Origin of the sequence: Paenibacillus sp. NPDC056722 (genome assembly GCF_042790635.1) — a bacterium.
Lineage (GTDB): Bacteria > Bacillota > Bacilli > Paenibacillales > Paenibacillaceae > Paenibacillus_AQ > Paenibacillus_AQ agri.
Genome location: NZ_JBHTYV010000004.1, coordinates 114791 through 172461, shown reverse-complemented (window position 1 = coordinate 172461; position 57671 = coordinate 114791). Strand labels below are relative to the sequence as shown.

Here is a 57671-nt window from a genome sequence, read left to right as displayed (position 1 = left end):
CATCGCGGCGAGCCAGGAACGCGACCAGCGGCTCAGTTGTTGCATTAATCCTTCAAACATGGTGTTACCTCACTTCTATTTTTCTTTTTGTCCAAGTGTACCAAATTCATCAGGAATTAAAAAGTGCGGTATCGCTGTTGATTCGGAAGTGATGCTGTTTTCTCCAGCAGGACTCCCGTTGACATCACGATATTGAAAAGTTAAAATTAGAATGATCATTCTGTTCAAGATGATGACTGTTTAAATTTCAATGGGGGATATATACGGTATGTTTGAAAAATATAAGAAATCTAAAAAAGCTGTACTGGAAACAACGCTCAGGCTTCTCAGCAAGCATGATTTACAGGCGACCTCCATGTCCTTGATCTCCAGTGAATCTGGAGTTTCGATGGGCAGCATTTACAACAGCTTTTCGGGAAAAGAAGAGATTATCAACGAGCTGTACACCAGTATCGTGGAATACCAGACGGAATATGTGCTTCAAGGCTTCAATGACAGCGCGGATCTTTTCGAACGTTTCCAAAGAACTTGGCAGAGGGTTGTCCAGTCTAGTGTCGACAATCCCGAGGCGTTTCAGTTCATGGAGCAGTATTCTCTGTCGTCGTACATTTATGATGAATCTAAGAGGTTTGCTTATGAGAAGAACTGGTGCGGCCCATTGGCTGTGATGTATGCCGACGCTATGGAGCAACAAATCTTCAAGCAGAGCGATGCGCGGTTGATGGTTCAGATGCACTGGGGGACGTTTGTATTTCTGGTAAAAGGGCACTTGCAAGGCAACCTGAAGCTTACGTCTGAAGTGTTGGAAATGGCGGTTTCTTCGAGCTGGAACTCTGTAAGTACAGTGAAGGCTTTCTTGCCGTAGATTACGGCAGTTTTTCAGAATAATTAGAATGAATGCTCACTACAGATTGGAGTGATTCAATCGCTATTTCTTGGGCATAATATCCAAGGTCCCCCCGCTTGACAAGAAACAGAGAAGCGCATAATATCTAGAGTGAACGTTCATTCTAATTTTTAATATCAAACCATCGAGGGAGAGATTCAGATGTCAAAGACCATTTTTATCACCGGAACAAGCAGTGGTTTGGGAAAATTAACAGCGATTCATTTCGCGAAACTGGGCTGGAATGTGGCGGCAACGATGCGTTCCCCAGAGAAAGAGACTGAGCTGACGACTTACAGCAACATTAAAATATTCAAGCTGGATGTAACAGATGTGGAGCAAGTGCGTAGCGCAGTTCAGGAGGCAACCGAAGCTTTTGGCAAAATTGATGTAGTTGTCAATAACGCCGGAATGGGGGCTTACGGTGCACTGGAGCTTGCAGATGAAGAGACCATAGACTGGCAATTCGCCGTGAATGTTAGAGGGCCGATCAATGTCATACGCGGATTCCTGCCGTATTTTCGGGAACATGGGAGCGGCAAGTTCATTAATATCAGTTCGCTCATGGGTGTGACCACGGCAGTGCCCATCGGATCGCTGTACAACATGTCCAAGTTTGCTCTGGAAGGGCTGACAGAAGGACTTTACTACGAATTGAAGCCGCTCAATATTGATCTACACTTGATCGAACAAGGTGGCTCGGCAGGTAACAATTTCTTGAACAACATCGTGTGGAGCAAGAGTGAAGACATTCGAGCCTATGATGACATTATCGCTAAAGTAAAACAAAGTTTTGAGCGTTCAGCCGAAAGTCCAGCCGATGATCCGCAAGAAATCGTAAATGCAATTGCCAAGCTGGCGACAGGCGAAAGCAACCAGTTCCGCACACTTGTCGGTAAGTCCACCGAAGATCTGGTAGCCTTCAGAAAGTCTGTTCCGATCGAGCAGTACTTGGAAACAGTAGCATCCAACTATAACTTGTAATCCACGGAAAGATTAATGCACCGTCATTTAGCTGAGAGGCTGTGGCGGTGTATTTTGTGTGATTGCCCTATATATAATTCCTATTAAGGATATAGATCTTATATATTTCCATGATTAACCTCGTGTCTATAGAATGAAATTGTCATCATTATTTAAGAGAAGGGTTGGAGATTATATGAACGATTTGCTTAAATCACAATTCGATGCGGTAGCTCAAAGTTATGATCTGCAGCGGCGTCAATTGATTCCCTGCTTTGATGATTTCTATGGTGCAGCTGTTTCTTGGATGAACACGGAGATAGACACGCCACGAATACTGGATCTGGGAGCAGGAACGGGACTATTCTCTTCATTTGCGAAACAGCGCTACCCGAACGCTAAGTTTACCTTGGTGGATATAAGCGAAGAGATGCTTAAGGTGGCTCGTCAAAGATTCGGAAATGATCCGAATGTTCAGTACATAGCAGCCGATTACTGTAATTATCCTTTCACGGAGCAATATGATATTATTCTCTCTTCCTTATCCATTCACCATTTAACTCACCCTGATAAAAGCACTCTTTTTCAAAAGATATTCAATCACCTCGCGAGTGGCGGTATCTTCATTAATGCAGATCAGGCAGCGGGTTCATCCTCTTACTTCGACAATCGGTATAAAGAACAGTGGGAAGAGGACGTGCGCAAGTCAGGATTAGCAGAACAAGCTATTGAAGCTTCCATCTTACGCAGAAAGCAAGACATCAACGCTACCGTAGAAGATCAACTTAATTGGCTGCGTGCTGCCGGATTTGCAGAGGTGAATGTTGTATATAGCTATAACGAGTTCACGGTATTCTTCGCCTTGAAGTAATTGAATTTCAACTGTTAAAGCACAAGGGACTGCAAAAGGCTCTCCATCAGCAACCTGTCGCAGTCCCCGAAATAACATCTGATGCGGCTTCTTTAGCTCTAACTTAAGAAATTTAAGGGATCCGTGACACGATCACACGCGAGACGTTAGCGCCGCCCATCCCACCGCTCAGCTTAATCACGTTGTTCGTACCTGGTTGCAGATCGATCAGCCGGTTAGTCCGGCCGGTGTAATTACCCCAGCCTCCTGTACCCGGAAGGGAGAGGAAGTAACCATCTCCAGCCGTATCACCACTGCTGTCTACCTTGAAGGCAGCGCCACTATCGCCGGAAGCATAAAGCACGGTAAGCAATGCCTTGCCGCCGTTCGTTCCCCCATTGATGCCAGACAACTGGAGGTAGGAACCGCTGATATGCATATTTTCAACACTGTTACCGGATAGAACAGCCCCGCCTCCGATGGATACGTTGCTGCTGGTTACCGGATATTCGCTCTTCTGAGTGTATTGATCAAAATTTTCGTTGATCAAGTCATAATACTTTATCTCCGTAGCGTTGGAACGAGGGCCGACGGCGGAGACTCCATCGGTCGTCTGAATGACCTTTTGAATCGTTCCATCTGGGTTGAAGAATAACTGATCTACACAGACAGAACGGAGCGTGCCGTTTGAGGAGATTTTGGAGTTATGGTAGAACAGATACCAATTCCCTTTGTACTCCACGATAGAACCATGCGTTGTTTCACTGCTGGTAACCGGGTCCAGCATCACGCCGCGATTGATCCATGGTCCAAGCGGACTGCTGCTGGTAGCATACCGCATCTTGTTGGCACCGGGATTGTTGTCGGAGTACATTAAGTAATAGATACCGTTCCGTTTGAAGACCCATGAAGCCTCATGGAAGTCTTGCAGCTCAGTAAATTGCTTGACCGGGCCGTCGATCGATACCATATCGGCTCCCAGCTTGACGCCATAGCTTGTCCCACCGCCCCCGGCATAAAGGTAGTAACTGCCATCGTCATCACGGAACACCGCAGGATCGATCAGATTGCTGCCGGGAAGTCCCTGAATATAGCCTTGGACGGTAAAATCTGCGGCCGGTTTATCACTGGTTGCTACACCGATTTTCCAGGAATTGTTCCAATTCGTGTCACTGGGATGAGGGAAGTAGAAGTAGTAAGTTCCGTCTTTGTAAGCCGCATCAGGTGCCCACATAAAACCGCCCTCCGGACGTCCCCATGGCACATCATCAGAACGCAAAATCTCTCCTTCATCCACCCAATCCACCATGTTGTCTGATGAGAAGACGTGATATTTATCCATTAAGTCGCTGCCCCTGGAAGGGAAAATATCATGTGACGCATACACATAAATTCGTCCGTCAGCCCAGACATGGGCAGAGGGATCAGCGGTGAAAATACTAGTGAAAATAGGATTCCCAGATTTGATGTCGGCAGCCGTTGCGGAGGAAGAGGGGCTGAACGCAGGCAAAACGGACAACAGCATGGTTCCTGTCAAAAGCAGACGCAAAAATTTTTTCCTCATAAGTGTTACCTCCTCGTTACATGTATTGGTAATACATTCCCGATCTGCAGATTCGAATACCTACTCTAAGCCTGCTTGGTAACCGACCCTACAACGATAATCTTGTAATTACCACCTCCTTGATTTAAGGAATGGGAAAAACTGTAAAACGTTCATGCAACATCAGTGTACAGTAAATGTAAGCGCTTTTATAATGAGTGATTCTTAAACTAACAATGTCATTCTTAGCTTGATGGATGATTATTGAATCTGAAGATTAATTTATGTCCATCCCAAGTACTCCCATGCTTTTCCACATAATTCCCTAGGGTATAATTCGAAACCGTTCTTCTCCAAAATTTGTGTCCAACTATGTTCCGCTCAGACGGATTGGTAAAAAGCTCCCACTGACCTTTGAAATGGTCAAACACTTGAACTGCGGCATGCTCGGCAATACCGTTTCCTCGGAAGGGTTGCAACAGGAAGAAATCGTTCACAAAATAGTCCGTTCCTTCAGAACAGTGAGGAGGAGTAGCAATAAGCGCAAATCCAGTGGGGATATTATCGACTTTCATTAAAAAAGGATACAGGCATCCCGGTTTTTCCCACCAGATGTTCTGGACATCGTATTGATCCATTAATGTTCTGAACTCCAGCCCATCTTCAAAGATCCCATGTATATTAGGGGTATGCCCCTCATTCAGACCATAATGTCCCGATAAGTCATATAAGTAGAGAGGATATAAATTTTTGATAATGTAAGCTTCGTCTTGATCCGTCAGGGTAACTTCTATTTTCATCACAAGGCCTCCTTCATGTAAGTGTACGAGCAAATCGTTGATGCGATTACCTCATTTTAAATTAGTCATGCCAATTGGTATGGGTACATTTTCGATATAGTTAATCTTTATACCCGCTACTATCTAGCCATATAATGATTAACTACACACAGATTGACAGCGGAAGGTTATTATACTACAATCCGTAGTATGATGGAGCGTGATGATCATGAAGATTAAGAAAATGAATGTGGGCGGGGAGGGGCTGAATCGGTTTTTTGGGCCGCTCGAGGCTAAAATTATGGACATTCTTTGGTCCTCCGAGGGCCTCAAGATCAAGGAAGTACAGTCGATCCTGAATCAGGAAAGCCCCATATCGGTAAACGCGGTGATGACAGTGATGAACCGTTTGGAGAGTAAAGGACATCTGAAGAAAATACTAGTAGGAACCGGCAGAACTCAAGCGGCGCAATACAGTACCGTACAATCGAGAGAACAGTTTCTGTCCGAACAGACGAAAGCTGTATCGCATGGGTTAATCAAAGAATACGGCAGTCTTGTCGTAAGCCACATGATTGATGCACTGGACGAGGTAGATCCTGAGACCATCGCCAAGCTGGAACGCAAATTGGGTGAGCTCAAACGAGGAAAAAAAGAATGAGCTCTCGTGTGAAATTAAGATGGATCTTTACATTAATGGTGGTCTTTATAGCAGTGTTTAGCGTGCAGATGGGGATCTTCATTACCAGACAAGTGGGAGAGAGTGGGCTTAAAGCCTGCATCATGCTGTACTGGGTATTTGATGTGATTGTTGGCTATACGCTTGTCCGGGCGATTTGGCGGATCACTGCGCAAGCGTATTTATCGCGAAAATGGAACAAGCGGTTCGGCTCCATGAAGCACGATAAATTAACTAAGACGCTAAATTACAAATACCGCAGCCTGGAAACAGAAATTTTGGTTGTGCAGGACGAAGCCTTCGTAGCGCTTGCGCTGGGTCTTTTTAAACCGAAAATAATCATCTCTACCTATGTCCTCGAACGGTTCAGTGACAAAGAAGTGAAGGCCATTCTACTGCATGAGTGGCATCATTGCCGCAACCGCGATAATGTGAAGCTATTTCTGGTGACCCTGCTGACGGAGGCTTTCGGCTATTGGCCGATCATGAAGCCGATCTTTCGCTATTACGAGACTTTGACTGAGCTGCTCGCCGACCGTTTTGTCATGACCCGGATGGGAACCGAGCTGCATCTGGCAAAAGTTCTGCTGAAGCTATCCAAATGGGGGAAGATTCAGCCTGCTGTAGCCGTACATTTTGCAGCATCCGCTATGAATTATCGTATGATGCAGGTTTTGGAGCCGGATCAGACGGTAAAGGTCAAGATAGCGTTGCTTAGACCATTGCTTGCTTCGATATCAATACTGCTATTGCTCATGTTGAGCGGGGATGCCTAAATCCCCTTTTTTTAATCAATTGTACTACATATTGTAGTTTAATTAACGGGAGGGCAATCTAATGAGAGTTGTCTTATTTACGATCGGAAATTACGAAGTTCATTCTTATGGTGTCATTGTGGCTTTGGCAGTTTTATTGGCACTGGGGATGGCACATTATTTGGCCAAAGGGACCATATACCGTGAGCATATCTTTAATATAGTGCCCTATGTGGCTGTGGGTGCGATTGTGACTGCACGCATTTGGCATGTGTTCTTTTTCCAATGGGGGTATTATTCGCAGCATGTAATGGAGATTTTGTACATTTGGCAGGGCGGCATTGCTATTCAAGGCGCACTAGTCGGCGGTTTTCTTGCTATCATCTATTATACGAAAAAGCATCGGCTATCCTTCTGGGAATTTGCAGATATTCTCGCCCCGGCTATTATTTTAGGACAGTCACTCGGCAGAATCGCTTGCTTCCTTAACGGAGATGCGTATGGTTCACCGACTGGATCGGGCTTTGGTCTTGTTTACCCTCCGGGTTCGATGGCGTATGATGCTTATGGTTCACAGCCACTTTGGCCGGCAGAAATATGGGAAGGGCAATGGGATTTGATTGTATTCGTCCTTCTGATTCTGCTGAAGAATAGAAAATGGCCGACGGGCGTATTGTTCCTGGCCTACAATATTCTGTATTCGTTCGGGCGGTTTAACCTGGAATGGCTGCGGGGAGATTCACCAAGGTACATGTTTGATTGGACAGCAGGGCAGTGGACCAGCTTCGGCATGATTATAGTTAGCGTAGGCATGATCTTGTATCTTGTGCTGCGTGACAGGGGTAAAATACATTTTTCCGGTGCAGAGAAGGGAAACTGACGAATAACAAAACAACGAGCCCTAGATTAATTCTAGTGGCCCGTTGTTAAAAATCTTTTAAAGAGGATAAACGCCCCTTATTTTACTTCATCCATGAACTTTCTGAAATCTTCAGCAATCACTTTGGACTGGGTATGATGCAGATAATGATCTCCATCCAGTTTGATCACCTTACCGTGCACGGAATCTTTAATTTGCTCTTCATGCAGAGCCGTCCAGTCTTTCACACCTGTATTATTAGATTGGATAAAGAGGATCAGAGGCAAATCTGGTGGGAAGCTTAACTTGCGGGCATCCACGAAATTCTTATAAAGATTCTTCAATTCATTCAAGGTCGTGTCTTCGTTGCTGTTCCTGTTCGAAAGCAGTTTTAATTGTTCTCTAGTATGTTCATCATAGCCTAAAGAGGCATAAGGATCGCTGCCCACCTTCAATATTAATCTGAGCAGACCAGACTTATTAAGAAGTCTAAATTCTTGTATTGGTAATTTAGCGTCCATTCCGCCTTGTGTAGGTACACTGGTATCAATTCCGGCGAAGGCAGTGACCTCGCCAGGATATTTGTTCACATAGTCCAATCCGTAAATGCCTGTGATAGAGTGCCCCATGAGAATGAAGCGATCAATGCCGAGCTGCTGCAAGGCTTCATGAATTTCACTCACAATATTATCTGTAGTGCGTTCCTTATCCGTCTGGTCACTCAATCCATAACCGAAAGGCTCTACGGCGACTACTTTATAGTATGGGGAGAGTTCAGCAATCAGCGGTTTGAAATCAAGAGCTGGTCCTGCAGTTCCATAGCCGGGAAGCAGCACAATGGTTTCTTTGCCTGTCCCCTCAATGTATACACTCATTTTTTTTCCGTCTACAGGTACTAGCTGGCCATAAGCTTCTATTTTCTTTTCATCTGTTTTACTGCCAATTTTATCTGCAATAAAAGTGATCGCTAGAAAAAGTACGACGGCTGCAATAATCCCACCTATTACTATAAGTGTGATTCTCCCTATTTTTTTTGCTCTTGATCTATTCTTCGTTTTCACTACCTCTGTCTGTGCCACGGTCATCTTCTCCTGTCCTGATCTGTATATTCAGCTGCTTGTATAGAAGCCATTGCAACAAGTCTAACCAACGAATATGTACTCTTCATGACTCTAATATGAACTGAATATGAACAGGCGAAAAAAAGCTTCGAAACGGATAACCCATTTTCGATTTGGGTAACTTAGTGAAAAATCGAATGCTTTATACAAGTAAACTAAGGGGGGATAAGGTGCGATTCATTCATATAATGATACTCGCTATTTCGATGGGAATAACGCAGACTTCATATTGTTACGCGGTGGGGAAACAGCCGCAAGAGGACTCAAGAGAACTGCAGCTGCAAGATATGCTGGTCCTGCAGTTGTTGCCGCATATGGACGAAAAGCTTTCAGAGGTCTATTCGAATGTATTAACGGTTCCGCCTGTTTTATACCCTTATTTTGTTGATGTTAAGCATACTGAAAGAGTTAATGGATTTCGCGGGTTTGATTTTCTAATTACTCTTGATGCAACACCTACGGTGGGTCCCCATATCCCTGTCGGTGAGGATCTTTTTACATATCAGATCTCACCTTTCGGGGTTAAGCTTAAGAAGTTTGAACATGTGAAAGGGCCGAATCCCAATGACTTCCCTCCAAATTGCAAGGATTTATTAAAGTAATGGGAGATGGATATTAAAAAAGGAACGTACACTTAAATCACGAATCTCTAGTGTAATAGATCCCTATAAATTCATAACAGACAGAAGCTAGATCCAATGATAAAAGGTTTTGGAGGAGTATTTTGGAGAACCAACCTAATTGAGCTTTGGGAAAAATAGTTGTAGTTCATTTGCAATTCTAACGGGACATGTATTTTTTAAAAAAAAGCAGCAGTCTAGGCTTTTTTCTCGACCAGGACTGCCGTTGTTTTATTTTTCATAATTTGATCAAGTATTAATTAAATGAATTAGTACAAACTTTTTTAAGAACGAGTCTGAGTACCAATTACTTCATAGGATGATTCGTCATTGCGGCTAGCGGGAATGGACAGGCCCAGATGCTCACGCAAAGTATTACCCTCATATTCGGTACGAACCAGTCCTCTTGCTTGCAGAATCGGAACGACCAGGTTAACAAAATCCTCTAGTCCGTCCGGTAAAGACGGGGCCATTAGCATAAAGCCGTCAGCGGCTTCTTCCTGGAACCATTGTTCCAGCGTATCCGCGATTTTCTCTGGCGTACCGACCAGATCGTTACTGCTGAATGCTCCAGTGAGTAAGGAATACAGCTCCCGCAGCGTCGGATTATCACGGGCGATGATCGGCTGATGTTTTTTGAAATCGGACTTGGATAGCTGAACCGTATGTAGTCCAAGCTCATGAGCTTTTGCAGCCAGAGTGTAGCCGCTAAAGTCTATATTCGGAAAATAATCGGACAAGAAGCGAAGGCCAGCCTCTTCCGTGATGAGTGATTCAAGCTGCCGCCGTTTCTGCTCGGCTTCTTCTTTCGTTTTCCCAATAATAGGTGAGATCCCTTGTAAAATGAATACCTTCTCAGGATCCCGCCCATTCTGCGCCAATTGGCTCTTATAAGAGCGGTAGAATTCCTGTGCATCTTCAAGATGATGTTTGATGGAGAAAATAACTTCAGCCAGCTGAAGAGAGAAGCTCTGTCCTGCATCAGAAGTTCCGGCCTGAACGAGCACCGGATGGCCTTGCGGTGACCGGGCAATATTAAGCGGCCCCTCTACTGAAAAGAACTCCCCTTTGTGATTCAGACGATGAAGCTTGGCCGTGTCAAAAAACTCGCCCTTCTCTTTGTCGTATGCAAAAGCATCATCCTCCCAGGAATCCCACAAGCCTTGAACTACTTCCAGAAATTCCGATGCCCGCTTATATCGATGGCTGTGCTCCAGATGTTCTTCTGCACTAAAATTCCGGGCAGTATTGCCGGACAAATCCCGGGTAGTGACAATGTTCCAACCTGCACGTCCCTTGCTGATATGATCAACCGACATCAACAGGCGCGCCAGATTAAACGGCTCGATGTAAGACGTGGAGGCGGTGGCGACAAGCCCGATTTTAGAGGTGGCCCCAGCCAAAGCTGCAATAAGTGTGATCGGTTCAAAACGATTCAATATATTAGGATGAGAGACTTCGTTGATGGCCAGACTGTCCGCCAAAAACGCGATGTCAAATTTGCCGCGCTCTGCGGTCTGAGCCAGTTTCTTATAGTAGTCGATATCAATACTGGAGTTTGCTTGTGCTTGCGGCAATCTCCAGGAGGCTGTATGCATCCCCGTACCGACCAGGTAGGCAGAAAGCTTGATTTGTCGTTTATCGGTCATCTTATTCATCCTCCGTACTCGAGTATAAAATAATTCAATAAGAATAGTTGGATTTAATTTAGCGCTTTATGGATCTCGTGTCAATTTAAACTTTACATAGAATTTTATTTTAAAACTATTGACGTTTGGAAGATGTGATCCTATACTTTGGAAATAAACACACCAAAACACTAGGAATAGTTATCATTGTTCGTAAATGATCGATTGGCTTCGTCTAAGAACTAATGCAGTGTAGGTCCATACCATATGTATTGTTGAGTGACAGCCAAGATTAAGCGAGAGGGAGGTTGAAGCATTGATTACCGTTGAGGGACTTAGCAAGAGTTATAACACGGTGCAAGGCTCTATCCAGGTGCTAGACAATATTCAGTTGAATGTTAGAAAAGGGGATATTTTCGGAATTATCGGATTTAGCGGCGCTGGTAAATCTACGCTGATTCGCTGTCTGAACCGGCTTGAAGAACCCGACACGGGTCGCATCTTGATCGGCGACGAGGAGATCACAGCACTGAAGGGTGCGGCGCTTCGTAAGGCAAGGCAGAAGATCGGGATGATCTTTCAACAGTTCAACCTTCTAGATGCCAAAACAGTCTACCAGAATGTGGCCTTCCCGCTAGAGGTGGGGGGATATGACAAGGCGCATATTCGCACAAGGGTAAGAGAAATTTTGGATCTGGTTCAGCTGTCTGATAAGGAGAATAGTTATCCGTCACAGCTTAGCGGCGGACAGAAGCAGCGTGTCGGAATTGCCCGCGCGCTTGCTAATGACCCTACTGTGCTGCTGAGTGATGAAGCGACTTCGGCGCTTGATCCGGAGACAACCTATTCCATATTGGAACTGCTGAAGGACATTAACCGACAATTGGGGTTGACGATCTTGCTCATCACACATGAGCTGGATGTGCTGCAGCATATCTGCAATCAGATGGCGGTTATCGAGAAAGGGAGGATCGTCGAGACAGGTACGGTCGATAAGCTCTTCTTCAATCCGGAGAGTCAGACGGCCCAGCGCTTTATAAACATTATCCATCAGTATCAGAGCAGGCGATTCGCCGTGGAGGGGGTAGGGGCAGGCATATGAAGGACGATCTGTATGAGTTGCTATTGGAGGGTCTGGGACAAACGTTATATATGGTGTTCTGGTCTTCGATCTTTGCGATATTATTGGGGCTTGCCTTGGGCATTAGTGTAGTTGTGACGGAAAGAGGAGGAATTTTGCCGGCTCCAGCGGTACATAAAGTCATCGGAACCTTCATTAATACAGTACGATCGTTGCCATTCATCATACTGATTGTTTTACTGCTTCCGTTATCCAGACTTATTGTTGGTACATCGCTTGGACCGACTGCGGCTATTGTCTCGTTGTCCATCGCTGCAGCGCCATTCCTGGCACGAATTATTGAGAATTCTCTCAAGGAGGTTGATACAGGCAAGATTGAAGCAGCCAAAGCGATTGGTGCCTCGCCATTTACGATCATTTTTCGGGTACTTATTCCTGAAGCGCTGCCTGCACTCATACGCGGGCTGACCATCGCTGTCATTGCTATTACAGAGTTTACAGCTGTCGCCGGAGCGATCGGGGCAGGGGGACTGGGAAGTCTGGCCATTCGCTTTGGGTACCAGCGGTTCCGGGAGGACATCTTATTCGCCACCGTCCTCATTATTATCTTACTTGTGCAGAGTATCCAGTGGACCGGGGATTATACGGCCAAGCGGATTGAACGCAAGCGTTTCAAAATGGACTAGAGAACAGTTTTCATGAAATGGACCTATACTTTAAACGAAAGCAGGGATTTATAATGAAAATGAAAAAATCGTATGTAGTGACATCTGCACTTATTCTCTTGTTCACGCTGGCTTTGACCGCTTGCGGTTCTGGCTCAAACAATGGCGGCACTAAGGAGAGCAAAGCTAACACCCCGGCCAAAGCGGAAGAACCAGCTAAGAAGACAGTGCTCAAGATTGGATCGGCTGCTGTACCGCATGCTGAGATCCTGAACTTCATTAAGCCAAAGCTGGCGGAGGAAGGTATTGATCTGGATGTCGTTGTCTTTGATGATGAAGGGCAGCTTAACCCGGCGCTGAAGGAAAAGCAGATTGATGCGAACTTCTTCCAGCATGTACCGTACCTTGATTCCGTGAAGGGCGAGCAAGGCTATGACTTTGCTGTGACAACAAAGGTTCATGTGGAGCCGATCGGATTCTACTCGGAGAAGATCAAATCTATCGATGAACTGAAAGACGGTGCACAAATTGGTATCCCGAACAACCCTTCCAACGAATACCGAACGCTGGTATTGCTTCAGCAAAAAGGTCTGATTAAGCTGAAAGACGGACTTACTACATATGAGGCTACTCCAAAGGATATTGTAGAAAATCCGAAAAACTTGAAGTTTGTTGAGGCTGATGTTCCTACACTTCCGCGAGCGCTGAAGGATTTGGACGGCGCGTTGATTAACACAAATATTGTTCTGGAGTCGGGCCTGGATCCGGCGTCAGCACTTTTCCGTGAAGACGCCGATTCTCCCTATGCCAACGTGATCGTTGTACGCAGTGGCGATGAAAACCGCGATGATATCAAAAAACTCGATGCGGCTCTAACCTCGCCTGAAGTGAAGAAGTTTATTGAAGACAAGTACGGTGTAGCGGTTGTCCCTGCATTCTAATGACAGCTGGCGCTTCGCGCACTCAGTCAAATTAAAAGCCGGTTCGTTCTGCCTGGTGGCAGAGCGGCCGGTGTTTTTTGCGTTGTGGGGAGTTAAGCGAAGATTGATCAAGAACGGATATAAGTATTTTTTACCAATACATATAGTGCACTGATTAGTAAAATTAAGTAATGGATGTTATGAGGGGGATATACTATGGAACAACATTTGGATGCGTTATTTAACGTGTATGCTAAGGAGCATCATTTTGCAGGGGCTGCTTTGATTAAAGGTAGGGGACACACCTTGTTCGCACGTGCGTATGGTTTTGCACATAGAGGCTTCAAAATTCCGAATACAATCAGCACGATGTTCGATACGGCGTCTGTTACGAAGCTGTTCACGGCAGTGGCCATTCTACAGCTTGTGGAGCAGGGGAGGCTGGGGCTTAATGAGCGAATTACGGATATCATCGATTTAACGGGTACTAAAATTCCAACAGATGTTACGATCAGGCATTTGCTTACCCACACTTCTGGCATTGCTGACGACGCAGACGAGGAACTGGGGGAGAGCTACGAAGAGCTCTTCATAGAGAAGCCTAACTATGCGATAAGAGAGTGCGGGGATTTCATCCCGCAGTTCGCGTACAAAGAGCCAAAGTTCAAAGCGGGAACGGACATCAGCTATAACAACTGTGCGTACGTCCTGCTAGGTCTTGCCATCGAAAAAGTAACCAATACGAGCTATCGGGACTTTGTTGAGCAGTACATTTTTCGGGTTTGCGGCATGAAGAATACATCTTTTTCCTCTAAAGATGAGGGCGACAGTGCGGTGGCCGAAGGCTATGCTGCGATTTTTAACAAGAATAACGAAATTACATGGAAAAAGAATATCTATTCATTTCCTCCAATAGGTACCTCTGACGGGGGAGCCTTTACGACCGTAGGTGATCTGGATCTCTTCATGCGAGCATTGGTAAATGGGCAGTTGTTATCTGCTGAGATGACAGAAGAAATCATGAAGCCGCAAACGGAGCACGTACGGAGATATGAATGGGGAAGCATCATCAACGGCTATGGTTTTCATTTTGTTTATGATCAAGCAGGAAAGCTTATGCGCATGTACAAGGACGGTTCTAATGCGGGAGTAGCCGCAATGTTGGCCTACTATCCAGAGACCGAGACGACAAGTGTCATACTGGGGAACCAGACCTGCAATATATGGGAGCTTCATTGGAAAGCGGAACAGGTGATAGGATCGAAATATTTTAAAAAATAAATAGGGGGGTGGACATAGTGAACTGGCAATCATCATCAACGGATATAATGTTCATTTTGTCTTTGTGCAAGGAGCTCAGACCTGGAAGGTCTGGAACAACACTCGTATGGGAAAAGGCTAATAAAAGTGATGAGAGGATCTACTTCGGTGCAAAAGAAAAACACTTGGCCGATATCAAGTCCAGAGAAGCATAACATGGATCAGGAGTATCTGGACAAACTCGATAAAGTATCATCTCCATTCTAATCGGGATCGCGATCGAGAAAGGATTCATACCTTCGCTTCATATGACGTTGGAGAATTATTTTCCGAAAATCTTGGATAAACAGGTAGACACTCGCAAGAAAGATATCACTATTGAGCACCTGCTGCAGATGAGCGTCGGCTTGGACTGGCCGGAATTTGGGGAATGGAATTACATGCCGTCTATGTTTGTCCACGATATCGTAAAGTTTGTATTAGACAGGCCGCTGGTGGATGAACCGGGCAGTCGAATGAATTATAACTCAGGATGTTCTCATGTCCTGTCTGCGATTATTACGAAAGCTACGGGCATGAAAACATCTGCTTTTGCTGAGCGATATTTATTGGGGCCGTTAGGAATTGAGGATTACTCTGGTTTGAGGATGCAAAAGGCATCAGTTATGGCTCAGATGGTCTTCGGCTGCTCCCGTATGATCTGGGCAAGATTGGTCAGTTGTATTTGCAGGAAGGAATGTGGAAGGGAAAGCAGATTGTATCTGCAGAGTGGGTTAAGGAGTCAACGGAGCCCCGCTTTTTGACTTATGATTATATTGGCCATTACGCTTCTCATTGGTGGGGAGCAAAGGTAGACTCTGATCAGCAAGATTTTTCTATGAACAACAGAATGATTTTTGCGATGGGAAGAAGCGGGCAATTTATTATTGTCATCCCAAGTCTGCAAACGGTAATTGTATTTACAAGCACGCTGGAGAATACCATCAAACCTTTGGCGTTCGTGCGAGATTACATAATGAAGTCGATGGTCTAGTGAACGAAAGCAATACTGGATATCCCTTCATCGCGCTTCAGCAGCATTAATATGAAATAGAACATGTTTGTTTAAAGGACTGTCTAGCTCAACTTTCGGATGATTGAAGGTTGAGCTAAAATTCATGCCGATTTTTTGCATTACATTCTTTGAAGGAGTATTCACGTCGGCAGTAAAACTATAAATGTCGCTAAAACCCAATGTGTTAAATCCATATTGTAAGCAGGCTGCGGCTCCTTCAGTCGCGTATCCTTTTCCCCATGCCTCTTTTTTCAGCCGCCATCCAATTTCTACGCAAGGTGTAAAATCCGCCTCAAAGGTTGCCTTATGAAATCCTATAAAACCAATAAACTCTTTCTGTTCCTTTACTTCTACAGCGTACAACCCAAATCCACACTCTGTAAACTCGGAGATTATGGATTGATAGAACGCAGTTGTTTCTTTGAAGGATAAGGTTTTAGGAAAAAAGGTCATAACCTCTTCATCCGCATTTAGTCGGCTAAATGGTTCTAAGTCTGCTTCTTCCCAGTCACGAAATAGCAATCTCGCTGTCTCAAAATATATCATTATTGCGCCTCCTTATAAAAATATTGTTCACCGCTTTGCAGTAGCATATTTTTTGGACGTAATTAAATCAATCTTGATGAAAATATATACGAGAGAGTAGCAAATTTGTTGCTGCTCATTTCACTCGAATAAATCAAAGTAAAATAATATGAATTTAAGGCTATTCAAATTTTAAGCTTCATGTTATAGTAATTTTGTAATTTAAATTACATGTAATCGATAAGGAGAATCATGCCAAAGAAGAAAAGTACCGCAGTGCTCTCCATCAGACTAGACGAAGAGGCCATCAAGGCCGTAGATCTGCTTGTCGAGTCGGGGCTCGAATCCAATCGATCGCGAGCGGTCGCCCACTTTGTGAATATGGGAGTGCGCGCTTCCCATGACCTGTTGGTGCGGGCAAGGGAACAGGCTGACAACCTGCAGCGACTGCGCAATGAGATGTTCGAAGCGGTTAAGCTTCGAGACATCGACAAGGTTGCTGAACTGATTCACAAGGATGCAAGTCTAGTGAACGCTAGTAATAAAAAGGGGGAAACTCCTGTTCTGCTGGCTACGTTCATGAGGGCAAATGACATTAAAGAGCTGCTGCTTCAGAACGGAGCGGGCAAGCTGAACGTATTCGAAGCCGCAGCCGTTGGGTATAGCTCACGGGTAAAAGAGCTGCTAGATCGTTCCCCGGAGCTGCTGAACAGCTACAGTCACGACGGATTTCCGCTACTCTCTCTGGCCGCACACTTTGGAAATACCGAGACAGTTGAGCTATTGCTTAGTCACGGTGTTGACATTCATGCTCGCAGTCGTGATGGCAGTCTTAACAATATGGCAATTCACGCCACCATATTCGGTGGATACGGGCATCTCGTGGACTTGCTGATAGAGGCTGGAGCAGACATTCATGCCAAGTGTGAAGGCGAACTGAGAAAAGGCTTCAATGTTTTGCATGTCGCGGCTTATTTTGATAACGTGCCGCTTATTGAGAAATTCCTCAGCTATGGAGCCGATAAGACAGAGAAGAACGCTAGTGGTGAAACGCCTTATGAACTAGCAATCTCTCTTGGTCATACAGCTTCTGCGAATTTACTGCAAATTTGATTAGGGACTACCATTAATTTACATACGACAACTCGACCGAACAGACGGAGAGACGCTGAAATTGTGAAGCGCGCTCGATGTCTGTTCTTTTTGTTGTATCCAAAGGAGAGAGAATAATAAAATGCTGTATAGAAAATTAGGCAGAACGGGTGTGAAGGTATCCGAAGTCAGCCTGGGAACAATGGCGTTCGGGAGATGGATTGATGAGGAAGCATCTGGAGCGGTACTAGATACGGCTCTGGGAGCAGGGATTAACCTGATTGACACTGCGGATGTGTACGGAAGCGGGATGGATACGCTCGACTATTCAAGACTTGGCGAATCCGAAGCCATTCTGGGCCGCCTCTTGCGCGGTCGCCGCGATGACATTCTGCTTGCCACGAAGTTCACTGCTCCTGTGGGACCGGGTGTTAATGATGGCGGACAGAGCCGGTACCACATTTATCGAGCGCTGGAGAACAGCCTGCGCCGGCTGCAGACTGACCATATTGATCTTTATCAGGTGCACTCGTTTGATCCCGAGACACCGATCGAAGAGACGCTCCGGGCACTTGACGATCTGGTTAAGCAGGGCAAGATCCGCTATCTGGGCTGCTCCAACTATGCGGCTTGGCAATTGGCGAAGGCGCACGGAGTTAGCGCGCTTCATAATTTGCATCGGTTCGAGAGTGTCCAACCGGAGTATAGTCTTATAACAAGAGGAATTGAACGGGAGCTCGTACCCTTCGTTCAATCCGAGAACGTTGGCATTATTAGTTACAGCCCGCTGGGCAGGGGGATTCTAAGCGGCAAGTATCGCCAAGGTGAAGCACCTCCAACTGACTCCAGGCTCGCGCTGGGCGAGAAAAGGCTGGAGCTGCTGCTCGAATCCAATCCATCATATGAGCTAGTGGACAAGATTGCACCGCTGGCGGAGGGAAGAGGATGGACGCTGGCTCAATTCGCACTCTCCTGGGTGCTAAGTCATTCTTATGTAACCTCTGCTATTCTTGGAGCGTCGAAGCCGGAACAGATTCGGGACGCATTGCAGCATGTCGAAGAGAAGCTGACGCTGGAGGAACTTGCAGAGCTCGACCGTATCTCCCGCAGTATTGGCCTCTTTTCGATCTAAAACATACTATTCATATAGAAAAAATAAATTCAGGAGGATGAACATCATGACTCAAACCAAGCGACAACTCCATCTCGGCTTGTTTCTGTTCTCAACGGGCTACCATCCAGCAGGCTGGCGGCTGCCGGAAGCGGTAACGGATGGAGCGTTCGATCCCAAGTTCTTGCATCGGGTCGCACAGCGACTGGAGGAAGCGAAGTTCGACTTCTTCTTTCTAGGGGATGCTCTGGCGACAAGCCCGGATATGCAGCATACTTTTCCTTCACAGATGGTTCGTCTCGAGCCGTTCACGATGATTGCCAGCATCGCGGCGGTAACAGAAAAAATCGGTCTTATCGTCACGGCAAACACGACTTACTCGGAGCCTTATACGATTGCACGCCTGACAGCGTCGCTTGATTACCTAAGCGGTGGTCGGCTGGCATGGAATGTTGTCACTGGCGCAGATGGGCGTGCGGCGCAGAATTATAGCCGTGAGAAGCACTGGGACAACTCCAAGCGTTACGATTATGCGGAAGAATTCGTGGGAATTGTGCAGGAGCTGTGGGATTCATGGGAAGATGACGCGTTTGTCCGTAACAAGGAAAGTGGTGTGTTCGTAGACGGAAGCAAGGTGCACCGAATCAATCACGTAGGGGAACACTTCTCCGTCGCTGGTCCATTGAACGTGGCCCGGCCCCCGCAAGGACAAATTCCACTCCTGAACGCTGGAACATCGGAGCGCAGCCGCGATCTTGGCGCCAAGCTCTCAAGTGCTGTCTTCTCGGGACAAATTCTGTTTGAGGTGTCCAAGCAGTTCTATGCTGAGGTCAAATCAAAGGCCGTAAAGTATGGCAGAAATCCCGATGAGGTATTCATTCTCCCGGGCCTTGTTCCTCTCGTTGGACATACCAAGGAAGAAGCGCATGCCAAGTACCGGGAGCTTAATAGTCTGCTCGTGACGAACTACGATTTAGCACCTCTGTCGGCAAGAATTGGCATCGATTTATCCCCTTCTCCGTTGGATGGACCGTTGCCGGATTTATCATTATCGACCCTCTCAGGCGACGAAACTAAGTGGCTTGTCGAATTGGCACAGCGAGCGGAAGGCCATGAGGACATCACTGTGCGTGAATTGTTCCACTACTTCGCCGCTACATCAAGAGGTCATCTGCTTATTGTCGGTGATCCAGAGGAAATCGCGGATCAGATGGAAGAATGGTTTCTTCAAAAAGCGGCCGACGGTTTCAATATTTGCCCTCCATATATGCCGGGTGGAATAGATCTCTTCATTGATTTAGTTATACCGATTCTTCAGGACCGCGGACTTTTCCGTACGGAATATGAAGGTGATACGTTCCAAGGACACTTCGGCCTTTCCCGCCCGGAGAACCGCTTTTCCCGAAAGGCAGCGCTGGAAGGTGCAAGCGAGTAACGGAAGAAGCTACTGCAAGGCGGCGGGCTGGAAGAAGGAGAGAATGATATGAGCAACCAGAATCATAGGAATCGCTATAGATGGCGTATTTTAATTGGACAAATCGTGCTCTTGATCGCTTGTCTGGGCATTATTGAATACCTCGTACGGGCGGGAATTGTCGGCAGTTTGTATCTGTCGAAACCAACACAAGTGATCGAAGAGATCTACAAACTGTTTTCGAATGGTGAAATCTTTCATCATTTAGCTATTACGCTTAAGGAATTCGCTGCGGGCTATCTGCTTAGTGCGTTCGCTGGAGTCGCAACGGGACTGCTTCTCGTACTTATCCCGCACGCGGAAGTGTTTTTCCGGCCGTTCCTCTCGGCGCTTCTTGCCATCCCGAAGGTAACGATTATTCCGCTGCTAATGCTTTGGCTCGGTATTGGGTTGTCGCACAAAATCGCAATTGTATTTCTCTTCTGCTTTTTCACGATTGCGTTCAATACCATTACTGGGATCAAGCAGACAGCAGAAGCTCATCTCAAGGTTGCCAGAGTGTTCGAGGCTTCCAAGCTGCAGACGATTATGAAGGTCATTCTTCCGTCAGCAGCACCAACCATCTTCGTTTCCCTGCGGGTATCGGCGGCAACGGGGCTTGTCGGTGCATTGTTCGGTGAGATGGTGGCATCGAAGGACGGACTCGGCAATCTGCTGGTGCAAGCGACGTCTCTGTATGATACGGCGAAGGCCTTTGCGATTATAACGATCGTGACGGTGATCTCCGTGCTTATTATTGCTGTAATCGATCTGCTGGAAAAGCGGATTGTGCTTAAATGGAAATCTTCATAAAGAAGCCTTAATTATAGGAGGATAAAGAAACCATGTTAAAGAGAAAATGGATAGGAACCGGAATTTTGACGCTTACGCTTGCACTCGTTGTCGCAGGCTGCGGCAGCAGCAATGCCTCACAAGGGGCTGCTTCTGAAGCTTCGAGTGAACCAACATCGACAAATTCAGCGTCGGATAACACTTCAGCCGGACTTCAGAAGATTAAATACGCACCTTTTAACGGAGTGAGCGGCTTAGCCGTACGGTTCGGAATCAAGAAGGGATTTTTCAAGGATGAAGGGCTGGATGTTGAACTGATCTCTACGCAGAACCCGATTGAGGCTCTAACAAGTAATGATGTTGATATCGCCGACAGTGCGACGACGAACGTTATTGTGGCTGCTGGCAAGGGAGCACCGCTCAAGATCGTTTCGTCGATGTTCCGTACAAAGGGACCGTTCTATCTGGTTGCAAAGCCGGGAATTGAGAGCATCGAGGATTTGAAGGGCAAGAAGGTCGGGGCAGCAGCACTCGGCAGCGGTCTTGACGTATACACCCAAACGATTCTAAAAAAACACGGCTTAAGCAAGAACGACGTTACGTATCTGGCCAACGGCGTAAATGATGCGGCATATGCGAGCCTGACTTCAGGACAAGTGGATGCGACTATCATTCATGAGCCATTCGCTTCTCTTGCAGAGAGTGAAGGAAAGGGCAAGATCCTCGCCAGAGGCTGGGATTATCTGCCGACCTTCCATACTGGCGTGCTAGTCTCACGTGACAATTTTATCAAAGAACATCCCGATCTCGTAGAGAAGCTGCTGAGTGGATACTTTAAGTCCCAGGAATATGCGAAGAGCCATCTGGATGAGTACAAGAAATATTTCCTCGAAAATGTGAAGGTAGATGCGGCTGTAGCTGATAAGGCGTTCGCACGCGAGGACGTGCTCTGGGAGAACAACCCGGACGTAGATTTGCAGGCGCTGCAGGATACTCAGGAGATCCAAGTCGAGCTTGGCTTTCAGGATAAAATTTATGATATTAAGAATTTGTTGGATCTAAGATTTATTCCGAAAAAATAAATGGAGCGAGGTGATCGTATGGAGGGATTCTCAATCCGTGGCGTATCTAAGGTATACGGGGGGGCGACTCCGACGGAGACGCTCTCGGATATTAATCTAACGATCGAAGACGGGGAGTTTCTCAGTATTCTTGGTCCAAGCGGTTGCGGTAAGAGCACGCTTCTTGAAATTCTGGCCGGACTCCAGCTGCCTACTTCGGGAGAGGTATGGTTCGGGGGGAAGAAGCTTAAGGGACCGGGGATTGAACGTGGTGTTGTTTTTCAAGATCCATCACTGTATCCGTGGAGAACGGTATATAAGAACGTCGAGCTGGGGCTTGAATTCCGAGGGGTTGCCAAGAGTGAGCGTAGAGAGGCAGTCCAGCGGTATCTCGATCTGGTTGGGCTGTCGGGGTTTGAGCACAAGTATCCCCATCATCTATCAGGTGGTATGAAACAGAGGGCAGGTATTGCCCGGGCACTGGTGAACAATCCTGAGGTACTGCTGATGGATGAGCCCTTTGGCGCGGTCGACCATCTGACGAGACTCCAGCTGCAGGACGATCTGTTGAACATCTGGGAAACGGAAAAGAAGACAGTCGTGTTCGTCACCCATGACGTTTCTGAGGCAGTGTTTCTGGGGGACAGGGTGGTACTGCTATCCCCGCGACCGGGGCGGATCAATCAGATCTTTCAAGTGCCGAAGCATCGTCCGCGTAAGAGAGACGACATTGAGCTACTGAAAATTCAGAACGATATCTATGCGGCTATTCATGAAGTGAAGTCTTCGGACAGTCTTGAATTTACCATTTGAGAAATCAATGCAGAGGAGCGTACGAAATTATGTCATCTAACATAGTAAGCGTGGAGCAATTGAAAGCTAGACTGGAAAATGGAGAGCGGATTGTGCTGCTGGATGTGCGATTTGATCCGAAGGAGTCGTCGTATGGTCGTGAGGCTTACGTTAAGGGACATATTCCTGGAGCATTATTTATCGACTTCAAGGCTGATCTGACCGATCCAGCCGAAAAGCATGGAGGACGCAGTCCGCTCCCTTCGCCAGAGCGTCTTGCTACATTGTTCGGGTCGCTTGGTATCGAGCGTGATACAGCTGTTGTCGCCTATGAAGATGGTAATGGACCGGCCGCTTCAAGGCTGTGGTGGGTGCTCCGCTACTTGGGTGCGGAGCAAGTGCAGATACTGAATGGCGGTTATTCTGCTTGGACTGACGCGGGTGAAGCTGTTTCAGCGGAGCAGGTAATCGTCACAGAGCCGCGCGAATTCGTGCCGGCACCACAAGCCGATTGGCTCGTTGGCGTAGAAGAGGTACGCGAAGTGGCTGGTGACCAAGGGCAAGGCGGCGCGAGACTTGTTGACTCGCGTGATGCCGCGCAGTACACAGGACTTGAGGCGCCGTTCGATCACATCTCGGGCCATATTCCTGGAGCGGCGAATTACTTCTGGAAGGACGCGCTTCAAGGGGACGGCTTCTGGAAGTCGCCGGAGCAGCTTCGCGAGCAATTTGCCAATCTGCCGAAGGAAGACGAGATCATCGTCTATTGCGGCTCCGGCATCTCGGCAACTCCGAACGTGCTGGCACTACGCGAGGCGGGTTATGAGAATGTGAAGTTGTATGCGGGAAGCTGGAGTGATTGGATTTCTTATGACGAGAATCCGATTGCGACAGGGGACGAGTAAGAGTCTTAAATAGATATACAGGATATGATTAAGAGTACATCGTTCAAGTGGCGATGTACTTTTTCGCGTTTTGCAGGGATGTGTCGAAATCCACAGAAAGTCAACGCTTGCTTCTTGAAAACATTTTCTTCAAGTCCCGAAGTGCTACCGTGGCATAGTCATGTCTAAACTACACGATATATTCAATTTATCTCGCTTACCTAAGCATAAATACAACGTCCTCTAAGAACGGTAGCTGAAGCGATGCATTGCCTTGGTGCATTCATATGGCTTTTTTAAAAATCAACAAGTATCCGGGATGGTCAACAACGAGTAAACAAAGCTTTGTTGAGATTAGATGTTGTCTGCTGTAAATATTGAGTTTCTGAGATATCACCTTCTGATTACAATTACAATTATACATGTTATCGTTAGCAATTCTTTTCAAGATGTGAGGCGATAGTTACTAATATTGACTTGACCTTAGGTCAAACCTAAGGTGTATGCTTCTTTATATAACAATGATTATTTAGAAGGAGGTTATCTGGATGAAAAAAGAACTCACCATCAGCGAGTTAGCAAAACTGATGAACGTGTCTGTTCATCAAATTCGTTATTTTGAGGAAAAAGGCGTATTGTATCCTGCCTACTTAGATGAAAATAAATATCGTATGTACGGTATTGACCAGATTTATCGACTGGCACATATATTACTCCTGCGAAAGCTGGGGTTGTCTGTACAAGCGATTGCAACTTGGAGTGAAGATGGGACTCCAGACGAAATGCAGGATTTGCTTCTACAATCTGTCTCTAGAATAGAGTCTCAAATGGACCAATTGCAAGCATTAAATGGCCTTATTCACAAAGTGTTGGATGAGCACAAACGCTTTGGACATGATACTTCTTCTATTAAAATCATTCAACGTGAGGCATTAGTTCTATCGTCATGGTTCGAAACTGAGTTTGAAGCGGAACTTGATGCACGTATGTTCGCCCAACAGGATAATGTGCTGACAGAGTTGTTTGAAGCGGATATCCATTACGTGTATGAGGAGGAATCTCGAGTAACAATTTGTACGGAAGTGAATGGTGTGGAAGGAAATATCATTTTGCCAGGAGGAGAATATTTGTCTTTTATGTTCTCCATTCAGAGTGAGGCAGACCTGGAGAGACACTTCGAGTTATTTCAAACCTTTGCCGATAAATCTTCCTTTATTCTAACAGGTCCAAAAATTCTTGTGGAGAAATCGTATCTGTCTCTATTTGCTCAGGAAAGTATACATTATGAGTTGCTTGCGTGTGTTGATCGTAGTTCCGAAGTAGCTATTAAACAGGAGAAGAAACGATGAACATTCATATTGAGTGTATGAAAGAGGAGTATGGCGTTCCAGTGAGCCAATTGCTTATACAAGGATTTCGTAGCAAATTTCAGTTTGGTACGAAGATAAATGACATGAAACTGCAGTTGCTATTGGGAAAAATGCTTGTGTTGGATAAACAACCAGGCAAAGGCAAACGTTTTGTTGCTGTACAGGAATCTTCTGTAATTGGCAGCTTCTCTATAAAATTTCAGGAACAAGTTAGAAACCAACATCCAAATATGACGATCACAGAGCTGTTATCTTTCTGGAAAGGAATTAAAGAAGTTGGTTTGGGAAATGCGCTTGGATTTTCTGTACGATTAATATGCTTGAATCATCGTCCAAGACGTGGTGAAGTGTACATTTCTGATCTAGTTGTTCATGAAAGGTTCCAGGGATCTGGTGTGGGCAAAACCATGTTGGAGTGGGCGATTGGAGAAGCAGCGTTGCAGCCAGGAAACCAATTTGTAAGTCTGCATGTTTCTAATAGCAACGTAGGAGCCAAACGCTTATATGAACGAATGGGATTTAGGACGTTGGAAATTCAGAATAGCACACTTTTAGCATGGTTGATTGGCGAAAAAAAATGGAGTTACATGATTTACGAGGGCTAAGACTATTATTAGAAAAGGAATTTAATAGAAGCATGAAAAAGAAATGGGGAATAATTCTATTAATCATCCTACTTTTTTTGGGAGGTACAGGTGCGTATGTTTTGCACCAAAATACCTTTGCTATGGATGAAAAAACGGTGGTAATCGAGTCACCACAAGGTAAGTTGACGGGTATTCTCACGCTACCTAAGACATATGAAGACAAGGTTGGTCTAGTGTTGTTCATTCACGGAGATGGTCCAATTGATGCTACCCATAATGATGGATATAAACCGCTTTGGGAGCGTCTTGCCTCACTTGGCTATGCATCACTCTCATTGGACAAGCGAGGCATCGGAGGTTCAGAAGGCAACTGGCTAGATCAGAGTATTGATGATCGAGTGCAAGAAGCACAGCAGGCTTTGGTCTGGGCAAGACAGCAACCAATAATCGATACATCTCGTATTGGCATATGGGGAGCAAGTCAGGCAGGATGGGTTGTCCCCAAACTGGCAGATAAAGAGTCACTTGCTTTCAGCATTCTTGTATCTCCTGCAATCAACTGGTTGAGGCAGGGTGAATACAATACACGCAGTCAAATGGCAAAGGAAGGACGATCCTCAGATGAGATAGAGCAGCAGGTGAAAGTAGATAACAAAGTCAAAGAACTCCTAAAATCAGGCGTCTCATATAATGAATACGTGAGCTTTGTAGGTAAGAAAGATGCCATGTCCAGAGAACGCTGGACGTTTGTTAGTCAGAACTATACAGCGGATGCAACAGAAGATATTGCAAATTTTAACTCCCCAGTACTGCTTATGCTTGGTGATCATGATGTTAATATAGATGTGAAGGAAACGGAGAAGGTATATCTGGAAAGTGTACGACCGTACGAATTATTGCGCGTCAAAGTGTTGCCCGATACAGAGCACTCCATGCTTCCTATCAAGACAGCCGACTCGCCGCTACGTACGTTGTTGATCAGCTTATTTGCGCCAAGGGATATTACCAAGAAGGGCTACATGGATGAAATCACAGATTTCCTACAAAATGTTTATGCTAACCAAGGGATACAGTAGATAAAATAAATTGAAATCCTCTGTGTTAAGGTATATTCTATGCGAAAATGTATGCAGGTAGCTGGAGTGATTGGATTTCTTATGACGAGAATCCGGTGGCGACAGGGGAAGAGTAAGAGCCGAAAGTCCGCGTTGGGCGCGGGTTTGGGGGCTGCGACAGGTTAGGAGCAAGTGACCTGTTGTGGTCCTCTTTGGGCTTTTCTGTAAACAGCTTGCAAACAAGAATCTGACGAAAGTAGTTACAAGAACCCCGGAGCCAGCCACAGTGAGGCAGTGGGGACAGGTTGTTGTTGAACTCTCATCGGCTTTGCTTCTGCTCCTTCGTGAACAGGCGTGGTGCAACCTTTCGTGCGGAGCAAGTGTACAATCACCTTGGGAGCAATTCGCTTGGTTTTCCTTGACGTTCCGGGTATCTCCCGGTTCGGTAGCATCGGCCGAAGCTATGGCAGCATTAATCCTCTTCATTTATAATGATTGTAAATTATGAAAACCTAAGCGGACAAGGCATATGCGTAGTATTTAAAGAAAGGCCGTTACGCTAACTGGCAGTTATGCGTAACTTCCAGGAATGTAAACATCTAAATAACGTAAGGAACGAGGAGGCAGACAATTCATGGGAGGAACGAATGTATGGGATGCGGAGTGGGAGGTTAACGAAGAGCAGGCGCGGACGCTGATCGGCAGACAATTCCCTCAGCTGTCATCGAAGCAAGTGAAGCGATTGGGCTGGGGCTGGGACAATACGGTTTTTCTCATCGGTGACGAGTACGTGTTCCGGTTTCCAAGAAGAACGATTGCAGTTGGCTCGATTCGTATGGAAGGGAAGCTGCTCCCGCAGCTGGAGGCATATATGACCATCCCCTATCCTAAACCGTTGTTATATGGCGAAGCAAGTGACGAATACCCGGCACCATTTCTTGGCTATGCCTACGTGCCAGGAGATTTCCCAATCGGTTTGACGGAAGAACGCCGGGCTTTATCGGCAGAGACGCTGGCGAAATTTTTGCGGAGATTGCATGAGTTTCCGGTGCAGGCGGCGCTGAAGTGCGGAGTTCAGCAAGATCATCGAAACTTGACGGACATAGCATCGCGCAAAGTGAAATTGAAGGGCTTTCTATCGAAGCTGGTTGAACACTTGTCGTCGGAGGAGTCCGGTGTGATCGAAGCGTATATTAGCAGACTGCAAAAGGACCGTGTCGCGGCGGTGAATGCACTGCTACATGGCGATCTTCATTTCAAAAATATGCTTGTGAATGAGAACGGGATCGTTTCCGGCATCATTGATTGGGGCGATCTGAGCGTAGGCCATCCAGCTTGCGATTTGAGCGTTGCTTATAGCTTTTTACCACCTTACGCTCGCGGCGTGTTTTTCGAAACGTACGGAGGAGCGGACGAGGAAACGAAGCTGCTGGCGCGGCTGATCGCGGTATATATCCCCATACTAATCTTAATGCAAGCGGTCGACGACGGGAATGAAGCGATTGCGGCAGAGGCGAAATCCAACATCATGCGGGCACTGTCGGATTAGGCTCATTATTCCGTTGCGGCTATGGGGCTACGGCTATCGGCACTATTTTGTCGTTTAGAGGCCGTGATAAGGTACGATCCGCCTTCTCTGATGCCGCTTTATGTTGAGGAACACGAAATCACGAAATTCAACAGAGTAAGTCGTTGCGCTAACGGGACACGATAGTTTAGTGTGTGCCGATTTGCCAACAACATGCCAATAATCTGACAACGACCATCCAACAACTTGCAAACAGCCCCCGTCCTCCACGGGCTTCTTGCTCTACAAGTCCTCCCAAGGTCGCCAAGGGAGGTTGTTGCACTTGGGCAATGGCATATCCTCCGAGACATTCCCGCCGCGCTGATCGTAACCCCATTTTTAGTTTCGGAACCATGGGAGTATAGAGGTTCGTGGGGGATAAAGAGCTGAAGTCATTGGATTAGTTATGAGGGATGGCAGTAGGAGAAGAAGAGAAGGTGTAAGCAGATATACAGGTTGTGGCTAGAAGTACATCGCATATGTGGCGATGTACTTTTTTACGTGGTGCTGGGAGGTGTTGAAGAGAGTCTTGAAGCTACTGGATTACGTTCGATGATAACAAGAATGGCGGAGCAATTATTAACAATGGAACATTTTTGTATCCATTTTAATATCAGGGCGTTGTGTATTGTCGATATCCTATAGAGCAACTAGTTTACCTTCGGGTCGACTTGATAGCGCCACAAAAAGTAAATATCTAAATGCAACTGTAACGGAAGCTACATACGATCCAACGCTGGATAGTAACACTCTTACTATTACCATTGCTAAAGGCGGCTTTGATAATAAAGCTTCGATATTGAAATTGGTCTTGATTTTACATTGAATCAAACTGTAGAAGATCTATTTAAGATACCGCCAGCGGTACCTGCAAATAATATACAGACCTTAGGTGCAGTCACAGTTAATGTATTAGATTTGCACAAAAAAGAACTTGTGAATTTTAGTATTCCTGCATCGCCACCGGATGGAGGCACAACGCCAACTACGCCGGAGCAGAATGAAGGCATATCGCCATCTGCGCCGGAGCAGAATAAAGGACCCCAATTAAGGACCCCAATTAAGCATGCTTCCAAAGACGGGTGAAGATAGCAGAGCTTTGTATTATATTTCAAGAGTAGCATTCATTATTGTTGGATTGTGGATGCACAGAAAAATGAAGCCATCCCAACAGTAGTTTATCTCTGTAATGTTATTGCCGTTTTATTCTAGGAAAGTCGACGAAATTCAGGTTTGTCCTGATCTTCGCTCGGCTTTTTTATCTATATAGAGGGTCGCACCGAAACATTTGGACGATCGTTCGATTAAGAGGGAAGTTTCAAATTTTGCGTTGTGAGCACTGAGGATCGGGTGGTGTTGCGTGTTAACGATAATGGAATTGGAATGAATATTCAAGATCTAAGTAAAGAGAAGGAACAGGGTTTGATGAACATTAAAAATGTTAAATGATCGGCGCGCACTAAATGAATCTAAGGTCAGTTTGTAACAGAAACACCTTCAAGTCCCTGACTAGATCAGTGGGTTCTTGAAGGTGTTTTTGAATTTTATTAGAGGTACCATATGCTGCTTCTAGCCGCATCTTACCCCGTTGTCCGATATACTTCACGGATTGCGTCTTCAATGTCCGGATCTTGAACGCTAAGGTCTCGAATTGGCAGCTTGCCTGACAGGTCAGCAATCAGCTCAGCTGCCGTAATTCCAGCCTTATCAAACTGATACCAGAGCTTTAGCCCTTCCTGCCGGACAAGCTGTGCCCGCGAATGTTCCGGTGCCTGGGCTTCCTCTGACAATTCAATAACAAGCAGGCGGCTCGGAGCGAGCTTATTAACGATCGTGTCCAGTGGACCCTCTTCTACGATGTGGCCATGATTGACGACAAGAAGGCGTGAGCATAATTGCTCGACATCGTCTAAGTCGTGTGTTGTGAGGAAGACAGTCATGCGACGTTCCCGGTTCATTGTCTTAATAAACTGCCTGATCGCATGCTTCGCATCAGCATCAAGTCCAATGGTTGGCTCATCGAGGAAGAGTACGGAAGGCTCGTGGATCATCGAGGCAGCCAAATCGCCGCGCATACGTTGTCCAAGTGACAGCTGACGTACCGGTGTATCAATGAAATCCTGAATGCGGAGTACATCGTTTAACATGTCCAGCGTATGTTTGAACTTTTTATCTTCAATTCTATAGATCCGTTTTAGCAACTCGAATGTTTCCCCAAGGCGCAGATCCCAGTACAGCTGTGTACGCTGGCCGAATACGACACCGAGCTGTCGTACGACCGCTTTGCGTTCTTTTTGCGGAGACAATCCGCAGACCTGGATGCTACCCGAGGTTGGATGGAGAATGCCCGTTAGCATCTTGATCGTTGTGCTTTTTCCAGCCCCATTAGGGCCGATATATCCTACAATGTCGCCTTGCTCGATATTAAAAGATAGGCCATCTACACCTCTTACTATCTTCTTATCGGGCATAACTAGACTGCGTACAGCACCTGCTAGCCCTGTTTTTTTGCGGACAACAACAAATTCTTTAACTAAATCTTTGACTTCTATAATCGACATCATCAAGCCTCCTATGAACCAGCACTTTCATACCTGCGCAATCCTTGGCGAAAAACTAAGTAAGCGACAGCCATACAAACAAGCCCCACAATCAATGTTCCGATGGTCATATCAAACGGCAGCTCAAGCGATGCTTTTTTCTCCAGAAAGCTCTCTGCCGGGTAGAAGCTAATGAACCCGATAGGTAGCAAGAAAGTCAGCACTACTTGCACTACATAAGGGTATAGAGTGAGAGGATACATGGTTGTTCGTTCTAATGTTGCAATGGTCATACCAATGAGGTTGCCGCTGCGTTTGGTCCAGAACGCCACTGCCCCGACGATCGTGTAGATGCCTCCCCGAATCAGTACTCCACCGATAATGGTAATGATAAGCTTAAGAATGCTGAGAAGCCCCCAGTTGAAGTCCACTGCATGTGCAGCATACAAGAAGATGACGATGCCTGGAATAAGATCGATCAGACCGATAAAGTTAAAGTAACCGGTGATGAATTGGAAAAATACGTTCAGCGGACGCAGCAGAAGTCTATCGAATTCTCCGCGAAGTACCGCCGACTCAGTTCCCCAGGTGGGAATGAAGAATACAACAACAAGCCCGTGGCTTAATAGGCCAAGACCATATAAGAACGCCAAATCATTGAAAGTCCACCCTTCTAAGGGCTGGAACTTGTCAACGATAATACGAAGCATCCATATACCGGCAAAATACTGCGTCGGGATCATCAGCAGCCAACTGACGAGAAATAACGGATATTCAAGCTGCCGCTGAATCGCAAGCTTCGCATAGTAGCCAAATACAGTGAAATAATGTTTGACGCCACTCATAACGGTATCATCCTCCTTGCACCATAACTTTGCCGCGCGCTCTTGACCATATCCAGCTGAGCAAACCACCGAGCAGAACAATCCAGATCAACTGTACGCCCATTCCGCGTAATGCTGCCTCTGGCTTCATGAGTCCGATGTATACACTGAGCGGCAGCTGGTAGGTATACTGGAACGGCAGCCAAGCCGATACTTGCTGGAGCCATTCCGGGAATAACCATAGCGGAATAAGGCTTCCGGATAGTATACGGACAAAGGCATCCTTCACCATTCCGAGATTACCTAGCTCTGACACCCAGAATGCCACAAGCCCGACCATGGCACTCATCAGCCATAGAATCAGAAAACTGAGTATGCAGCTGATAATGAACAACACTGCTGCTATCGTACTATCAGGCATCGGAAAGCCAAATAGCAGGGTAGCCATCAGTACGAGCGGAATGGCTTTATTCATCACTGAGCTGACAATGTTGCCTAAATCCTCGGATAAGTAGATGGCAAGCAGGTTCAAAGGGCGCATGAAGTCAAGAGCGATGTTGCCATCGCGCACTTGGTGGTAGATTGTATCCTGTACACTCGTACTAAATACTGAAGCCATTAGTGTAGAGACCACCGTATACGTAATCATACCGTTCAGTCCGATAACGGAAGCGCCTGAGCCGAGAATGTCACCACCGTAAGCTGCTTTCCAGATGAATACTGACGCTGCAAGCAGAATAATATCGCCGATCATACCGATCCACACATCGAAACGATAGGCGAGTGCAGTCAGCATTCGCATTTTCATCAAATAACCGTAAGCTCTCATTTGCAACCTCTCCATAATTAGAAAAATAAGGATAGCAAAAAATACAATATCAGAGAAGGAGAGATTGGTCACGGTAAATTTTACTTTAATGGGTTTTTTACCAAATCATAAATGATTTTATGTTAGCTGAAAACGAAAAAAACGGCTCTTGTGTATGCAAGGCCGCTATTTGAATATTTTTGAATCGACGCCCCTATTTGTTAGAGAGCGAATCTGTTTTTAATGATTTCGGCAACTTCATCAGCGTTTAGCTTCGTGTTGTTAATCCTGATATAATTTTCCCGCTTAATTTCGCCTTCGAATGAGTTCAATCGATGATGCGCCATCGTTTGTTTCAGATCGTGTTCAGAGCGAGCAATATCCCTCTTTGTGGGTTTATGTTCAAGTCTGTGAGGGGTTTTGTTACGCTCAATTCTCTCTTCAAGATCGGCTTCAAGTTCAACAAAGTAAACTTCTCCGCCCTTGTCTCCGAATATTTTACAAACGTTATCTAGATAGTCCCAGTCGTCCTGAATATCGAATGCCCATACATAAGTGAAAATCATTCCATACATACCGCTTGTAGCAGTGGCTTCAAAAATGTCTTGCCGAAACTTACTAACTAATGTCCACATTTCAGGGCTAAAGTTAAAGTAGGGAGCTAACAATTCAATAGTCATATGGTTGTGGAATAACTTTAACTCAGTGATCTTTTCAAGCTCATGTCCGACTGTCATTTTCCCTACTGCCTGCGGACCAAATATTACAACAAATTTCATGAGGTCACCTCTTTGGAATATATTTCAATATAATAGCAACCCCATATCTGTATGTAAACATTTAAATATACGGAGTCCCCTAGTGGTCTCCGTTTCAATTACTGGTGTTTACAGCTACCAACAAACCGAAATGCTTAGTCTTTGGCTGATCTTATACTTTTACCAAATTGATTAGTACTTTAGTATTGTTGCTAGATTATATAAAGATTATATATATTAGGATTGGGAGGTGGATTATATTCACACTGGAGGAACTGCAATGAAACGTGCTTACCTGTTACTGGTGATTTTATTTACTCTTAGCGCATGCGAACAAGCTAATACTAATTCAAGCGAAAATAACACTGCTGTAGTAGAGGAAGATATCAATGAGAAGGATGCTGAAAACACAGAAGTTTCACCCATCTCAAAAGAGGATTTATCGAGTGATCCTTCTGTTTCTTTAGCTGAAGACGAAAGCGATCCCTCTGTTTGGGGTTTTGAAACGGCTTATAAAATGTGCACGGAAGTTCTGTCTGAATATTATAAGGCGATTTGGAATGGCATGGATATTGATTTGGATACTTATATCGATAACGAAAACCTAAAACAATACATGCACACAAAGATAACTTCTCAATATGAGCTTTTCCTGAAGAACAAGCTTACAGATAATCTGGTGACGGGTATTGATATTAGTGTTAACCAGGTAGAGCAGGTTGGCGGGGATAAGCGTTTTTTCTATTTAAAATTAGATGCACGGGTTGAAAAGGATGTAGGCAGCTATGCTGAAGCCACTGAATTTCTTGTGCAGGTTTTGAATGGAAGGCTAGTTATTGTGGATTGGTATACCAATCGAAAGGATAGTTATGATGCTATTGTACGTGGAGAAAATCAGACTATTAACAATCCTGATATCTGGAATAATAGTGAATGGGTTAATAAATTAGCGGACAGGATTCTGGTCCAGCCTCAGTGAGGCGTGAAGTAAGCTATTCTATATAATCCTATTCTTTTTTTAAATGGCGTTCTGTTGTATAATACCAAGTAAGTATATATGTATTATGTAATATGGCGTATAGGAGGTTGAGGACATGAGTAAAAAGCTAGCGGTAATCGTAGGTGCAGGACCAGGGGTAAGTCTGCATGTAGCACATAAATTTGGTCAAAATGGATTTCACGTTGTATTGGCAGCACGCAATAAAGTCGCGCTTGAGGAGTTTACATCGCAATTGCGAGAAGAAGGTATTGCTGCTGACTATATCATCGTGGATGCGGGTAGCACTGCTTCTATTGAAGCTGGCTTCAAAAGTATCAAAGAGCAATATGGTTCACCAGATCTGTTAATTTATAACGCAGCAGTTATTGCTGGCGGTAAGCCGTCTTCCTTGACAAGCGAAGTGCTCACTCAGCATTTGCAGGTGGATGTTGTCGGAGCGCTGGAAAGCACACGTCAAGTTTTGCCTGATTTACTTGCCAAGAAATCCGGCACCATTTTATTTACCGGAGGCGGACTATCTCTGTTCCCTTCAGCCCAGAATGCTTCTTTATCGATCGGCAAAGCCGCAGTGCGCAATTTCGCGCTAACACTTGCTGAGGAATTGAAGCCAGAAGGTATATTTGTCGGTACAGTAACCATTGCCGGTACAGTGAAGCCTGATACATATTATGATCCGGCGATCATAGCAGATGCTTATTGGAAGTTGTATACCGAGCGCGAGGAACATGAAATTCTGTTTAAGCAGCCGTAATAACTAATCTTTTATAGAATAGATCAGAATTTAAGCCAGTCATTCTCATGTAGAGTGAACTGGCTTTTTTGCTGTATATCTGATCAATGACTCACATAGGCCTTGTTCACATGATATTAAACGACGATTGACAAAATAGAGGATCTCCCTAATACTAATTGATAATGATTATCAATAATTTGAGATAAAAACCTTAAATAGATTGTGGAGCAGAACGGAGTGAAAGGCAAAAATGAAGCTGGAAGATCATATTGTCGCATGGAATCATGCTGCTGTTAAAGTATTGGACATTCGACACACTGTGATGGAGCCTGGGGACAAGTTGCAAGGCTATATATTACCTGCATGTGGATTTATCTATACTGTGAAGGGCAAGGCCAGCATGAATCTGGGCGGCATAGATTACGACGTAGACAGTTACTTTATTATGCATGGTGGCAAAGGAATGAGACTCAGTATAGAACCAGAGGAGATTTTTGAATATTACCTCTTATTCTATAGAGCTTCGTTGCCAGGGAGAAAGGATTTAGCAAGACTTTTGGAACGCAGCAATCCATTTCGGATGCAGTATGGCTTCGAGTTATTGGAGCCATTGCCATTGCACTATCAACTAATGGCAATGGAACAACTCTGGGCCCAAGGAAGTCTATTGGATAGAATCCAAGTTAAGGGCTTGTTCTATCAGTTCGTGCATGAATTAATGAAGCAGTTTACAAAGGATGGAATTAATCTCAGGCAACCGGACGTCATTGGGCAGGTTGTTCGCTATATCGAGGAGCATTATCGTCACAATTTATCACTAGAATCTATAGCCGAGCAATTTAATTACAGCCCGCGTCATTTATCGACGCGCTTTAAGGGAGAGACGGGCTTCAGCTTGATCGAATATTTGATCCGATTCCGGCTTCAACAAGCAGAAGAACTGTTACGATTTACCGATGCTCCACTTCGCGCTATTGCAGAAGAAGTTGGATATAACGACGTATATTATTTCAGTCGTATGTTCCGTAAATATAATGGTCAATCTCCTATCCGATTCCGCAAGGAAAGCAGGCAGATGATCCCATCGGAGAATTCTCCATTTACCGCCGCCGGATTGTCCATTGGCGAGAACATATCATCCCGCTATAATGTGTTTGAATATGATAATCATTATCAACACAAAAATATCGGAGGGTCTTCACCTATGCGAGTAACAAAGACATCAAGTTTTATTGTAGTGATGCTACTGAGCTTTACCTTGCTTTTAAGTGCATGTGGATCTGCAAACGTGGGTTCGAATGCCGCGAATTCTAATGGATCTAAAGCTTCAGAAGTCACAACATCAGCAGCTAATAATGCAACTGACAATACCAATAAGGAGGCACAGACAAGAACCATCTCTACGCTGAAGGGAGATATTGTCGTGCCGGCTAATCCCGAGCGGGTTGTCGTGTTATATCTTCAAGGAGATCTTATTGCACTTGGCATTAAGCCGGTAGGTACTTCGGATGTCTTCGAAGGAGCGCCCTTTGCAGAAATGATGGAGGGTGTTAAAAATCTGGGTGCATGGTATGAGCCTAATCCAGAGGCTATTATGACACTAAAGCCGGATTTGATCTTAGTTCCTTCTGAAGAAACTTACGATAGGGTTAAGGATATAGCACCGACTGTTTATATTCCTCAAGATACAATGGCGACGGATGAACGTGTAATGAAGATTGGCGAGGTGTTTGGTAAGGAGCAGGAGGCACAAGCTCTATTAGATCATTTCCACGAGAAGGTGGAGAAGAGCAAGCAGAAGCTTGATGAACTGGGAATTTTGGATAAGACAGTAACCATTATCGAAGGCGGCAAAAAAGAGATGGCGGTGATCGATAGCAAGCTTTACGGAAGGGGCTCTCAGATCATCTATGAATATTTAGGACTAAAGGCGCCAGAAATTATTCAGAAGAAGATTGATGGAAGAGAGAAGGCTACTGGAGGGTTTGTTTCCTTAGAAGTGTTACCTGAGTACATAGGAGACTTCGTGTTCCGTTCTGTATGGGATGGGGCTGATGATTTGACGGACAATCCAATTTGGAACAGCATTCCAGCCATCAAAGAAGGTAGATTGATCGAAATTGGATTTGATTTTTCATATTATTCCGATATTTACTCTCTTGATAAACAGCTCGATTTTGTAGTTGAGAAGCTAGTGTCAGCGTATGAAAAAAAATAGAAAGCTAGATGATAGAACAACCGTAATACCTCATCTTGAACGGAAATCGTATTTTGGTTTCTTTTTACTCATAGGGATACTGCTGCTGCTGCTTTCGGCAGCAGCTTCTATCTCTTTTGGCTCTGCTTCCATGAGCCTGACAACGGCATGGACAGCGATTTTTAATTTTGATCCAGAATTGACTGAACATCAGATTATTCATGCCCTGCGTATTCCGCGTACGGCGGCTGATATTATTGCAGGCATGTGTCTCGCAGTAGCAGGAGCGGTTATGCAAGGCTATACGCGAAATCCGCTGGCTGATTCGGGATTAATGGGAGTAAATGCAGGAGCAGCTTTTGCAATGGCCGTTACATTAGCTTTCCTTCCAGGGCAACTGCAGACAACTACACTGCTAGTTAGCTTTATTGGCGCAGGGCTTGGTGCAGGATTAACGTATCTTGCCTCTTCATTGAATCGTTCAGGAATGACGCCGCAACGACTGGTGCTAGCTGGAATGTCAATTACTATGCTATTTGGCGCTATAGGATCATTTATCTCATTAAACTATGGAATTGGTTATGCTCTTGCTTATTGGACATCAGGTAGTGTGGCAGGAGCGACATGGATGGAGATAAAACTAGTCATTCCCTGGTTCTTGGGTGGGCTGGCTTTATCACTATTCATTTCACGCTCCATTACTGTTTTAAACTTGGGAGAAGAGATCGCGAAAGGATTCGGGCAACGGATCGGTTTCGTTAAGATGCTAGCTACGCTTGCAGTTCTTTTACTTGCTGGTGTATCTGTTGCACTTGTAGGACCAATCGGCTTTGTAGGGTTGATTGTACCGCATATCATGCGTTTTTTTGTAGGCGTAGATTATCGTTACATTATTCCGGCGTCAGCCATTTATGGGGGCGTACTTATGGTAGTAGCGGATATTGCGGGAAGATTGATTAATCGTCCGGCAGAGACAGCGCTGGGCATTATTTTTGCAATGATCGGTGTGCCTTTCTTCTTGCTAATTGCGAGTAAAGAGAGGAGAGCTGTCAAATGAGTGTTGTTAAATCTTATAAGGCGACAATATGGGTTCTATCTCTCTTAATACTGCTTATTGTAGGAGCTATTCTAAGTCTTAATATGGGAAAAATGTCTCTCAATCCACTTGAAGTATTCCAAGTATTGATTGGACAGGGTCCTGAAGAGCATCATCTCGTTGTTTATAAGTTTCGTCTTCCGCGAATTGTATTAGCGATACTTGTTGGATTTGGGATGGCCCTGGCAGGTGCTGTTATGCAGGCGCTGTTGCGCAATGATCTAGCTGATCCCGGCATGCTTGGTATTAGCTCAGGTTCAGGTCTTATGGTGCTATTAATTATCTCGACTGTAGGCATTCAAGGTGCCACTACAGCATTTTTATTACCGTCTATGGCATTCGTGGGTGGTCTGCTCGCCGCAGCGCTGATTTATGTTCTAGCTTATAGAAAACATCGTATGATTTCATCTACACGACTTGTTCTGACTGGCGTTGCGATTAATGTGGGGTTAAGTGCACTAACGTTATTTCTGACGTTAAAGCTGGATGACCAAAAGTATGAGTTTGCACAGCGTTGGCAAGCGGGATATTTATGGGGAGACAAGTGGCCCTATATTAGTTTGTTGTTACCATGGGTGTTGTTATTATTCATATACATTGTGGCCAATGCACGAATATTAAATGTTTTGGTGTTAGGCAATGAAACATCGATAGGACTAGGAGTTGCTTTAAAGCGGAAATTTCTATGGCTGTCGATTGCAGCTGTCGCCATTGCTTCTGGTTGTGTAGCGCTGGGGGGCTCCATTTTCTTTATTGGCTTGATTAGTCCGCATGTGGCTCGCAAGCTGGTAGGTCACGATTACAAAGTACTTCTACCAGCTTCAGCGCTAATTGGTGGGATACTACTGCTTGCAGCGGATACGATTGCTCGAACGGTCAGCTTTAAGACGGATATTCCCGCAGGAATAATTGTAACGATGCTGAGTGTGCCTTACTTCCTTTATCTATTAATGCGTTCCAAATGAATATGGATTATATTAAAAGTCTTTGAGCATGCTCGAAGGCTTTTTGGCATACGAAAATGATACGAAGCTGTTTGAAAGTGAGCTGTAAGTTAGTAATGCATAAATAAGTCGTAGCAGGGCTGTATTTGTTGTCTATGCTGAGCCTAATTCGGGTTTTGGAGAGCTGCAGAGCAATGTTATTGCATCCATTCGCGGGAGAGTACGTAGCTTATCTTTCATGTTTTTGTTTTTTGACGTATAATACCAAGTAAACAGATGCGCATTTCATTTATTGGGAGGATATACTTATGAGTACACAACAAACAGCAATTTCAGCTGAGAGATTGCAAAAGGCTTTTGCAGATGGTCTTACATTTGAACAATTTGTCGCTCAGGCTGAGGTGAATCAGGAAAGATTAAAAACGAATTTTGAAGGCTTTGAGCTAAACGATGAAGATCGGGCTTATTTCGCAGCATGGGCTGAACCGGTAAATGTACTGGTGTTGGCTCACGATTGGTGCGGCGATGTTGTGTCCAATTTACCGCTCTTTGCAAAAATTGAGCAGGAAACCGGCAAGCTGAAGCTGCATATTTTGAACCGTGATCCTGATAATCTTGATATCGCAGAATTATACCCGCATCCAGATGGCAAAAGCCATATTCCTACGTATGTGTTTTTTAATGCTAAGGGAGAAGAGCAGGGCATCTTTATTGAAAGACCGGAACAAATTACAGCCTTGTTCCCTACGTGGGGAGCGCAGTTCTGGGACCTGAATCCGGAATTGGAAGGACGGAATCAAGCGATTGCTGAATTAGACCCGGCAGTGAAACAGGCTTATTATAAATATTTGCTTTCACAGCGTGCAGATACTAAGGATGTCGAAAAACAAGGAATCATCAGCATCATTCAATCCATCGTAAAATACTGACTTACTGATTATTGCCGCCGCAGTTTGGCGGTTTTTTTGTGCAGTCACAGACGTCAAATGGTCTTTACGAATCATTTTTACAGGAAGCACTTGTACCTCCACCCACTGGAGAATGTAAGCTGTGTTTTAGCTAGCGGCTAGCAGTCAACTATACACGGAGGTGCAATGCATATGAGGTTTTTTGAAGTTTTGATTGTTGTTTTCAATATATTGTTGATCGGCTGGATTCTATTATTCAAGAACAAATCGCAACGAGGACTGCTTATTGGCTTCGGTGTTTCCGCCATCATTATGTTGGTGCATGGGGTTATTGAAGGGATGCGCTGGCCGATGATTCCGGCTTATGTCATGACGGCGTTGCCACTCGTGATCTTCGCTGTCAGTTTGAAATCGAAGTCTCGCCAAGCGGGGAAACAGACTGCTCGAAAAAGATCCATTGTGAAGCTCGTCTTGCTGACTTTGCTGACCGTTATTTATTCAGCTGTGGCGGTAGCCTTGCCGGTATTACTTCCCGTATTCACCTTTAATAAGCCGTCAGGCCCTTACAAAATCGGCACAGTCACTTATGATTGGAAAGATGATCAGCGGGACGAAGTCCTCACCCCAGAGACGAGCGGCAAGCGCGAGTTAATGGTCCAAGTCTGGTATCCTGCTGATGCAAAAGCGAAAGGAAAAACAGAATTCTATCATGCTGAGCCTGATATTTTTGCGGAAGGATATAGTAAAGTTTTTAATATGCCCAAGCTATTGTTTACGGCTTTCGGTAAGGTTCGTACACATGCCATAGAAAATGCGGAAATTTCCAATGTGGAGTCGTCTTATCCGGTGCTTATTTTTTCGCATGGCCTGAGCGGAACTAAAATGCAGAACACCTTTCAGGTTGAACAATTAGTTAGTCATGGTTACATTGTAGTGGGCATAGATCATACCTACAGCAGTACAGTTTCCATTTTCCCTGATGGGCGTGTGGCGTATTATCAACCGATAGACATGACATCCACTGGCCCCATGGATAAATTGAATGATCAATGGGTAGGGGATGCTGAATTTGTGCTGGATCAAGTAGAGAAGCTCGCGGCGAATGATCCGGAACATCGTTTTACAGGCCGGATGGATATGAATAATGTGGGGATGTTTGGCCATTCCTTTGGCGGGGCAACAAGCGTTCAAATGGTAATGAAGGATTCAAGAGTGAAGGCCGCTATTAATATGGATGGAGTGCTATATGGTAAACTGCGTATTCCGGGAGAAGGACTGAACAAGCCGTTTCTGATGATGAGTGCTGATAGCAGCCTGGAGGCTTTACAAAGCACGGATAATAGTGAGCTCTCTGCTCTTGGGAAGAAACTCATGGAACGCTTTGATCATATAGCTGACGGTGGTAATTACTGGATGACCATAAAGAACATGACACACATGGGCTTTACCGATATTTATCTGCTCTCACCATTGTTTCAATTCCTTCAAAAGGGCAATATTCGAGAGGCTCACAGCCTTATTAATGATTATTCGCTGGATTTCTTCGATTATTATTTAAAAAAGAAGCCACTTCGGCTACTAGAACAAAATATCGGTGAGTATTCGGCGTTCACGCTTCAAAAAGACTGATATGAAAAAAAGACTTGAATCTCCACCTACTGGAGATTGTAAGCTGTATATTAGCTAGTGCTAGCAACTTACTATCAACATGGAGGTTCAATGCTTATGAGGTTTTTTGAAATTGTGTTGCTTGTTTTCAATATTTTGCTGATGGGCTGGATTCTATTTTTCAAGAACAAGACACAGCGTAGTTTTCTAATTGGATCCGGGATTTCCGTCATCCTTATGCTGCTGCACGGGATCATCGAAGGCATGCGCTGGGCGATGATTCCGGCGTATGTGTTGTCGGTAGTGGCATTATTGTTGTTCGTTGTCAGATTGAGATCGAAGTCTCGCCAAGCGGGGGAACAGCCTGCCCGAAAAAGATCCATTGTAAAGCTCGTCTTGCTGACCTTACTGACTGTTATTTATTCAGCTGTAGCGGTAGCCTTGCCGATATTACTTCCCGTATTCACCTTTGATAAACCAACGGGTTCTTACAAAATCGGTACAGTTACTTATGATTGGAAAGATGATAGCCGGGACGAGGTCCTCACGCCAGATCCAAATGACAAACGCGAGCTAATGGTACAAATCTGGTATCCTGCTGACGCCAAAGCGAAAGGGAAGACTGCGGCCTATCATTCGGATGCCAATGCATTTGCGGAGGGATATAGCAAGATGTTTAACTTCCCTAAACTGTTATTTTCATCTATAGGTTATGTCAAGACACATGCCATAGAGAATGCAGAAATTGCAAATGCGGAACCGTCCTACCCGGTGCTTATTTTTTCGCATGGTCTGACTGGGAATAAAATGCAGAACACTTTCCAAGTGGAACAATTGGTTAGTCATGGTTACATTGTGGTCGGCATAGACCATACCTATAGCAGTACCACTTCTGTTTTCCCGGATGGACGGGTAGCCCCATTAATTATGCAAGACATAAAGTCTATTACCGATCTGGATAATGCCAATGAACAATGGGTAGAAGATGCCAAGTTTGTATTGGATGAGGTTGAAAAGCTGGCGGCCAATGATCCAGACCAACGTTTTACCGGCCGGATGGATATGAATAATGTGGGGATGTTCGGCCATTCCTATGGCGGAGCGACAAGTACGCAAGTGTTGATTGCGGATTCCAGAATTAAGGCAGCCATTAACATGGATGGTGTATTATATGGCCAGCGGATTATTCCGGAAGAAGGGCTTGGCAAGCCGTTTATGATGATGAGTGCGGATTCCAGTGTAGAGAATATTAACTCCACTACAGAAGGCAGCCCGATCGATATGAAGAAGGAAGTCCTGCCGCGGTTCGCTAATATCACTAAGGGCGGTAACTATTGGATGATTCTGAACAAGACGACGCATATCAGCTTCACTGATTTTGTTCGGTTCTCACCACTGTTCCAATTGATGCAAGGACGCAATATTGGAGAGGCTTACAGCCTAATTAACGATTATTCACAGGACTTCTTCGATCATTACTTGAAAAATCAGCCTTTCCGGCTATTGGAGCAAAATATTGGAGAGCATCCGGATTTTACGATTTTACATGACTAATTATAACTATGAACAGCCCAAAGGTCTTAGTCTTTGGGCTGTTCGTTGTTATAGGTTATGCTACAAATTCATCTTTCGCTGCAAGTTTTGAAAGAACAGGAGATTCCCTTCTGAGAATAAATTTATTTGAGGACTCATGATGGAACATAGCCTGTTGAGGCGTTCAATAAGAGGTGTACGAGTCTGCCGGGCATGTTTCATATAGGATTTTAGGAAATCCTCGTTATAGATGGTTTGTTCTACATTGCCGTATAGCGAGAACGACTCTTTAATGATCGCCTGAACTTCAGGACTGTCAGCTGGCTTTTTGGTCTCCACTGCTTGGGTCAATCGAAGATAAAAATGATCCAGTTTCTTGATCCATGTAGCTGCATCATAGCGGGGCTGAAGTTCTTTAATGAAGAAAGTATAGTTAGTGTTTTTCACATCTTCGAAATATTGAGGATCATTTAAGATTTCTTGCAGCTCATTCCAGGCGGCTATTTGTTTCGCTGTTGTTTTCTCTTGATTCACAATATATTTATTGAAATAATGCAGCATAGGATCCTGCCATTCTGGAGGAACTCCATCAAAGAGATCAGAAGATTCCACTTTCTCGACAATAAATTGGTTGCGTTTATCAGTATTTGATGCCTTAGCTTGAACGAGATCGTAAATGTAATTTATGGATGAATCCCCTTGTTGCTGCTTTGCTTGTTGTAAAATAGAGATCATATTCGTAAGCGCGCTAACCTGAATGGACAATGATTCAATCTGCCAATCGAGTGCTTTGTCAACCGATAAGGCCCCGGATAAGAGCTGACTGATGTCTTCGATACCAAAATCCAAATAGCGTAGCGTTGTAGTAAGCTCCAAACGCCGTATATCTTCCATCGTGTATAACCGGTGCCTTCCCTCGGTATGAGTGGAGGGTTTAACTAATCCAATCTCATCGTAATATCGGATGGTTCTGACCTTAGACCCAATCATTTTGGCAACTTCCCCGATTGAAAAGGTCTGTAGTTCTATATCGCTGTCTGAATACAAATGATGCGCCTCCAATGCTAGAACTTCGTCTTCATGACTAAGGATTTAATGCAATTATACTGCGCACTGCTTATTGAATTCCAGCCGTATTTCCTGCATTAAGATAGAATCAAAAGGACTCGAATCTCACTTCCTGGAGATAATAAGTTGTATTAGCTAGTGCTAGCAACTTACTATCGATATGGAGGTTCATTTGCGTATGAGGCTTTTTGAAATTGTGTTAGTGGTTTTCAATATTTTATTGATGGGCTGGATTATATTCGCTAAGAATAAGACACAGCGCGGCCTGTGCATTGGATTCATGATTTCCGCCATCATTATGTTGGTGCATGGAATCATAGAAGGTATGCGCTGGCCGATGATCCCGGCGTATGTGTTGACGGCTGTGCCACTTATTTTTTTCATTATCAGATTGGGGCCGAAGTCTCATAAAGCTGGAGTACAAACACCTCGAAAAAAATCAACTGCAAAGCTCATTGTGGTGATCTTGCTGACTGTTATTTATTCAGCCGTAGCGGTAGCCTTACCGCTCGTGCTTCCCGTATTCACCTTTGAGAAGCCAAGAGGTCCTTACAAAGTCGGTACGGTTACTTATGATTGGAAAGATAATAGCCGGGACGAGGTCCTCACGCCTGATCCTAATGACAAACGTGAATTAATGGTACAAGCCTGGTACCCTGCTGACGCCAAGGCGAAAGGGAAGATCGGAGCCTATCATTCGAACATCAAAGCCTTTTCTGAGGGATATAGTAAGATGTTTCATGTCCCTAAGATGTTGTTTACTTCTATAGGTTATGTGAAGACGCATGCGATAGAGAATGCAGCAATTTCTGATGCAGAGCCGTCCTACCCGGTGCTTCTATTTTCTCATGGTCTAACTGGGAATAAAATGCAGAATACCTACCAGGTCGAACAATTGGTCAGTCATGGTTACATCGTGGTCGGCATAGATCATACCTATAGCAGTACCGCTTCTGTGTTCCCGGATGGACGGGTGGCACCATTAATCCAGGAAGAGAGCAAATCCATCACTGATCTGGATCATGCCAATGAGCAATGGGTAGAGGATGCCAAATTTGTACTGAATCAGGTGGAGAGGCTGGCGGCGAATGATCCAGACCAGCGTTTTACCGGCCGGATGGATATGAATCATGTGGGGATGTTCGGTCATTCCTTCGGCGGAGCGACCAGTGTGCAAATGTTAATGACGGATTCCAGAATCAAGGCAGGGCTTAACATGGATGGCATATTATATGGCCAGCGGCGTATTCCGGAAGAAGGGCTGAGTAAGCCGTTTCTGATGATGAGTGCGGATTCCACTGTAGAGTATATTCATACAAGCACAGATGGCCCGATTGATATGAAGAAGGAAGTCCTACCGCGGTTTGATAATATCACTAAGGGCGGAAACTACTGGATGATTCTGAACAAAACAAGGCATGGCAGCTTCACCGATTTTGTTCTATTCACACCGGTTTTCCAATGGATGCAGGGAAGCGATATTCGAGAGACCCATGATCTCATTAGCGATTATTCGCAGGATTTCTTTGATCATTACTTGAAAAAGAAGCCGTTCCGTTTAATAGAGCAAAATATCGGAGAGCATCCGGATTTTACGATTTTACATGACTAAATATAACTTTGAACAACCCAAAGGCCTTAGCTTTTGGGCTGTTCGCTTGTTTGGTTATCTAATTTCAGCTTCCGTTGCAAGTTTTGAATAAACACAAGATTTGCTTCTGCGAGCAAGTTTAATTGGGGGCTCATAATGGCACATAACCTGTCTATGCGTTCAATAAGAGGTGTACGAGTCTGCTCGGCCCGGTCGAGATAGGATTTAAGGAAATCCTCGTTATAGAATGTTTCCTCCGTATTCGCATATAGCGAGAGTGTCTCTTCTATAATGGCCTGAACCTCAGGACTGTCAGCAGATTTCTTTTTCTCCACCGCTTGCGTCAATTGGACATAGAATAGATCCAGCTTCTTGATCCAGGTATCTGCATCATAACGGGGCTGAAGTTCTTTGGTAGAAGATGCAAAGCCCGTATTTTTCACATCTTTTATAAACTGAGGATCGTTGATGATTTCTTGCAGCTCATTCCAGGCGGCTATTTGTTTTGGTGTAGTTTTTTCTTGTTGGACAATGCATTTATTGAAAAAATACAGCATGGGATCCTGCCATTCCAAGGGAACTCCGTCAAAGAGTTCAGTAGCGGCCACCTTTTCGGCAATAAACTGTTTTCGTTTTTCAACATTTGATGCTTTGGCTTGAACAAGATCGTACAGATAACGCATGGAATCCCCTTGCTGCTGCTTCGCTTGCTGTAAAATAGAGATCATATGAGTAAGCGCATTAACCTGGATGGAGAGGGACTCCATCTGCCAATCGAGTGCTTTATCGACCGATAAGGACCCTGATAAAAGCTGGCTGATATCTTCAATGCCAAAATCCAGATAGCGCAGCGTTGCTGTAAGTTCTAGACGCCATATATCTTCCATTGTATATAAGCGATGTTTACCCTCTGTATGGCTAGTGGACTTCACTAATCCAATTTCATCGTAGTAACGAATGGTTCTGATTTTAGATCCAATCATCTTGGCCACTTCCCCAATGGTAAAGGTCTGCGCCATATCTCCTGAATTCATATCCTCTTGATCCTGCAGTTCGTTCTCGTTGTTCGAATACAAAGGATTTCCCCCCAATGATGTCACTCTCTATCAGTACTAACTATAGGTTTAGTAATCATTATACTGCTCAGATCACTCATCTTCTACTTGGGGGAATATTCCAGATCTGATATGTGCCAAAACTCTCATCTGTATTTTATAAAAGCTGGCTGTTTAAGCTACCGCAAGCCTTTACTAAATATCCATGAGTAAAAGAGCTCTTGTTGAGGCTTGATATATTCGTAATCAGACAGTGTTGTTGCATGATCAATAAGTTCTACTGCCTCAAGCATAACTTGTTGTGGTGTTTTATCGTTAATATCGATTTCAAATTCATTGATGAGTAAGGGCCTGGTTGGGATTTTTAAATACATATTTTCAAGAAGTTCAACATCGACAAGTCCACCAGTTTCGCGATTAACCATTTGATTTAAATTCTGTTCATAGTCACTACATACAAGCTTTAAGGTTATATAGTTAAAGCCTTTGAAAACCTCTGGGATATCTCTTGTTCTTAAATCGTCAAAATCTAATCCAATGATATTTTTGTATCCCAACGTATTAAAATTTTTAAGAAGCGCAACTGTATTTGACCAACAGGTTTCTTCTTCAAACGCCCCAGTGATCTCCGTCTCGCCATCAAGCGTTAAAAATTCAGGAATCATATTTTGTTCAATATAAACACTCTTGTAGTGTGTAAATAGTTGTTTAGCTAGAGTCGTTTTACCTACACCGCTTGGTCCGATAATAAAAATAAAGTCTCTCATGTAATTGTTCACCACGATTATTGGTATGGATGTTAGTTTGATTTTTTTGTAAGAAGTATTTCCAATGGTTGTGTGTCAAGTATTAAGCATCCTGCATCTTTGTATCCTAGTTTTCTATAAAAATGTTGGGCTTCCTCATCAGCCTGAGTGGATGTCATAATCAGATTGTAGCCCTTTTGCTTCATTTGTTCTTCCCAGAAGAGGAGAGCTTGCGTTCCTACCCCCTTGGCTCGATATGGTTCATCGATCCAAATCATGTTTAAGAAAGGGATGTTGTCCCAAAAGTAGCCATACCTCATCCATCCGATATTCTTTTCATCCTGATTCCGTAGAATATACATCTCATTTTCCTTTATTTTTGTCAGTATTAAGCTCTCAGAAATATGCTGATCACGGTTTCGGATGTATTCATAGTCTGAGTCAGTTGCATAGACGATCCTCAACTTTATTCCTCCTATATGCCACACTAAAATCTAATGATATTCTAACAAAACCCAATTAAACACAAACAATAAAGAACGTTTTTAATTAAACTCTACTGTCCGTTTACCTAGAATACGTTAGAGATATCAATCTTGAGGAATTTAGCAAATTCATTTATAATCCGAAGCTAACTAGCAAAAAGCCGCATTGCAACAATCAAGATACGGATTCCAAGACATGCTCAACCTAATCGGGGAGATTTGGTAACAACTTACAAGATATTGAATCTATTGGTTCTGAACAAAATTATGCAGTTACGCTCCAAGCAGAAGATCGGAATGTAAGACCGGGTACGCATGTTTACACAGTCACAGCAGAAAATCGTACAGCAAATACAAGAGCTGATGTTGTCGGTCCTATATCGTTTAGTGGAATAGCCGTAAAAACGAGAACCTAAAAACCACTTACATTAATAACATCTCTAGTTGTCTCATTTTCGTTGCCAAGGAACTGTACTTCATGCTTATATGAAAAAAGGCTGCATGAAAAGCCACTTCGTCATGAAGTGACTTTTTTTTAAGACTGATGGGGACTATCCTTGTTTTTTTCTGCCGAATAAACGTCTATCAATAAATAACGCAAAGATCACAGCGAGCATACTAAGTAAAACAGGTATACCAAACGCTTCAAGGGAGAAAGGCTTACCTTCAAGCTTCAGGTGGTCTGTGGCACGATATTCAAGACGTTTCGCGGCAAATTTCGCAGTTTGAACATCTTCCTGTTTAGCCAAATCCTCAAATGCAGGATCCATCGCAAATCGCTCTGACATATCACGGTGTAGGAATAGTAACTCTGCACTATTGCCGCTGTTATTCCATTGCTTAATGTCCTCGGCCGCTTTAGTCTCAGCATCTGAACCAACGACAATCATTTTAGAGAGATTAGATACGTTTTGTGTCTGATAACGTGCGACTAGATTCAGGCCATGCTTCGTTACAATGGGTTCATTTTTACTGGATACCGTAAGTGTTCTTGTCGTCCCGGAAGCACCGTATGTATCAAATGCAGCCGACAAATCGAGTTCATCCGCGCCATTGTACAAGAGTACACCTGCTTTAGGTTTGTTCCATTGAAAAGCATTATTTAATACGTATGTAATATCGCTAATTCCGGCATTAAAGGGTTTTACATTTGGATCTATAACGTAGTTATAAGAAGGATAGTTCATATTTTCTGCTATCTTTTTTGCAGCCGCATCACCCAACTGCTGCGAGATAACGTATAGAGTAGCATCAATTCCTGAGGTCAGACCCGCGGAAGATATGATATTTCCTTGCGGCACGTAACGTTGATCCTTAATCCACTGAATGTCTGGGTATTTTTTAATCAGGCGGTTAATATCTCCCCAATGTGTAGTGGCTGATTTACTCTTTAATAGTCCGGTATCGGCCAGGTTTTCTGCTCCATTACAAATAGAGAGTAATATCGTATGGTTGTTCGAATGCTTTTGAATCCATTCACGAACGGGTGCATACTTTGTATCGTTCAGAATCGGCATAAAAGGAATGACGATAATATCCGGACTTTTACCTAACATCGTATCCATCTCGCTGAATGAATGATGCGGGATAACATCCAGCCCCCCGGTAAGCGATTTGATTTTACGATCTGGAGCAACACCATACACATTGTAAGCTTCTGTCATCGCAAACATCTCGTAAGGAACGAGGAAGTCGAATACCTCTGTCACTTCGTTCGCCAGTAGCACTGCCACTGTTGGTTTACTGATGTCATATGGGGGTGTTTGTACATCCGCTAATGAAGGCGGGGTTTTATCGTAAAGTGACATCCCGGAATTCATTGTATGGATAAATCCGATAGCTCCTGTTCCTCCCATGATTAATATAAAGACGATTAGAAAGAGGGTGATGCGTAATACGGTTTTCATTTGATTTTCTCCTCAGCGGCAAATTATCTAGCCAGTAAAATATAACAAGCGGGGCGGGATTTATCATCAGCCTTGAGGGTGGAGTGGAGCTGGACCTAATGAGGGGAAGGGGCTAGCCTTAAGTCTGTGACATTTTTTACACAAGACTCTTTCGGGCTATTATGATCTCTTATAGTGAAAATAGTTTGGATTCAAATAAAACATGCAAATGACGGGTAGTCTATTTTGCAGTGTGATCAAGATTTACTTCATATATTTTATGCGGCCAAACAACTCAATTGTGCTATAGGCTACGGGGGATTCCAGCTACACAAAGACCAATATTCTTTTTGTTTAATTATGTATAATATAGGAGGATTAAATATAGCTCATAAAGGGGTATGAAATGAAGAAAAAATGGATTCTATTTTTAGCAACTACAATTAGCGTAACAACGGCGCTGTCTGCAGCTGTTCCTGTTTCAAATGCTGGTGCTGAATCGGTGAAAGCGACAACGAGTTATTCCAATGCTGTCTATTACGGGGAAACGAAAAACGATCTGCCGAATGGAAAAGGAAAATTAGAATGGAGTGACAAAAAGTGGTATTCGGGCGAATTCGTACAAGGCAAACGCTCAGGTACTGGAAAGTATTATAACGAATACATAGGTGAATATGGAAGAACATATCGGCTTGTCTATAATGGGGACTGGAAGAATGACCGGATGAACGGCTCAGGCACACTGACTGAAAAAATCACGGAGGCGTCCGGAGAAGTGATTCAAAATAGTATTACATCGGGCGAATTTGTTAACGATGTTTGGAAAAGCGGTTATAAAGTTAGACATGCTGTGGCAGATCCTGATTTCGAATTTATTTACAAGGGGAACGAGACGACGATATCCATCTGGGATACCAATGGAAGTCTTTTAGAACATTGGAAAGAAGGCAAGCTATTCCGTGTGCAATATCAAAAAGGATCTGTGTATAAAGAATATTGGATTTTTCCAACAGAAACAGCTAAAGAAGAAAAAACAAAGCAAGCCTCTATCAGATATTTGCAAAGTATTACTTCCCAGGTCGCTCCGTACCTGAAGAAGTTTGAGCAATTTGCCAAGCAAGTGCCTCTTAAATGAAAAGCAAGTCCAAAAAGCCCGCATTCCCTGCGGGCTTTTCTATTTTTATAAAACCAATATTTTTCCCCTCGAATAATCGATTTTTCGCTGTACGAGGTTCAATCGATCCAGTTATGAGGTCTTAGAGGGTGATTTCATAGTACTAGAACGAATAGTATATCGTTTTACCCTGAATAAAATTCATGCACAAAGGTGCAAAAATGATCTTACTTGGTGACTTTTGCTTCTTCATAAAGGAGGCAGCGAAGCGTCTTATCCGGGTAGCGCAATTCTGCAGTATAGCTGCTGCCGTCTTCGAGTAACATTTTGACGTCAACCATACCGCGACTATCATTTTTATCGGTATCTACCAGGTAGGCCATAGTGATTTTTCGGGTCTCTCCTTGCTTGTCAGTTACTATTTTCGTAGCCTCGTGAATCCATGTCGCATCCTTTTGGATAGCCTTGGCAGCTTCAGCACTAATCGGGGTTCTTTTTAGAGTGAAATTAGCGGCTGTCGTGTCCACTACCGTCCGGGTAGTATAATCAATGATTACGTTATATTGCCAGAAATCTTTACCCTGTGCTCTTAAGGTGTCCGCTTTATAAGGAGCAAATGTAATTAGCCAGGATTTTTTATTTAATATCACGGCATCATTTAAATTAGCATATACTTCTAATTTGGAGACATCAGCACCAAATAGCTTTTTTACACTTGTAGCGGCGAGGGCGACGGCATCAGCCTGAACCAAATCTTTGGAATCCAGCGGTGTTACAATGTTCCGTTTGGATAGACCATAGTTTAGCCGATAGTACCAGTCCGTAGTTTCCAAGAGCTCCTCGTCAGTCAATGGTCGATTCGGATAATGGATCCTGTTATTGTCCAAGTCCCAATAATACTCAGATTGTCCCGGCTTTAACGGAAGGGACTGCTTGGGGCGGAGACCCTCATACAAATACTGGTCTTGCAATATTAGCCTCCGATTCGCTTCTTCCTCGGTCATCTCTCTGTTGGAGGTAAGCTCGTTATCGGGCTTGTCCGCAAAATTATAAATTTGCTGAAATTCTTCTTGGGTCATCAGCTGCTCCAACTCTTTGTTGACGTCGGAGACCGTAATCTTTGCTGTTTCTGCCTCTACCTTTAATACAGGCGTCTTGCTGCTGGTCAAAGTCTGCTTGCCCGTGTACTGCACGACAGGAATACTCTTGGCAACGCTGGTATTCACAAATCCTGGGACAATCATTGCGCTGACCACCAGCACGCTTCCAGAGAACAAGAGCACTGTGAGTGTAGTTGAAATCTTCTTGTTGTTCATTAACTTAACCTCCATAGGGATTGGATGATGAATCTACCTAACCTTAATCCAAAGATGTTATAGAGTAGGAGGGCAGTTGTTATGAAGTTGTAAAAAGATACGTACGCAAGTCCCTTTGCCAAGCTCAGAGTCTAATGTTAACCTGGCCTGATGTGCTTCGGCAATTTGCCGGCATAAGGATAATCCCAGGCCAGCGCCGCCGTATTCGCGTGAACGCGCCTGATCTCCCCGGTAGAACGGTTCAAATACGCGTTTAGCCTGTTCTGCCGAGAGTCCGGCACCCGTATCGCGGATTTCCAGCACGGCTTCTCTGTTCAGCTCATAGGCCAGCATATAGATCTCGCTACCGCGCTTGGAGGCATGAATCGCATTTTCAATGAGATTGACTAAAAAAGAAGCCAGCAAATCTGCGTCTCCCCAAACAGTAGCGATCTTATGCTGAACAAGAAGTCGTATGTCTGCACTCGCTAATTTGGGGTGTTCCGTGTGTTGGACCGTTTGAAACAGTTCCGAAATGTCCACCTGCCGGGGTGTCAGCGGTTGATGCCGGAGGACAGACAAATCCAGCAGCTTAAAGGCCAGGTTCTTGAGACGGAGAGTTTCGCTAAGAATATAGTTGCCCGCAGTTTGCTGTTCTTCCTGTCCAATGTTGGCCGTGGTCAGAAACTCGGCGAAACCCTGCATGCTGGTCAACGGTGTACGCAATTCATGGGCCAAATTATCTACCATCCGCTGTTTCTCCTCAGCCATGTCCGAGAGTTCGGTGACCCGCTGCTCCACAGCCTCTGCCATCCGGTTGAAGTTCAAGGCCAGTTCGCCAAATTCATCCTTACTGTGTAGCTCTACCCGTTTCGTATAGTCACCTTCGGCGATCGTTTTGCTGGTCTCTGAGAGGAGCTTCAGAGGCTTACTTAGCTGCCGGATCAGCAGATAAAGCAGTAGCAGCAGAACTGGACCCGCAATCAGGTTAATCATTACAAAAAAGCGGTTCAGCTCCTGTTGCTTGGCGAAGAGCTCGCTGATTTCACGCTGATAGACAAGCCGCAAATGCTGGTAAGGAGCAGGAAGCGGGGTGGAGAGCTGAATAGACCGAGCGTCTAAGGCTTCAGTCTCGCTGCCGTTTCCCGAGCTTTGCGCTGTGAAGTTTTCATTCTGGGGAGGATAAATCATCCCGTCGCTATCCCAGAGCTGCAAATAGATTCCTTGCTTATGATAATAATCGCCATAGGATTGAGCCACGCTGGCCAGTAGAATAGGAGTCAATGGGTTACCCCGCGCCTGAATAGAATTAAGGTTCTCATAAATATTATTGGCAATTAACAATTGATCACTGGAGGCTCTCTGTGTCTCACTATCTATATTGAGCTGCCAGCTTTTTTTCATCACCATAATCACACTTACATCCAGAGTGATGATGAAGAGGGGAAGTACCGACAGTAGAATTTTATGCCAGAATCTCATGATTAACTCTGAACTTCCAGGCGGTAGCCTAGTTTGAAAATGGTTTTGATCCGTTCTTCCCAGCCCAGTTTTTTGCGTAGCTGCCGGATGTGTACATCCACAGTGCGGGTGTCTCCCTCAAAATCATAACCCCAGGCCAATTCCAGGAGCTTTTCCCTCGATAATGCAATATTCCGGTTACGGATTAACACCTCAAGCAGTTCGAATTCCCTGACAGTCAAGTCAACCGGCGTCTGATCCACCAAAACCTGCCGTTCCAGGTAACGCACCTCAACGTCATCGCAAATGAAGCTGGAGGTGCCTTTTTCCCCTCTACGCAGCACTACATTGATTCTTGCCAGCAATTCAAGGATTTCAAATGGTTTGATGATATAATCATCCGCGCCCAGCTCGAAGCCTTTGATGCGGTCAGCCAAAGAATTTTTGGCGGTGATCAAAATCACTGGAATCTGCAAATGTGCAATCCGCCCCATAACCTCAAAACCATCTAGCTCTGGGAGCATAACATCGAGCAAAATCAAATCGATTTTCTCACGCTCCAGAATTTCAAAAACCTCCGGTCCACGGTAGGCCTTGCTATATGTATGTCCAACCAGTTTCAGATTCATTGTAATTAAATCACTGATTGCTCGTTCATCTTCTACTACCAATAGATTTGCCATTCCGAATTTCTCCTCCTGATCCCTTACTGACTAAGTGCTGCTTCCCGTTATACACTATATACAACTAGAGGAAGGATTGTCCAGAAAATTGGTAGTTTCATCAGACAATGTTACCTATTAGAATAGAAAAGAATATTAAAGAGAGAGGGGCATAAGTCTATCAATAGTATAATCAGCCAGGTATGGCCGGAGTGGAATGGGGAGCTGCGAAAACAGCCAGGGGGCTGGAACAATACAACCTATATTGTGGAAAAGGAAGGACGGTGGGCAGTGCTGCGTATTTATAATACGCACAGGGACAGACACAAAATCGAATTTGAGCATGAAGTGCTGCAAAAGCTGGCAACCATGAGTTTGCCTTTTAAAGTACCTTCACCAATCTTTACCTCCGCAGGGGAGTCTTTGGTTCAGTTAGAAGATTACAACGACAAATTTGCTTGTCTGTGCACATATATCGAAGGAGATTCGCCCTCAGAGGGGAATTTTGACTTTTATGAATCGTTTGGTGAAGCGGCAGGAGTGTTGTCTGTAGTCCTAGCGGATGTAAATCCGGAACTTCCTGCGGCGTATCTTCCATATTATGAGCTGGGGCAGTCCTATCCGCTATGTACCAGGGGAACGATCCGGGAGTTATATTTGAATCCTCCAGAACCCTTCATAGATCTCGCCGAGGAACTGAAGATTCTCAGTGACACCGTGGACAACATTGAGGATTCACTGTGGAAACTGAAGAGACTGCCGCATCAGTTGGTGCATGGGGATCTGAATGCTTCTAATTTGCTAGTGGAGGCCACCGCTCCCTGGCAAGTGGCTGGGCTGCTTGATTTTGAATTTTGTGCATACGACGTGCGGGCAATGGAACCTGCAGTTATCCTATCTGGACTACTGGGCAATGCGGAGAAAGATGTTGTGATCCGGGATTTTTGGCGGGGATATAGCCGCCAGGTTCGTCTCTCTATTGATGAAATCCAGGCCATTCCAATGCTGATATTGCTGAGAAAAATGGATGTATTCCTCCATTTTCTTACCCGCTATCTGGAAGGGACCGATGAAGCTGACGTCCTGCGTGAACATGTGAAGAGGTTGTCTGTAGAGGTGCCACGGTTGGCAGGAGACGCTGCTTGGCTTCAGGGGGTTTTAATGGAGGATGGATAGCATATGCGGGTATCGTAGAGCAACTATTGGTTTTTATAGTTAATAATAGGATTTATATACTAAAGAGTTCTTTACTAACTAACATTCGTTAGTTATAATGATGAAACGAACATTCGTTAGTTTGTCAAAAAGGAGCCACTCTAATATGGAAATCAAACATGAGACCGGAACATTTTTAGATTTAAATGGAAACCTGATCCAGAATAACAACAAGAATCTCATACTTCATGTTGCTATTGATCTTTTCTCTAAAAGTGGATTTAACGCTGTCTCGATTCGGGATATCACGAGGGAGGTGGGTATTAAGGAGAGTTCTTTGTACAATCATTTTCAAAGCAAAGCAGTGATACTGGAAACAATTTACTATAATTTTCGAATGGATATATCTAAAATAATTCCACCATTAGAAGGTCTTGATGCCATCGTGTCGGCTATGGATGTAGAAATGTTTTTGATGCGAGGTTTTCAAAACTTCATGGAGCATATTCAAAATCCAAAGATGGAGAAGATCTGGCGAATTATCTATTTGGAACAGGTTAGGGATCAGGAAGCTAGAGCTATTTACTTAAACGATATAGTTGCAGGCATGTCTAATTATATGGCGATCGTTTTTGAAAAGTATATTGCGTTAGGACAAATTCAACCGCATGATCCCAGAATACTTTCAGTTAATTATCAATATTCATTGCTCCAAATGTCCTCCTTATATGTATTGAGAAGGCTGGATGGAGAGGAGACAACAGAAATTGAGCAAACGATGATAGCACATATTCGTTTTTTTACAAGTATGGTTCGTGTTCAATCATGAGTAGTAATCGATAGAGGAGAGGATCACCTAATGAATGGGGAAATGATTTCGATTTATCGAAAGAAAGGAAATCCGGATCTTGTCATGAAGGCTTATCAAGATACACTTCACTTATGGAAGGTACCCGTCCAGTCTGCATATGTAACTACCTCTTTTGGCCTCGTACATGTCCTTGTTGCCGGACCAGAATATGCTGAGCCATTGGTTTTACTACATGGTTTCGGATTCAGTTCAACAATGTGGTTAGAAAATATTGATGCTCTTAGTAGTCGTTATCGGGTATATGCCATTGATTTCCCAGGTGATATAAATAAGAGTGGTTCAATCCGGCCGATTAAAAATAAAACGGACTGTGTGACTTGGTTTACTGAGATACTGGATGGACTTGACATCGATAAGGTACATGTCTGTGGGCATTCTTATGGTGGATTCATTACTATGGTTCTTGCTACTCGTTTATCAGCACGTATTCGCAAGGTTATCATTTTGAGCCCTGGTGCAGGCATACAGCCACAGAACAAAGGTTTTTTCATCCGCTGTTTGCTTGCGGGAATGATGCCCACGACCCAAAGGATTCAAAATCTGATGGATAATATGACAGGTGAAGGAAACGTCATCAATCAGACGCTTAAAGACCAGTTCACAATCGCCATGCAAAACGCGCTTCCGCGAACGAAGCTCTTCGTCTCATACATAAAAGATAATGAGTTACAGCAGATTACTGCCCCTACATTACTGCTCATCGGGGATCAGGATATTCAGTATGATGTGGAGCAAGCAATGGAACGAGCCAGAAGGGTAATACATAACATTGAAGCCACCGTCATTCCCCGGGCTGGGCACGGGCTTCCATTAGAAAAACCGGAAATCGTGAACACATATATGCTGGATTTTTTGGGACGTTAGTTATGATCTATATTTCAAATCAAATGACAATCCAATAAGCCGAGATGGATGCAACATTTCCACATCTCCGCTACTAACTCTAGGCATACCCTAGTAGATCGCTATAGCAAATTCCTTTATGTAAATTAATAGGTCAGCGGACCAATATTTTGCCTTCGCCAGCCAGCTTACGAAGTACCCCTGGAAGACGATCACGGTCAGATTCAGGGATGTCCAGTTGGATGCCGTAATGAAAACTGCCGTCCTGTTGCTTATTCCACTTCATTGTACCTTCTATGTACGTAGGTTCTACTGTGAGGTCTATCTCCATGCCAACGCGCACTAGATTGTTTTCCAGATTTATATTTATGGGGAGCGATAGGTGACAGCCGGAACGACTGATGTCAAACAGTACAGCTCTTACAGGCTTGGAAGGAACCGGGAGCCCGTTAATAGCAAGGATATGAAGATCAAATGTAAAAGGTTCCTTAAGGGTATAGCGAAAAGGTTCGGTTCTACGATTAGTGTTCATATTCTC

The 57671-nt window shown here is 44.5% G+C and carries 57 protein-coding genes (1 of these 57 cut by a window edge); 38 read left to right on the top strand and 19 right to left on the bottom strand.

The annotated features are described in order from the left end of the window. A protein-coding gene (locus ACFRAM_RS12210) for a ribonuclease domain-containing protein (RefSeq protein WP_379466085.1) crosses the window boundary here: on the bottom strand, positions 1 to 60 show its beginning. 516 nt of this gene lie to the left of the window's left edge; only the first 60 of its 576 coding nucleotides appear in the window; its start codon is at positions 58 to 60; its stop codon lies beyond the left edge, outside the window. Positions 61 to 268: 208 nt separating this feature from the next. Here ACFRAM_RS12210 and ACFRAM_RS12205 point away from each other — a divergent pair, with 208 nt between their 5' ends. The 3 genes from ACFRAM_RS12205 (at position 269) to ACFRAM_RS12195 (ending at position 2720) form a co-directional block, all read left to right on the top strand. Next, positions 269 to 865: a TetR/AcrR family transcriptional regulator gene (locus ACFRAM_RS12205; RefSeq protein WP_379466084.1), complete on the top strand. Its 597-nt coding sequence runs from the start codon at positions 269 to 271 to the stop codon at positions 863 to 865. Positions 866 to 1048: 183 nt separating this feature from the next. Next, positions 1049 to 1870: an SDR family oxidoreductase gene (locus ACFRAM_RS12200; RefSeq protein WP_379466083.1), complete on the top strand. Its 822-nt coding sequence runs from the start codon at positions 1049 to 1051 to the stop codon at positions 1868 to 1870. Between the two features lie 175 nt (positions 1871 to 2045). Continuing rightward, positions 2046 to 2720: a class I SAM-dependent methyltransferase gene (locus tag ACFRAM_RS12195; RefSeq protein ID WP_379466082.1), complete on the top strand. Its 675-nt coding sequence runs from the start codon at positions 2046 to 2048 to the stop codon at positions 2718 to 2720. Between the two features lie 112 nt (positions 2721 to 2832). Here the strand turns inward: ACFRAM_RS12195 and ACFRAM_RS12190 are convergent, their stop codons facing one another. Both ACFRAM_RS12190 and ACFRAM_RS12185 read right to left on the bottom strand, forming a co-directional pair. Next, a complete protein-coding gene (locus ACFRAM_RS12190; RefSeq protein ID WP_379466081.1) occupies positions 2833 to 4263 on the bottom strand; it encodes a family 43 glycosylhydrolase in 1431 nt (476 codons plus the stop codon). Positions 4264 to 4487: 224 nt separating this feature from the next. After that, positions 4488 to 5042 (bottom strand): GNAT family N-acetyltransferase, encoded by a 555-nt coding sequence (locus tag ACFRAM_RS12185; RefSeq protein WP_379466080.1) that lies wholly within the window; start codon positions 5040 to 5042, stop codon positions 4488 to 4490. Between the two features lie 208 nt (positions 5043 to 5250). On the opposite strand from ACFRAM_RS12185, the gene ACFRAM_RS12180 reads away from it, so the two are divergent. The 3 genes from ACFRAM_RS12180 to lgt all read left to right on the top strand — a co-directional run bounded on the left by ACFRAM_RS12180 (position 5251) and on the right by lgt (position 7335). Beyond that, the gene (locus ACFRAM_RS12180; protein ID WP_379466079.1) at positions 5251 to 5682 is read left to right on the top strand and encodes a BlaI/MecI/CopY family transcriptional regulator; all 432 of its coding nucleotides are present in this window, start codon (positions 5251 to 5253) and stop codon (positions 5680 to 5682) included. 8 nt (positions 5683 to 5690) lie between these two features. Next, positions 5691 to 6476, top strand: a complete 786-nt coding sequence (locus ACFRAM_RS12175) for a M56 family metallopeptidase (protein WP_379466078.1) — start codon at positions 5691 to 5693, stop codon at positions 6474 to 6476. A 61-nt stretch (positions 6477 to 6537) separates the two neighbouring features. Beyond that, a complete protein-coding gene (gene lgt, locus ACFRAM_RS12170; protein ID WP_379466077.1) occupies positions 6538 to 7335 on the top strand; it encodes a prolipoprotein diacylglyceryl transferase in 798 nt (265 codons plus the stop codon). Between the two features lie 77 nt (positions 7336 to 7412). On the opposite strand, the gene ACFRAM_RS12165 is transcribed toward lgt, so the two are convergent. Continuing rightward, positions 7413 to 8393 (bottom strand): alpha/beta hydrolase, encoded by a 981-nt coding sequence (locus ACFRAM_RS12165; protein WP_379466076.1) that lies wholly within the window; start codon positions 8391 to 8393, stop codon positions 7413 to 7415. Positions 8394 to 8605: 212 nt separating this feature from the next. Between ACFRAM_RS12165 and ACFRAM_RS12160 the strand changes: the two genes are divergently transcribed. After that, positions 8606 to 9037 (top strand): DUF3888 domain-containing protein, encoded by a 432-nt coding sequence (locus ACFRAM_RS12160; protein ID WP_379466075.1) that lies wholly within the window; start codon positions 8606 to 8608, stop codon positions 9035 to 9037. 302 nt (positions 9038 to 9339) lie between these two features. On the opposite strand, the gene ACFRAM_RS12155 is transcribed toward ACFRAM_RS12160, so the two are convergent. Then, on the bottom strand, positions 9340 to 10704 hold the full coding sequence (locus ACFRAM_RS12155) for an LLM class flavin-dependent oxidoreductase (protein ID WP_379466074.1): 1365 nt from the start codon (positions 10702 to 10704) through the stop codon (positions 9340 to 9342). Positions 10705 to 10999: 295 nt separating this feature from the next. Here ACFRAM_RS12155 and ACFRAM_RS12150 point away from each other — a divergent pair, with 295 nt between their 5' ends. The 7 genes from ACFRAM_RS12150 to ACFRAM_RS12120 all read left to right on the top strand — a co-directional run bounded on the left by ACFRAM_RS12150 (position 11000) and on the right by ACFRAM_RS12120 (position 15642). Then, entirely contained in the window at positions 11000 to 11785 is a 786-nt protein-coding gene (locus ACFRAM_RS12150) for a methionine ABC transporter ATP-binding protein (protein WP_175374720.1), read from the top strand. Continuing rightward, positions 11782 to 12450 carry a methionine ABC transporter permease gene (locus ACFRAM_RS12145; RefSeq protein ID WP_066370004.1) on the top strand — a complete coding sequence of 223 codons (669 nt, stop codon included), beginning with the start codon at positions 11782 to 11784 and terminating at the stop codon, positions 12448 to 12450. The genes ACFRAM_RS12150 and ACFRAM_RS12145 overlap by 4 nt, the downstream gene beginning before the upstream one ends. Before the next feature lie 53 nt (positions 12451 to 12503). Continuing rightward, the gene (locus tag ACFRAM_RS12140; RefSeq protein ID WP_175374721.1) at positions 12504 to 13370 is read left to right on the top strand and encodes a MetQ/NlpA family ABC transporter substrate-binding protein; all 867 of its coding nucleotides are present in this window, start codon (positions 12504 to 12506) and stop codon (positions 13368 to 13370) included. 195 nt (positions 13371 to 13565) lie between these two features. Continuing rightward, entirely contained in the window at positions 13566 to 14630 is a 1065-nt protein-coding gene (locus tag ACFRAM_RS12135; protein WP_379466073.1) for a serine hydrolase domain-containing protein, read from the top strand. 17 nt (positions 14631 to 14647) lie between these two features. Continuing rightward, on the top strand, positions 14648 to 14824 hold the full coding sequence (locus tag ACFRAM_RS12130; RefSeq protein ID WP_379466072.1) for a hypothetical protein: 177 nt from the start codon (positions 14648 to 14650) through the stop codon (positions 14822 to 14824). Positions 14825 to 14917: 93 nt separating this feature from the next. Then, positions 14918 to 15412: a serine hydrolase domain-containing protein gene (locus ACFRAM_RS12125; RefSeq protein ID WP_379466071.1), complete on the top strand. Its 495-nt coding sequence runs from the start codon at positions 14918 to 14920 to the stop codon at positions 15410 to 15412. Further along, on the top strand, positions 15346 to 15642 hold the full coding sequence (locus ACFRAM_RS12120) for a serine hydrolase domain-containing protein (RefSeq protein WP_379466384.1): 297 nt from the start codon (positions 15346 to 15348) through the stop codon (positions 15640 to 15642). The genes ACFRAM_RS12125 and ACFRAM_RS12120 overlap by 67 nt, the downstream gene beginning before the upstream one ends. A gap of 27 nt (positions 15643 to 15669) precedes the next feature. On the opposite strand, the gene ACFRAM_RS12115 is transcribed toward ACFRAM_RS12120, so the two are convergent. Further along, a complete protein-coding gene (locus ACFRAM_RS12115; RefSeq protein WP_379466070.1) occupies positions 15670 to 16209 on the bottom strand; it encodes a GNAT family N-acetyltransferase in 540 nt (179 codons plus the stop codon). A gap of 231 nt (positions 16210 to 16440) precedes the next feature. Between ACFRAM_RS12115 and ACFRAM_RS12110 the strand changes: the two genes are divergently transcribed. The 11 genes from ACFRAM_RS12110 (at position 16441) to ACFRAM_RS12060 (ending at position 27934) form a co-directional block, all read left to right on the top strand. After that, positions 16441 to 17301 carry an ankyrin repeat domain-containing protein gene (locus ACFRAM_RS12110; protein ID WP_066369978.1) on the top strand — a complete coding sequence of 287 codons (861 nt, stop codon included), beginning with the start codon at positions 16441 to 16443 and terminating at the stop codon, positions 17299 to 17301. A 121-nt stretch (positions 17302 to 17422) separates the two neighbouring features. Next, positions 17423 to 18412 (top strand): aldo/keto reductase, encoded by a 990-nt coding sequence (locus ACFRAM_RS12105; RefSeq protein WP_379466069.1) that lies wholly within the window; start codon positions 17423 to 17425, stop codon positions 18410 to 18412. Positions 18413 to 18458: 46 nt separating this feature from the next. Continuing rightward, the gene (locus ACFRAM_RS12100; RefSeq protein WP_379466068.1) at positions 18459 to 19826 is read left to right on the top strand and encodes an LLM class flavin-dependent oxidoreductase; all 1368 of its coding nucleotides are present in this window, start codon (positions 18459 to 18461) and stop codon (positions 19824 to 19826) included. Between the two features lie 48 nt (positions 19827 to 19874). Then, positions 19875 to 20657 (top strand): ABC transporter permease, encoded by a 783-nt coding sequence (locus ACFRAM_RS12095; protein ID WP_379466067.1) that lies wholly within the window; start codon positions 19875 to 19877, stop codon positions 20655 to 20657. A 32-nt stretch (positions 20658 to 20689) separates the two neighbouring features. After that, on the top strand, positions 20690 to 21718 hold the full coding sequence (locus tag ACFRAM_RS12090; RefSeq protein WP_379466066.1) for an ABC transporter substrate-binding protein: 1029 nt from the start codon (positions 20690 to 20692) through the stop codon (positions 21716 to 21718). 18 nt (positions 21719 to 21736) lie between these two features. Continuing rightward, positions 21737 to 22510: an ABC transporter ATP-binding protein gene (locus ACFRAM_RS12085; RefSeq protein WP_379466065.1), complete on the top strand. Its 774-nt coding sequence runs from the start codon at positions 21737 to 21739 to the stop codon at positions 22508 to 22510. A gap of 29 nt (positions 22511 to 22539) precedes the next feature. After that, positions 22540 to 23394: a sulfurtransferase gene (locus tag ACFRAM_RS12080; protein WP_379466064.1), complete on the top strand. Its 855-nt coding sequence runs from the start codon at positions 22540 to 22542 to the stop codon at positions 23392 to 23394. Between the two features lie 527 nt (positions 23395 to 23921). Continuing rightward, complete coding sequence (locus ACFRAM_RS12075) at positions 23922 to 24722, top strand: helix-turn-helix domain-containing protein (protein WP_066369956.1); 801 nt, start codon at positions 23922 to 23924, stop codon at positions 24720 to 24722. Beyond that, a complete protein-coding gene (locus ACFRAM_RS12070) occupies positions 24719 to 25348 on the top strand; it encodes a GNAT family N-acetyltransferase (protein ID WP_066369952.1) in 630 nt (209 codons plus the stop codon). The genes ACFRAM_RS12075 and ACFRAM_RS12070 overlap by 4 nt, the downstream gene beginning before the upstream one ends. Positions 25349 to 25380: 32 nt before the next feature. Then, complete coding sequence (locus ACFRAM_RS12065) at positions 25381 to 26406, top strand: alpha/beta hydrolase family protein (protein ID WP_379466063.1); 1026 nt, start codon at positions 25381 to 25383, stop codon at positions 26404 to 26406. A gap of 613 nt (positions 26407 to 27019) precedes the next feature. Further along, on the top strand, positions 27020 to 27934 hold the full coding sequence (locus ACFRAM_RS12060) for a phosphotransferase (protein ID WP_379466062.1): 915 nt from the start codon (positions 27020 to 27022) through the stop codon (positions 27932 to 27934). 1598 nt (positions 27935 to 29532) lie between these two features. Here ACFRAM_RS12060 and ACFRAM_RS12055 read toward each other — a convergent pair. From ACFRAM_RS12055 to ACFRAM_RS12040, 4 genes are all read right to left on the bottom strand, one after another. Further along, positions 29533 to 30516: an ABC transporter ATP-binding protein gene (locus ACFRAM_RS12055; RefSeq protein WP_379466061.1), complete on the bottom strand. Its 984-nt coding sequence runs from the start codon at positions 30514 to 30516 to the stop codon at positions 29533 to 29535. Positions 30517 to 30524: 8 nt separating this feature from the next. Continuing rightward, positions 30525 to 31337: an ABC transporter permease gene (locus ACFRAM_RS12050; RefSeq protein ID WP_379466060.1), complete on the bottom strand. Its 813-nt coding sequence runs from the start codon at positions 31335 to 31337 to the stop codon at positions 30525 to 30527. A gap of 7 nt (positions 31338 to 31344) precedes the next feature. Beyond that, complete coding sequence (locus tag ACFRAM_RS12045; protein WP_379466059.1) at positions 31345 to 32145, bottom strand: ABC transporter permease; 801 nt, start codon at positions 32143 to 32145, stop codon at positions 31345 to 31347. 200 nt (positions 32146 to 32345) lie between these two features. Beyond that, a complete protein-coding gene (locus tag ACFRAM_RS12040) occupies positions 32346 to 32903 on the bottom strand; it encodes a DEAD/DEAH box helicase family protein (RefSeq protein WP_379466058.1) in 558 nt (185 codons plus the stop codon). A 259-nt stretch (positions 32904 to 33162) separates the two neighbouring features. Here ACFRAM_RS12040 and ACFRAM_RS12035 point away from each other — a divergent pair, with 259 nt between their 5' ends. The 8 genes from ACFRAM_RS12035 to ACFRAM_RS12000 all read left to right on the top strand — a co-directional run bounded on the left by ACFRAM_RS12035 (position 33163) and on the right by ACFRAM_RS12000 (position 42922). After that, entirely contained in the window at positions 33163 to 33861 is a 699-nt protein-coding gene (locus tag ACFRAM_RS12035; protein WP_379466057.1) for a hypothetical protein, read from the top strand. Between the two features lie 115 nt (positions 33862 to 33976). Continuing rightward, the gene (locus ACFRAM_RS12030) at positions 33977 to 34633 is read left to right on the top strand and encodes an SDR family NAD(P)-dependent oxidoreductase (protein ID WP_379466056.1); all 657 of its coding nucleotides are present in this window, start codon (positions 33977 to 33979) and stop codon (positions 34631 to 34633) included. A 232-nt stretch (positions 34634 to 34865) separates the two neighbouring features. After that, positions 34866 to 36833: an AraC family transcriptional regulator gene (locus tag ACFRAM_RS12025; protein WP_379466055.1), complete on the top strand. Its 1968-nt coding sequence runs from the start codon at positions 34866 to 34868 to the stop codon at positions 36831 to 36833. Then, positions 36820 to 37869, top strand: coding sequence for a FecCD family ABC transporter permease (locus tag ACFRAM_RS12020; protein ID WP_379466054.1), 1050 nt, complete (start codon positions 36820 to 36822; stop codon positions 37867 to 37869). Before ACFRAM_RS12025 ends, ACFRAM_RS12020 begins: the two co-directional genes overlap by 14 nt. Continuing rightward, positions 37866 to 38873: a FecCD family ABC transporter permease gene (locus ACFRAM_RS12015; RefSeq protein WP_379466053.1), complete on the top strand. Its 1008-nt coding sequence runs from the start codon at positions 37866 to 37868 to the stop codon at positions 38871 to 38873. Before ACFRAM_RS12020 ends, ACFRAM_RS12015 begins: the two co-directional genes overlap by 4 nt. 287 nt (positions 38874 to 39160) lie before the next feature. Continuing rightward, the gene (locus tag ACFRAM_RS12010) at positions 39161 to 39781 is read left to right on the top strand and encodes a thioredoxin family protein (protein ID WP_379466052.1); all 621 of its coding nucleotides are present in this window, start codon (positions 39161 to 39163) and stop codon (positions 39779 to 39781) included. A gap of 171 nt (positions 39782 to 39952) precedes the next feature. Continuing rightward, positions 39953 to 41389, top strand: coding sequence for an alpha/beta hydrolase family protein (locus ACFRAM_RS12005; RefSeq protein ID WP_379466051.1), 1437 nt, complete (start codon positions 39953 to 39955; stop codon positions 41387 to 41389). A 96-nt stretch (positions 41390 to 41485) separates the two neighbouring features. Beyond that, positions 41486 to 42922 (top strand): alpha/beta hydrolase family protein, encoded by a 1437-nt coding sequence (locus tag ACFRAM_RS12000; protein WP_379466050.1) that lies wholly within the window; start codon positions 41486 to 41488, stop codon positions 42920 to 42922. Positions 42923 to 42982: 60 nt separating this feature from the next. Here ACFRAM_RS12000 and ACFRAM_RS11995 read toward each other — a convergent pair whose 3' ends face one another. Continuing rightward, positions 42983 to 43948: a MerR family transcriptional regulator gene (locus ACFRAM_RS11995; RefSeq protein ID WP_379466049.1), complete on the bottom strand. Its 966-nt coding sequence runs from the start codon at positions 43946 to 43948 to the stop codon at positions 42983 to 42985. Between the two features lie 199 nt (positions 43949 to 44147). Here ACFRAM_RS11995 and ACFRAM_RS11990 point away from each other — a divergent pair, with 199 nt between their 5' ends. Further along, positions 44148 to 45581 (top strand): alpha/beta hydrolase, encoded by a 1434-nt coding sequence (locus ACFRAM_RS11990; RefSeq protein ID WP_379466048.1) that lies wholly within the window; start codon positions 44148 to 44150, stop codon positions 45579 to 45581. 26 nt (positions 45582 to 45607) lie between these two features. Here ACFRAM_RS11990 and ACFRAM_RS11985 read toward each other — a convergent pair whose 3' ends face one another. From ACFRAM_RS11985 to ACFRAM_RS11970, 4 genes are all read right to left on the bottom strand, one after another. Beyond that, on the bottom strand, positions 45608 to 46594 hold the full coding sequence (locus ACFRAM_RS11985) for a MerR family transcriptional regulator (RefSeq protein WP_379466047.1): 987 nt from the start codon (positions 46592 to 46594) through the stop codon (positions 45608 to 45610). A gap of 200 nt (positions 46595 to 46794) precedes the next feature. Continuing rightward, positions 46795 to 47382, bottom strand: a complete 588-nt coding sequence (locus ACFRAM_RS11980; RefSeq protein WP_379466046.1) for a hypothetical protein — start codon at positions 47380 to 47382, stop codon at positions 46795 to 46797. A 32-nt stretch (positions 47383 to 47414) separates the two neighbouring features. Continuing rightward, on the bottom strand, positions 47415 to 47825 hold the full coding sequence (locus ACFRAM_RS11975) for a GNAT family N-acetyltransferase (RefSeq protein ID WP_379466045.1): 411 nt from the start codon (positions 47823 to 47825) through the stop codon (positions 47415 to 47417). Between the two features lie 572 nt (positions 47826 to 48397). Continuing rightward, positions 48398 to 49753: a DJ-1/PfpI family protein gene (locus ACFRAM_RS11970; RefSeq protein ID WP_379466044.1), complete on the bottom strand. Its 1356-nt coding sequence runs from the start codon at positions 49751 to 49753 to the stop codon at positions 48398 to 48400. Positions 49754 to 50138: 385 nt separating this feature from the next. Between ACFRAM_RS11970 and ACFRAM_RS11965 the strand changes: the two genes are divergently transcribed. Continuing rightward, positions 50139 to 50867, top strand: coding sequence for an MORN repeat-containing protein (locus ACFRAM_RS11965; RefSeq protein WP_379466043.1), 729 nt, complete (start codon positions 50139 to 50141; stop codon positions 50865 to 50867). Between the two features lie 206 nt (positions 50868 to 51073). Here ACFRAM_RS11965 and ACFRAM_RS11960 read toward each other — a convergent pair whose 3' ends face one another. From ACFRAM_RS11960 to ACFRAM_RS11950, 3 genes are read right to left on the bottom strand one after another with little or no spacing between them, the layout of a single operon-like run. Then, positions 51074 to 52162, bottom strand: a complete 1089-nt coding sequence (locus ACFRAM_RS11960) for a hypothetical protein (protein WP_379466042.1) — start codon at positions 52160 to 52162, stop codon at positions 51074 to 51076. Positions 52163 to 52219: 57 nt separating this feature from the next. Then, a complete protein-coding gene (locus ACFRAM_RS11955; RefSeq protein ID WP_379466041.1) occupies positions 52220 to 53623 on the bottom strand; it encodes a HAMP domain-containing sensor histidine kinase in 1404 nt (467 codons plus the stop codon). A gap of 2 nt (positions 53624 to 53625) precedes the next feature. After that, entirely contained in the window at positions 53626 to 54285 is a 660-nt protein-coding gene (locus tag ACFRAM_RS11950) for a response regulator transcription factor (RefSeq protein ID WP_379466040.1), read from the bottom strand. 132 nt (positions 54286 to 54417) lie between these two features. Between ACFRAM_RS11950 and ACFRAM_RS11945 the strand changes: the two genes are divergently transcribed. The 3 genes from ACFRAM_RS11945 to ACFRAM_RS11935 all read left to right on the top strand — a co-directional run bounded on the left by ACFRAM_RS11945 (position 54418) and on the right by ACFRAM_RS11935 (position 57154). Next, positions 54418 to 55440: a phosphotransferase gene (locus ACFRAM_RS11945; protein WP_379466377.1), complete on the top strand. Its 1023-nt coding sequence runs from the start codon at positions 54418 to 54420 to the stop codon at positions 55438 to 55440. A 145-nt stretch (positions 55441 to 55585) separates the two neighbouring features. Further along, on the top strand, positions 55586 to 56248 hold the full coding sequence (locus tag ACFRAM_RS11940) for a TetR/AcrR family transcriptional regulator (protein WP_379466039.1): 663 nt from the start codon (positions 55586 to 55588) through the stop codon (positions 56246 to 56248). A 30-nt stretch (positions 56249 to 56278) separates the two neighbouring features. Then, entirely contained in the window at positions 56279 to 57154 is an 876-nt protein-coding gene (locus ACFRAM_RS11935) for an alpha/beta fold hydrolase (RefSeq protein ID WP_379466038.1), read from the top strand. 133 nt (positions 57155 to 57287) lie between these two features. Here the strand turns inward: ACFRAM_RS11935 and ACFRAM_RS11930 are convergent, their stop codons facing one another. Next, positions 57288 to 57665 (bottom strand): PilZ domain-containing protein, encoded by a 378-nt coding sequence (locus tag ACFRAM_RS11930; protein ID WP_379466037.1) that lies wholly within the window; start codon positions 57663 to 57665, stop codon positions 57288 to 57290. Between the last annotated feature and the right edge of the window lie 6 nt (positions 57666 to 57671).

What these genes read in the sequence shown, in the direction of transcription:
- ACFRAM_RS12065 (WP_379466063.1), top strand. Translation starts at nt 25,381, where the DNA reads ATGAAAAAGAAATGGGGAATAATTCTATTAATCATCCTACTTTTTTTG.
- ACFRAM_RS12095 (WP_379466067.1), top strand. Translation starts at nt 19,875, where the DNA reads ATGAGCAACCAGAATCATAGGAATCGCTATAGATGGCGTATTTTAATT.
- ACFRAM_RS12135 (WP_379466073.1), top strand. Translation starts at nt 13,566, where the DNA reads ATGGAACAACATTTGGATGCGTTATTTAACGTGTATGCTAAGGAGCAT.
- ACFRAM_RS11935 (WP_379466038.1), top strand. Translation starts at nt 56,279, where the DNA reads ATGAATGGGGAAATGATTTCGATTTATCGAAAGAAAGGAAATCCGGAT.
- ACFRAM_RS12110 (WP_066369978.1), top strand. Translation starts at nt 16,441, where the DNA reads ATGCCAAAGAAGAAAAGTACCGCAGTGCTCTCCATCAGACTAGACGAA.
- ACFRAM_RS12030 (WP_379466056.1), top strand. Translation starts at nt 33,977, where the DNA reads ATGAGTAAAAAGCTAGCGGTAATCGTAGGTGCAGGACCAGGGGTAAGT.
- ACFRAM_RS11985 (WP_379466047.1), bottom strand. Translation starts at nt 46,594, where the DNA reads ATGAATTCAGGAGATATGGCGCAGACCTTTACCATTGGGGAAGTGGCC.
- lgt (WP_379466077.1), top strand. Translation starts at nt 6,538, where the DNA reads ATGAGAGTTGTCTTATTTACGATCGGAAATTACGAAGTTCATTCTTAT.
- ACFRAM_RS11950 (WP_379466040.1), bottom strand. Translation starts at nt 54,285, where the DNA reads ATGGCAAATCTATTGGTAGTAGAAGATGAACGAGCAATCAGTGATTTA.
- ACFRAM_RS12195 (WP_379466082.1), top strand. Translation starts at nt 2,046, where the DNA reads ATGAACGATTTGCTTAAATCACAATTCGATGCGGTAGCTCAAAGTTAT.
- ACFRAM_RS12185 (WP_379466080.1), bottom strand. Translation starts at nt 5,042, where the DNA reads ATGAAAATAGAAGTTACCCTGACGGATCAAGACGAAGCTTACATTATC.
- ACFRAM_RS11930 (WP_379466037.1), bottom strand. Translation starts at nt 57,665, where the DNA reads ATGAACACTAATCGTAGAACCGAACCTTTTCGCTATACCCTTAAGGAA.
- ACFRAM_RS12080 (WP_379466064.1), top strand. Translation starts at nt 22,540, where the DNA reads ATGTCATCTAACATAGTAAGCGTGGAGCAATTGAAAGCTAGACTGGAA.
- ACFRAM_RS12100 (WP_379466068.1), top strand. Translation starts at nt 18,459, where the DNA reads ATGACTCAAACCAAGCGACAACTCCATCTCGGCTTGTTTCTGTTCTCA.
- ACFRAM_RS12090 (WP_379466066.1), top strand. Translation starts at nt 20,690, where the DNA reads ATGTTAAAGAGAAAATGGATAGGAACCGGAATTTTGACGCTTACGCTT.
- ACFRAM_RS12060 (WP_379466062.1), top strand. Translation starts at nt 27,020, where the DNA reads ATGGGAGGAACGAATGTATGGGATGCGGAGTGGGAGGTTAACGAAGAG.
- ACFRAM_RS12035 (WP_379466057.1), top strand. Translation starts at nt 33,163, where the DNA reads ATGAAACGTGCTTACCTGTTACTGGTGATTTTATTTACTCTTAGCGCA.
- ACFRAM_RS12045 (WP_379466059.1), bottom strand. Translation starts at nt 32,145, where the DNA reads ATGAGAGCTTACGGTTATTTGATGAAAATGCGAATGCTGACTGCACTC.
- ACFRAM_RS11960 (WP_379466042.1), bottom strand. Translation starts at nt 52,162, where the DNA reads ATGAACAACAAGAAGATTTCAACTACACTCACAGTGCTCTTGTTCTCT.
- ACFRAM_RS12055 (WP_379466061.1), bottom strand. Translation starts at nt 30,516, where the DNA reads ATGATGTCGATTATAGAAGTCAAAGATTTAGTTAAAGAATTTGTTGTT.
- ACFRAM_RS12015 (WP_379466053.1), top strand. Translation starts at nt 37,866, where the DNA reads ATGAGTGTTGTTAAATCTTATAAGGCGACAATATGGGTTCTATCTCTC.
- ACFRAM_RS12190 (WP_379466081.1), bottom strand. Translation starts at nt 4,263, where the DNA reads ATGAGGAAAAAATTTTTGCGTCTGCTTTTGACAGGAACCATGCTGTTG.
- ACFRAM_RS12040 (WP_379466058.1), bottom strand. Translation starts at nt 32,903, where the DNA reads ATGAAATTTGTTGTAATATTTGGTCCGCAGGCAGTAGGGAAAATGACA.
- ACFRAM_RS11940 (WP_379466039.1), top strand. Translation starts at nt 55,586, where the DNA reads ATGGAAATCAAACATGAGACCGGAACATTTTTAGATTTAAATGGAAAC.
- ACFRAM_RS12205 (WP_379466084.1), top strand. Translation starts at nt 269, where the DNA reads ATGTTTGAAAAATATAAGAAATCTAAAAAAGCTGTACTGGAAACAACG.
- ACFRAM_RS12180 (WP_379466079.1), top strand. Translation starts at nt 5,251, where the DNA reads ATGAAGATTAAGAAAATGAATGTGGGCGGGGAGGGGCTGAATCGGTTT.
- ACFRAM_RS12125 (WP_379466071.1), top strand. Translation starts at nt 14,918, where the DNA reads ATGACGTTGGAGAATTATTTTCCGAAAATCTTGGATAAACAGGTAGAC.
- ACFRAM_RS12085 (WP_379466065.1), top strand. Translation starts at nt 21,737, where the DNA reads ATGGAGGGATTCTCAATCCGTGGCGTATCTAAGGTATACGGGGGGGCG.
- ACFRAM_RS12115 (WP_379466070.1), bottom strand. Translation starts at nt 16,209, where the DNA reads ATGATATATTTTGAGACAGCGAGATTGCTATTTCGTGACTGGGAAGAA.
- ACFRAM_RS12025 (WP_379466055.1), top strand. Translation starts at nt 34,866, where the DNA reads ATGAAGCTGGAAGATCATATTGTCGCATGGAATCATGCTGCTGTTAAA.
- ACFRAM_RS11965 (WP_379466043.1), top strand. Translation starts at nt 50,139, where the DNA reads ATGAAGAAAAAATGGATTCTATTTTTAGCAACTACAATTAGCGTAACA.
- ACFRAM_RS12200 (WP_379466083.1), top strand. Translation starts at nt 1,049, where the DNA reads ATGTCAAAGACCATTTTTATCACCGGAACAAGCAGTGGTTTGGGAAAA.
- ACFRAM_RS11980 (WP_379466046.1), bottom strand. Translation starts at nt 47,382, where the DNA reads ATGAGAGACTTTATTTTTATTATCGGACCAAGCGGTGTAGGTAAAACG.
- ACFRAM_RS12050 (WP_379466060.1), bottom strand. Translation starts at nt 31,337, where the DNA reads ATGAGTGGCGTCAAACATTATTTCACTGTATTTGGCTACTATGCGAAG.
- ACFRAM_RS12120 (WP_379466384.1), top strand. Translation starts at nt 15,346, where the DNA reads ATGTGGAAGGGAAAGCAGATTGTATCTGCAGAGTGGGTTAAGGAGTCA.
- ACFRAM_RS12020 (WP_379466054.1), top strand. Translation starts at nt 36,820, where the DNA reads ATGAAAAAAAATAGAAAGCTAGATGATAGAACAACCGTAATACCTCAT.
- ACFRAM_RS12075 (WP_066369956.1), top strand. Translation starts at nt 23,922, where the DNA reads ATGAAAAAAGAACTCACCATCAGCGAGTTAGCAAAACTGATGAACGTG.
- ACFRAM_RS12155 (WP_379466074.1), bottom strand. Translation starts at nt 10,704, where the DNA reads ATGACCGATAAACGACAAATCAAGCTTTCTGCCTACCTGGTCGGTACG.
- ACFRAM_RS11955 (WP_379466041.1), bottom strand. Translation starts at nt 53,623, where the DNA reads ATGAGATTCTGGCATAAAATTCTACTGTCGGTACTTCCCCTCTTCATC.
- ACFRAM_RS12140 (WP_175374721.1), top strand. Translation starts at nt 12,504, where the DNA reads ATGAAAATGAAAAAATCGTATGTAGTGACATCTGCACTTATTCTCTTG.
- ACFRAM_RS12145 (WP_066370004.1), top strand. Translation starts at nt 11,782, where the DNA reads ATGAAGGACGATCTGTATGAGTTGCTATTGGAGGGTCTGGGACAAACG.
- ACFRAM_RS12000 (WP_379466050.1), top strand. Translation starts at nt 41,486, where the DNA reads ATGAGGTTTTTTGAAATTGTGTTGCTTGTTTTCAATATTTTGCTGATG.
- ACFRAM_RS12005 (WP_379466051.1), top strand. Translation starts at nt 39,953, where the DNA reads ATGAGGTTTTTTGAAGTTTTGATTGTTGTTTTCAATATATTGTTGATC.
- ACFRAM_RS11990 (WP_379466048.1), top strand. Translation starts at nt 44,148, where the DNA reads ATGAGGCTTTTTGAAATTGTGTTAGTGGTTTTCAATATTTTATTGATG.
- ACFRAM_RS12010 (WP_379466052.1), top strand. Translation starts at nt 39,161, where the DNA reads ATGAGTACACAACAAACAGCAATTTCAGCTGAGAGATTGCAAAAGGCT.
- ACFRAM_RS12105 (WP_379466069.1), top strand. Translation starts at nt 17,423, where the DNA reads ATGCTGTATAGAAAATTAGGCAGAACGGGTGTGAAGGTATCCGAAGTC.
- ACFRAM_RS11970 (WP_379466044.1), bottom strand. Translation starts at nt 49,753, where the DNA reads ATGAAAACCGTATTACGCATCACCCTCTTTCTAATCGTCTTTATATTA.
- ACFRAM_RS12070 (WP_066369952.1), top strand. Translation starts at nt 24,719, where the DNA reads ATGAACATTCATATTGAGTGTATGAAAGAGGAGTATGGCGTTCCAGTG.